Here is a 57671-nt window from a genome sequence, read left to right on the forward strand (position 1 = left end):
ACAGCCATCATGCGCAAGCTCGTGATCCTCGCAAACGCCCTCCTCAGAGATCAGCGTCCATGGGTCAACTTTCCTTCTTGATCAACACGGATACTCTAGGCTCCTGTGGAACCGCCCTTCGACAAAAGGAAAGGGGCCGTGCCCGGTATCGAAGCGCGGCCCCCTCTCACATTCCGTGCCTTACTGTGCCGCCTGGGCCTTGGGCGTGAAGGCCGCTTCCATGGCGCGGCGGGTGCGGTAGGTCTCGTCGTCCTCGCGCACAGCCACGTCGGCCCAGGTGACCGGCTGACCGGCTGCGACCGGACGGGTCAGCGTGATGCCGTGGGCCAGCCCAATGGGCAGGCCGCCCAGCCCCAGGGACTCCTGTGCCGGCATCAGCTTGCCCCAGACCCGGAAACCGCCTTCGCCGTCCAGCTCCTCACCCACGGCAAGGTCGCGCTTGGCCGTGGCAACCACATCGCCGTGGAAGCCGATGGGCGCGCCGGTGGCCTCGCCGCGCAGGGCGGCGGAGAGCACGGAGACACCCAGTTCCAGCCCGATCAAATGATAGGGCTTGTACATGGCGGCGCGGGTCCCGCTGGGGTCAGTCACCAGACCATATTCGCGGAAGCAGCGGGCGGTATAGGATCCCGGCGCCTCGAAGACCACGTAGACCCCCCAGCGCAGATCGCGGAAAACCGGGCGTCCGTCACGCTCGACCGACGAGATCACCTCCACCTGGCCCGGCGTCTCCAGCGCGCCACCTTCCTGCCTCGGTCGCAGGATCAGCGGCAGGTCGTCCACGCCGCAGGCCGGGAAGGCCAGGCCCGCCGAAGGCACGCCGAGCCCGGTCGCATTGGCCACGGCGGCCATCTCGATGCCCGACTTGGTGCCGTCCATGAAGGAATTGAACATCTGGGGGTTCATACCGCCGGCTGCCGCGTCCTCAACCGAGAGGCCGTAGTGACCCCAGACCGTCTCGGGCGTCGAGGCGTGGTAGGCTGGAAGGTACTTCGTGCCCTTGCCCGCAGCCACCACGCTCATGCCGACCGAGCGGGCCCAGTCCACCATCTCGCAGATCAGCGCCGGTTGATCGCCATAGGCCAAGGAGTAGACCACGCCGGCCTGAGACGCTTCCTGGGCGAGCAGGGGACCCGCCAGCACGTCTGCCTCGACATTGACCATGACGATGTGCTTGCCCGCCGCAATGGCGGACCGGGCGTGGCGGATGCCGGCGGCCGGATTGCCCGTAGCCTCCACGACCACCTCGACGTCATCGCGCCCGACCGCAGCTCCGGCGTCGTCTGTGAAGGTGGTCGCCGCGATCTGCTCGCTGCTCCAGCCTACGGCTTCGCACGCCATGCGGGCGCGATCCGGCGAAAGGTCGGCGATCGCCGCCACTTCCAGGCCGCGGGTGTGCGGCACCTGGGCGAGAAACATGGAGCCGAACTTGCCGGCGCCGATCACCGTGACCCGGATCGGCTTGCCGGCGTCCATGCGGCGTTGCAACAGAGCGTAAAGATTCATGCAGCCTTCTCCCGGGCCAGTTCCATAAGACAGTCGTCGTTCAGCGCCTCGATGGGGGTGAAGTCGCGGTGGGCGATCCACTCCTTGCGCTTGAACTGACGGATGTGATTGTTCACCTCGCAGAGCGAGAGATAGACGATGGTACGATCATAGGGACTGATGTTGCCTGGACTGGCATGCACCAGATTGCAGTTGAACATCAAGACCGAACCGGCCGGACCGCGGGGCGCCACCAGGCCGCCCTCCTTTGCGAGACGGGAGACCGTGGCCTTGTCCAGGGTCCAGAGCGGGTAGGAGGTGCTCTCCAGGTCGTGTCCGGCCTCCATTACGCCGGCCTTGTGACTGCGCGGGATGAACATGAGCGGGCCGTTGAACTCGGTGACGTCGTCCAGGAAGAGCGCAATATTCATCGCCCGCGGCTCGGGCATGAGGTCGTCGCGGGCCCAGGTGCCGTAGTCCTGATGCCACTGCCAGACGTCGCCGTCGAAGGCGCGCTTGGCGTTGATCTTGAACTGGTGCATGTAGACTTGGCCATCCAGGAGTTGCTGCACCGGTTCCACCAGCCGCGGATGGGCACCAAGCCGCCGGAAGGCCTCGTTGTAGGTGTGGGCGGCGAAGGCGGTGCGTACGGCTTCGCCGTCCTTCTCGCGCCAGACCTCGTCGCGCCGCTGGGCGAAGATGCCGGGCAACTCGTCCGTCAGCACCTTGGTTTCCTCGCGCGAGAAGCACTCGGGCAGGAAGACATAGCCATCACGCTCGAAGGCCTCGAGCTGTTCCTGGTTCAGTTTCATGGGATCGTTCCTCCGTGGCTGGGCCGCTTCTTGCGGGCGGCTTGGATGATGGAAATCAGGCGGCCTTCGCCGCGTCGCGCAGGCGACGCCAAGTCTCGGCGCCAGCCCGCGCCGTATGGGCTTCGGCCCGGTCCTTTGCGGTGCTGCCATCGCCGGCAAGTACGGCCGCTAGGATCCCCTCGTGCTCCTGCCAGTAGCGGGTCGCAAGGCCCGGGTCTCTCAGGGCGGCGCCCATGGCGCGGCGAAAGTGCGGCCATTGCAGCGCGGCGATCTCGACGATGACGGGGTTGCCGGACAGGCGGTTGAGGGCGTCGTGGAAGGCCACATCGGCAGCGATCAAGGCCGCACGGTCGGCGGTTTGCAGCGCGCTCAGCCCGGCTTCGACGGTTTGCTGTGCCTCGGCGCAGGCATCCGGGGCGGCCCGGGTGATCCTGTCGGCAGCCAGTTCGGCTGCGGCGCCGTCCAGGGCGGTGCGCACCTGATAGAGATCGCGAATGTGATCGGGATCCAAGGGCGCCACCTGCAGGCCCCGCCGGCCTCGCTCCACCAGCAGGCCACAGCGGCGCAGCAGGGCAAGCGCGTGGCTAACCGGCTGGCGCGAGACGCCAAACTGTTCGGCCAAGGCCTCCTGGGTGACCGCTTCCTCCGGCGCGAGCGTGCCATCCGCGATGGCCTCTACCAGTCGGTCATACACCTGCTCGATCAGCGCCGGCTTCGGCGAAAGCGGTTCCACAGTGGCGTGCCCGTTTGAATACTGAATTCAGTATGCGCAGTTCCGGCACAGCAGGCAAGAAGAATGGCAGCGGACCGGCAGCCCACCACGCTTCCCCTTGTGACACTGCCCGGCAGTATGCACCTTCATCATGAGGACAAACCGGGAAGGACGGGCGAATGGCGAAACTCGAGCACAAGGCAGCAGCAGACAGGATCGACCCCGAGGCTTTGCCGATCGCAAAATTTGCCGACCCGCGGCGCACCGCCACGGGCGAGCCGCGGGCCCAGGTCGCTCTGTCGGGCCTGCGCACCCTTTGGCTCAACACCGGCACGCTGTGCAATCTGGCCTGCGCCAATTGCTACATCGAGTCCAGCCCGCGCAACGACCGCCTCGCCTATCTCAGCACCGAAGAGGTGGTCGGCTATCTGAATGAAATCGAGCACGAGGGTCTCGGCACGGAGGAGATCGGCATCACCGGCGGCGAGCCCTTCATGAACCCGGATCTGCCGGCCATACTGCGCGCCTGCCTGGAGCGTGGCCACCGGGTGCTGCTGCTGACAAATGCGATGCGGCCGATGATGAAGCAGGCCGAGGCCCTGCTGGCCTTGCGCGAGCTGGGGGCGGAGCGGCTGACGCTGAGGGTGTCGCTGGATCACTACGGCCCGGCCGTGCATGAAGCGGAGCGTGGCCCGCGCAGCTGGGCGCCGGCCATTGCCGGTCTGCGTTGGCTGGCCGAGGCCGGCTTTCACGTCACCATCGCCAGCCGGCAGCTCTCCGGCGAAAGCGACGCGGCGCTGCGGCCCGGCTTCGCGCGCTTCTTTGCCGAGCACGATCTGCCCATCGACGCCAACGACCCACATGACCTGGTGATCTTTCCCGAGATGGACGAAAGCGCCGACATTCCGGAGATCACCGAATCCTGCTGGGGGCTGCTCGGACGCCGGCCGGAAGAGGTGATGTGTGCCGAGAGCCGCATGGTCGTGAAGCGCAAGGGCGCAACGCGCCCCGTGGTCGTGCCCTGCACACTCCTGCCCTACGACGCCCGCTTCGATCTGGGCGAAACGCTGCGCGACAGCGCCGGCCCGGTGGCGCTCAATCACCCCCACTGCGCGCGCTTTTGCGTGCTGGGCGGCGCCAGCTGCAGTGCTGGCTGAAAGCGTTTGGCTTAAGCTCAGACCTGTTCGTGCTTCAGGGCGGCGATGATCCGATCGGGGTAGTCGGTGATGATGCTGTCGGCACCCCATCGACGGCAGCGCAGGGCCACCTCCGGGTCGTTCACCGTCCAGATCGCCAGGCGGTAGCCCCCTGACGTCACGGCCTCGGCCGCGGTGAGGTCCAGCTCTTCCCAGCCGAGATGCACGCTGACGCAGCCCAGCCGGGCCGCCTCGGCCGCCCAGTTCTCGGGCAGGCGCTCGGCGAGGTAGCCGCGCGGCAGGTCGGGTGCCACGCGGGCCGCGGCTTCCAGGGCCGGTGTGGAGAAGCTGGAAATCAGGGGCTGGGGCAGGTGCTCCGGCCAATGCCGGCCGATCCACTCCAGCGCAATGCGCGCCGTTTCCTCTGCCTGGCCCGGGTGGGGTTTGAGTTCCACATTGGCGCCGAGACCCAACTGAGCCAGGCGCTCGACCACCTGTGCAAGGCTCGGCAGTTTTTCTCTTGCCCAGGCAGGATTGAGTGTGCGGCCGATGTCGACCTGTGCAAGCTCGCTCCAGGACAGGGCTGCCACCGCTTCCGGGCGTCCGCCCGTGCGCGCCAGGGTGCGATCGTGATGCACGACCGGCACGCCGTCGGCGCTGAGGCGCACATCGAACTCGACCCAGGTCGCCCCCAGCGCCGCGGCCTTGTCCAGGGCGGCGAGACTGTTTTCGGGGGCATGGCCCGAGGCGCCGCGATGGGCGATCACCGGCGGCAGGGACAGCAGGGCGGTCATCACAAACACTCCATGAATAGAGAAAGGGCGGCGCCACGCTCCAAGCCTGGCACCGCCCTATGACGATCTCATCACCAAATCATGACGACGAGATTACTCGTCGCTGTCCTTCTGACCTTCCAGGTCGGCGCCGGTTTCCTGGTCGACGACCCTCATGGAGAGCTTCACCTTGCCGCGATCATCGAAGCCGATGACCTTGACCCGCACCTCCTCGCCTTCCTTCACCACGTCGGCGGTGGATGCGACGCGCTGCGGCGCCAGCTGGCTGATGTGCACCAGACCGTCACGGGGCCCCAGGAAGTTCACGAAGGCGCCGAAGTCCATCACCTTCACGACCTTGCCCTTGTAGATCTTGCCCACTTCCGGCTCGGCAACGATGGACTCGATCCAGTCGATGGCAGCCTGCATGGCCGACTGGTCCACGGCGGCCACCTTGATGGTGCCGTCGTCCTCGATGTCGACCTTGGCGCCGGTGGTCTCGCAGATTTCGCGGATCACCTTGCCGCCGGTGCCGATCACGTCGCGGATCTTGTCCTTGGAGATCGAGATGGTGGTGATGCGCGGCGCATTGGCGGCCACGCCCTCGCGGGCCCCGCCCATGGTCTTGGCCATCTCGCCCAGAATGTGGGTACGACCGCCCTTCGCCTGCTCCAGCGCGATTTCCATGATCTCCCGAGTGATCGAGGTGATCTTGATGTCCATCTGCAGCGCGGTGATGCCGCTGTCCGTGCCGGCCACCTTGAAGTCCATATCGCCCAGATGATCCTCGTCGCCCAGGATGTCGGAAATGACGGCGTAGTCATCACCTTCCTTGATCAGGCCCATCGCGATGCCCGCCACCGAACGCGGCAGCGGCACGCCGGCGTCCATCATCGACAGCGAAGTGCCGCAGACCGTCGCCATGGAGGAGGAACCGTTGGACTCGGTGATCTCCGACACCACGCGAATGGTGTAGGGGAAGTCCTCCTTCTTCGGCAGCAGCGGTCGGATGGCGCGCCAGGCCAGCTTGCCATGGCCGATCTCGCGCCGGCCCGGCGAGCCCACACGGCCGGCCTCACCGACGGAGTAGGGCGGGAAGTTGTAGTGCAGCATGAAGTGCTGGCGGAACTCGCCCTCCAGCGCGTCCACGAACTGCTCGTCCTGACCGGTGCCCAGCGTCGTGGTCACCAGGGCCTGGGTCTCGCCGCGGGTGAAGAGCGCCGAGCCGTGCGCGCGCGGCAGCACGCCGGTCTCGCAGACGATGGGGCGCACGGTCTTGGTGTCGCGCCCGTCGATACGGGGCTTGCCGGCCAGGATCTGGCCGCGCACCACGTCGCTTTCCAGGGCCTTGAAGACGCCGGAGAAGACCGCGAGCTTGTCCTCCTCTTCGCCGAGGGAGGCCAGTGCATCGGCCTTGACCGCGGCAATGGCTGCCTGACGCTCCACCTTGTCGGCATTGCCGTAGGCGGCGGTCAGCGCATCGCCGAACTGGCTCTTCACGCTTTCGTAGACCACGGCCTTGGCAGCGGGCTCCTCGGCCACGGCCCAGGGATCCTTGGCGGCCAGTTCGGCCAGATCGATGATCGCTTCGATCACCGGCTGCATCTGCTCGTGGCCGAAGTTCACTGCGCCCAGCATGATCTCTTCGGAGAGCTCCTGGGCTTCCGATTCGACCATGAGCACGCCGTCGTTGGTGCCGGCGACGATAAGGTCGAGCTGCGACAGCGGCATTTCATCGAGTGCCGGGTTGAGCACGTACTTGCCGTCGATCCAGCCGACGCGCGCGGCCGCGATCGGGCCCATGAAGGGCATGCCGGACAGGGTGAGGGCGGCCGAGGCACCGATCATGGCGACCACGTCCGGGTCGTTCTCCAGGTCGTGACTCAGCACGGTGCAGATGACCTGGGTCTCGTTGCGGAAGCCCTTGTGGAACAGCGGGCGGATCGGCCGGTCGATCAGGCGCGCGGTCAGCGTTTCCTTTTCGCTCGGGCGCCCCTCGCGCTTGAAGAAGCCGCCGGGGATCTTGCCCACGGCAAAGGTCTTCTCCTGGTAGTTGACCGTCAGCGGGAAGAAATCGAGGCCCGGCTTGGGCTGCTTCGCGCCCACGGCGGTGCAGAGCACCACGGTCTCGCCATAGGTGGCGAGCACGGCACCGTCGGCCTGGCGGGCGATACGCCCTGTCTCCAGAACGAGCTTACGCCCGCCCCAGTCGACTTCCTTGCGATGGATATTGAACATGGAAGGTCGTTCCTTGACTCACGGCCGGCTGAACAAGCGTACCGGACCCGCGCAAAAGGCGCCGCAACGGCTCATGGCCGCGGCGACGCCGCTTACGACGGCCCGGTCACGCAGACAGCGAGCGTGCCGGCCGGCCGCCCGCGCTGCTGCGAAAAAAGGGGTATGATAGAGACGCGCCGGCCCCGAGCGCATGGCGTTCGCGGGCCGGCATTGCGTCATCCTGGTGGCTCGGCGCCTTAACGGCGCAGGCCCAGGCGCTGGATCAAGCTGTCGTAGCGGCTCCGATCCTTCGCCTTGAGGTAGTCGAGCAGACGTCGCCGCTGTCCGACCATCACCAGCAGGCCGCGGCGGGAATGGAAATCCTTGCCATGGTCCTTGAGGTGTCCGGTCAGATTGGAGATGCGCTCGGAAAGAATGGCGACCTGAACTTCCGGGGAGCCGGTGTCGTTCGGCTTGGTCGCGTACTCGGTGATGAGCTCCTGCTTGCGCTCGGCAGTAATCGACATCGATGATGCCCTTTCGTGTCAAAGGTTGAGCACTCGGACCGGGCGGAGTTCTCCAGCCTCGAAACGGGCAATGGCCACCAGCTTGCCGCCGGACATGGCGCAAACGGTGTCGCCCGGTTCAAGGTCTCGGACTCTTTCGGCTTGCGATCGCGACAGCAGGGAAATCGCCTGCCCGCTGCGCATCCGCCCCGCCTCGGGTTCCGTCAAGGCCAACGCCGGGATGTCGTCCAGCGCGGTCTCGACCGGGAGCACCTGCTCCACGGCGGCGGCACAATGCTCGCCCTGCTCCAGGCTGTCCAGTGAAATTGCGTCGTCTTCGGTGAAAGGCCCGACGGCCAGGCGCCGAAGTTGCGCGATGTGGCCCCGGCACCCCAGGGCATCGCCCAGATCGCGTGCCAGGCTACGCATGTAGGCGCCTTTGCCGCTGCCGACCTCGAAGACGGCATGATCGGCGTCGGGCATCTCCACCAGTTCGAAACGGTCGATGCGCACCGGGCGGGACTTCAGCGTGACCGACTCTCCGTCGCGCGCCAGATCATAGGCGCGCTGCCCGTCCACCTTGATGGCGGAATAGGCCGGTGGAACCTGTTCGATCAGGCCGACGAAGCGCGGCAGCGCCGCCTCGATGGCCTCGCGGCTCGGGCGCAGCTGGCTGCGCTCGACCACCTCTCCCTCGGCATCGTCGCTGTCGGTGCGCTCGCCCCAGCGCACAGTGAAGCGATAGATCTTGTCGCCTTCCATGACCCAGGCCACCGTCTTGGTGGCCTCGCCAAAGGCCAGCGGCAACAGGCCGGTGGCCAGGGGATCGAGCGTGCCGCCATGGCCGACCTTGCGGGCATCGAGCAGGCGACGCACGCGGTTGACCACGTCGGTCGAGGTCATGCCCGATGGCTTGTCGATCACCAGCCAGCCGTTGATGTCGCGGCCCTTACGTCGACGCGCCATCGTCGTCCTCCCGTTCCCCCAACCGACCCACCGATTGGCCCCCAGGCTGCGCGTCTTCGGCGGCCTCGGTATCCTGACGCACCCGCTCGCTGCCCAGCAGGCGGTCGATCCGCTCTGCCTCGTCGAAGGAGGTGTCGAGCCGGAAGTCCAGGCGCGGGGTGTAGCGAAGCTCCACCACATCAGCCAAGCGCCGCCGGAAGTAGGGCGCTGCCCGCTTCAGGGCCGGCAGAATCGCGTCGCGGTTCTGGCCCGCGAGCGGCAGCACGAAAGCGGTGGCGTTCTTGATGTCCGGGCTCACCCGGACTTCGGAGACGGTGATGCTTGCGGCACGCAGCGCCGGATCGTGCGCGACGCCGTCGTTGATCAACCGCGCCAGCTCATGGCGGAGCAACTCTCCCACCCGGAGCTGGCGCTGGCTGGGTGCCTTGCCTTTGGAACGAGTCATGCGCGGGCGAACCCCCGCCGCGCCCTGGCGTCCATTCGGGACGCATCAGAGCGTGCGGGCGACCTCCTGGATCTCGTAGCACTCGATGCGGTCGCCGACCTGGATGTCCTGGTAGTTATCGAAGGCCATGCCGCATTCGTAGCCTTGCTGAACCTCCCGGACCTCATCCTTGAAGCGCCGCAGCGTTCTCAAGGTGCCGTCGTGGATCACCACGTCGTCGCGCAGCAGGCGGACCTTGGCGCCGCGCTTGACCATGCCTTCGGTCACCATGCAGCCGGCAACGCGGCCGACCTTGGTGACATTGAAGGTCTGGCGGATTTCCGCGTAGCCCAGGAACTTCTCGTTCTGCTCCGGCTCCAGCATGCCCGACAGGGCTGCCTTCACGTCGTCGATCACGTTGTAGATGATCGAGTAGTAGCGGATCTCCACGCCATCGCGCCTGGCCAGTTCGCGGGCCTGAGCGTTGGCGCGCACGTTGAAGGCGATGACCAGCGCACCGGTGGCCCGCGCCAGGGTGACGTCGGACTCGTTGATGCCACCCACACCGGAGTGCAGCACGTGGGCCCGCACTTCCTCGGTGGAAAGCTTGTCCAGCGAGCTCAGGATGGCCTCGAGCGAACCATGCACGTCGGACTTGATGACCAGCGGCAGGTTGGCAGCCTCGCCTTCCTTGATCCGGCTGAGCATCTGCTCCAGCGAGCCGCGCCCCTTGGCCGTGGCGGCCTGTTGCGCCCGCTTCTTCCGCTCGGCACGGAAGGCGGCAACCTCACGGGCCCGGGAGTCGTCCTCGACCACCACGAAGTCCTCGCCGGCGTCCGGCGTGCCCGTGAGGCCCAGCACCTCCACCGGCACCGAAGGACCGGCTTCCTCGACCCGCTCGCCGCGGTCGTTGATCAGAGCACGCACGCGGCCCGATTCGCTGCCGGCCACGAAGATGTCGCCGACGCGCAGGGTGCCGCGCTGCACCAGAACCGTGGCCACTGAGCCGCGGCCCTGTTCCAGGCGCGCCTCGATGACGGTGCCCTCGGCCGGACGGCCGGGGTTCGCCTTGAGGTCGAGCAGCTCAGCCTGCAACAGGATGGATTCGATCAGGTCGGGCAGACCCTCGCGGGACAGCGCAGAGACCGGTACGCAGATGATGTCGCCGCCCATGCTTTCGGGCACGAGATTATGCTGCAGCAGTTCGGTCATGACCCGGTTGGGGTCGGCGCCCGGCTTGTCGATCTTGTTGATCGCCACCACGATGGGCACCCCGGCCGCCTTGGCGTGGCTGATGGCCTCGACCGTCTGGGCCATGATGCCGTCGTCGGCCGCGACCACCAGGATGACCACGTCGGTCACCGTGGCGCCACGCGCACGCATGTCGGTGAAGGCGGCGTGGCCCGGCGTGTCGATGAAGGTCAGACGCTGCCCGCCTTCGATCACCACCTGATAGGCGCCGATGTGCTGGGTGATACCGCCTGCTTCGCCGCCGGCGACGTCGCTCTTGCGCAGCGCGTCCAGCAGCGAGGTCTTGCCGTGGTCGACGTGGCCCATGACGGTGATGACCGGTGGGCGCGACAGCAGGTTGGTGTCGTCTTCGTCGTCGCGCTTGAGGCCGACCTCGACGTCCTCGTCGGAAACCCGATGGGCACGGTGGCCGAACTCCTCCACCACCAGCTCGGCGGTGTCGGCATCGATGCTCTGGGTGATGGTGGCCATCACGCCCATCTTCATCAGGGCCTTGACCACCTCGCCGCCGCGCTCGGCCATGCGATTGGCCAGCTCCTGGACGGTGATGGCCTCGGGAATGGTCACGTCACGCACGATTTTCTGGCCTTGCTGCAGGCGCTCACGGGCGCGCTGCTTTTCACGTTCACGTTGCCTGCGCACCGCGGCCAGGGAGCGCTGGCGCGTCTCCTGCTCGCCGTCGTCCAGGGCGCGGGTGATGGTCAGCTTGCCCTGGCGTCGCTTCGGCTCACCCTTGGTGCGCGCAGGCGCAGGTGCCTTGACGGCCGTCTTCTTGCGTCCGCCACGGCCAGATTCTTCCTCTTCTGCCGGACGTGCCGGGGCGCGCTCGACCTTCGCCTTTGCAACCGGCTCCGCCGGCTGTTCGGCAGGCTGTGGCGCGGGTGCGGCCTCCGGCTGAGGTGCTTCGGGCTCGGCCGCTTGGGCCGGCGCAACGCTGTCCGGCTCGTCTTTGCGGCGGGCCGCCTCTTCGGCGGCGCGCTGCGCCTCTTCCTCGGCCTGCTGCTTGGCCTCTTCCTCGGCCTTGCGGCGGGCTTCCTCTTCAGCCTGACGCCGGACTTCCGCCTCCGCCTTGCGGCGTGCCTCGTCCTCACGCGCCTGTTCGATGGCACGCATGCGCGCCTCGCGCTCGGCGCGAGTCAGGCCGTCGTCGCCATGGAATTCGGGGCGCTCAGCCGCAGGTGCCTGCTCGGCGGTCTCGCCGGGGCGGTACACCCGTTTGCGTCGCACCTCGACCTGTACGGTCTTGCTGCGGCCATGGCTGAAGCTCTGCCGTACCTGCCCGGTCTCGACTGTCTTCTTCAGTTCGAGCTTCTTGGGCCGATTCAGGGTCAGCTTCTTCGCGTCGGTCTTTTCGTCGGTGGTCGTCATCTTTTCCCAAGCGCTCAATCGTTGGCGTCGCGGCTCTTGCCTGGCCGGTGGCCGGTGGCAGGGCTCCCGGCGTCGTGCCGGACGGCGTCGTAGGTTGCCAAGCGGGCGCAATCCACGCGCACACGCTCGGCAAGTCCACCGGGCAGCAGGGCCACGTGCACCGTGGGCCCGCGGCCCAGGGCATCGCCCAGCTCTTCGGCGGTCAGAATCTCAATCACCTCAAGGCCCGGGCAACGCCCGCGCCCCAGGTTGGCCAGTTTGGCTCGCTGCGGCAGCGAGCCGTCCGAAGCCTGGAGCAACAGCGCTGCCACGCCGCGTTCCAGCGGCCCACGGGCCTTGTCGTGCCCGGCGGCAACCAGACCGGCGCGGCGCGCCAGCCCCAGACTGTCCCGGCAGCGGCGGCGCAGCGCGCCACCAAGCCGGTCGATCAAATCCTCCGGAACGATGACCGGCATGCGGGCCGACCGGGCAAAGAGCTTGCGCGCCACGGCGCGTTCCAGCAGCCCCTTGTCGGGCCGGATCCACAGGCCGCGTCCCGGTAGGCGTCCGGCCAGGTCCGGCACCAGGGTGCCGTCCGGTCCCACGACGAACCGCAGGAGGCAATCTTGCGGCAGACGCTCGCCGCTGGCAAGGCAACGTCGAATCGGCGCCTGCCCCGTCGCCACAGGCTCTTCAGCCTCCGGTGCCGGTGGTGGTCCATCGGGTGGCGCGTACTGCGCCCCGATCACTGCCGATTCCTGCTCCGCCATCATGCCTGGGATGTCTGCTCCTCGCCTTGGGCTGTTTCGCCTTGTTCCTCAGCCGGCGTGTCCTCAAACCAGTGGGCCCGCGCGGCCATGATGATGCTGTTGGCCTCATCTTCGCTGGGGGCCAGGTCGCCCAGGAGCTCGATCAGCTCGTCGGCCGCCAGGTCACCCACGTCGTCCAATGTCTTGATGTCGCTCTCGCCGAGGCGTGCCACCATGGCCGAGGTGAGGCCTTCCAGAGCCGCGACCTCTTCGCTGACCCCGGCGCCGCGCCAGCTCTCCTCATGGCGGCGGTCCTCTTCTTCCAGGAAGTTGCGGGCACGCTGCTGCAGCTCGCCCGCGACATCCTCGTCGAAGCCCTCGATCTCGGTGAGCTCCTCCAGCGGGAGGTAGGCCACCTGGTCGATGGAGGTGAAGCCCTCGGCCACCAACAGATGGGCGATCACGTCGTCCACATCCAGGGCGTCGATGAACATCTGGGAGCGCGAGCGGAATTCCTCCTGCCGGCGCTGGCTCTCTTCCTCTTCGGTGAGGATGTCGATGTCCCAGCCGGTGAGCTGCGAGGCGAGGCGGACGTTCTGGCCGCGCCGCCCGATGGCCAGGGACAGCTGCTCGTCGGGCACCACCACCTCGATGCGACCCTGCTCTTCGTCAAGCACGACCTTGCTCACCTCGGCCGGCGCCAGGGCGTTGACCACGAAGGTGGCCGGGTCCGGCGACCAGGGAATGATGTCGATCTTCTCGCCCTGCAGCTCGCCAACCACGGCCTGTACGCGGCTGCCGCGCATGCCCACGCAGGCGCCGACGGGGTCGATGGAGCCGTCGTGGCTCAGCACGGCGATCTTCGCCCGGCTGCCCGGATCACGCGCCACCGACTTGATCTCGATGATGCCGTCGTAGATCTCCGGCACTTCCTGGACAAAGAGCTTGGCCATGAACTGCGGATGGGAGCGCGAAAGGAAGATCTGCGGCCCGCGGGTTTCCTGGCGGACATCGGAAATGTAGGCGCGCACGCGATCGCCGGTGCGGAAGGATTCGCGCGGCAGCGTCTCGTCGCGGCGCAGCAGACCCTCGGCGCGACCGAGGTCGACGGTGACGTTGCCGAACTCGTTGCGCTTTACCAGGCCGTTGACCACCTCGCCCACGCGATCCTTGAACTCGTCGTACTGGCGGGAGCGCTCGGCTTCGCGCACCTTCTGCACGATGACCTGCTTGGCGGTCTGGGCGGCGATGCGGCCCAGGTCGATCGGCGGCAGCTCGTCACTGAGCACGTCACCGATCTGGGCATCGGGTTGGCGCAGACGGGCGTTCTCCAAGTCCAGCTCGGTGAACTCGTTCTCCACCGTCTCGACCACCGTGTGGCAGCGCTTCAGGCGGATCTCGCCGGTGCGGCGGTCGATCTCGGCGCGAATGTCGTGCTCCTGGCCGTACTTGGCCCGGCCTGCGCGCTGAATGGCCTGTTCCATGGCCATCAGCACTTCGTCCGCCTCGATGCCCTTTTCCCGGGCTACGGCGTCCGCCACCTGGAGCAGCTCCGTCCGCTGAAGTGTGGTCGCTTCCATCTCGCGTTCCAACCTATTGAGTCAGGTCTAAATTTCGGTTTCCGGCGCGTCGTCGCTTTTCGCAGTCGCGGCAATCAACGCGTCGGTCAGCACCAGTTTCGCCCGCGCAATCGCCGAGAAGGGGAAGCGGTGCAACGCTTCGCTCTCGCTTTCTTGCAGCAGGATTTCTTCGCCCTCGACCCCGCCGAGCAGGCCCCGAAAGCGCTTGCGCCCCTCCTGTGGGGACGTCAGTTCGATCTTGGCCTCGAAGCCGGTCCAGTTGCGATAGTCCTTCAAGCGCGTGAGAGGACGATCGAGCCCCGGCGAGGAGACCTCGAGGCTGTAGGTCCCCGAAATCGGGTCCTCCACGTCGAGCACGGCCGAGACGCTGCTGCTCAGATCAGCGCAGTCCTCGATCCCCATGCTGCCGTCGGGCCGTTCGGCCATGATCTGCAGGGTCTGGCGACCGCCGTCACCGGTGAGCTGAACGCGCACAATCTCGAATCCCAGATCGGCAACGGTCGGGGCAATCAGGCGCTCGACCTCTGCCGCCTTCCCTTCACTGGTGCGCGCCGGCTCTGCCGACCGCCCTTCGACGCTCTCACGCGGATCTTGCACTTCGTCCGTAAACTCCCGCCCAAGGCTTTGTGACAGTGCCGGCAACCGGGCGTAACAAAAAAGGCGGGCCAGTGGCCCACCACAGCAAAACGGCTCGGCAAGATCACAAGATCAAGCCAAGACCCTATGGCACAGAGACACACTATGCCCCGTTGGCGCGGATTTCAAGCACAAAGGCCGGCGTTCGACCGGCGGACACGCCTGCGAAACCGCAGGAAGGCCGGTGGTCGACCCTCCTCCAACGCTTTGGCCTCATATCGGGTCTGGGGCCAGTTTTCCGGCCGGTGCCGCCAATCCTCAGCGCGTTCGGCCAGCCATTCAAAGTCCGGATGGGCCAGCAGGTGGCGCAGCATCCAGGTGAGATAGCCCGGATCGTCGCTGGCGAGCCGAAACTCGCCGTCGTCCACCATGGCCGCGGCCAGGAGGTCGAGGGTTTCCGGCTGCACGAAGCGCCGCTTGTGATGGCGGGTCTTGGGCCAGGGGTCGGGGAACAAAAGGAAGGCGCGCGTGAGGCTGGCCTCTGGCAGCAGCGGCAGCAGGGCGCGGGCATCCTCCTCGAGTATGCGGACATTGTCGCCGCGCTGCTCCACAAGGCTGCGCAGCAGAGTGGCAATGCCGTTGCGGAAGATCTCGGCACCGATGATGCCGACATGAGGATGCGCGGCCGCCTGGGCGGCCAGGTGCTCGCCCCCGCCGAAGCCCACCTCGAGCCAGTACTCGCGGCACGAGGGGAAGAGGGCCTGGAGGTCGAGCACTACCGGCGGGTCGGGCAGTGTCAGTGCCCGCCGCGGCAGCTCTTCGTCGATCAGATGCTGCAGCGACCGGCGCAGGGGTCGCCCCGTGCGCCGGCCATGCAGCTTCGCGGCGGGAGGCCGCGCCTCACCGCTCGCAGACATCAGGCTCCGAAAGCGCGACGCAGTTCGTCCACCAGGTCCGTCCGCTCCCAGGAGAAGCCGCCGTCGGCATCCGGCGCGCGGCCGAAGTGACCGTAGGCCGCAGTGCGGGCGTAGATCGGACGGTTCAGCTTCAGGTGCTCGCGAATGCCCCGGGGGCTGAGGTCCATGACCTCGCGCAGCACCTTCTCCAGCTTGTAGGGATCGACCTCGGCCGTGCCGGCAGTCTCCACATAGAGACTGATCGGCTTGGAGACACCGATGGCATAGGACACCTGGATCAGACACTGCTTGGCGAGGCCGGCAGCAACCACGTTCTTGGCCAGGTAGCGCGCGGCATAGGCGGCCGAACGGTCCACCTTGGTCGGATCCTTGCCCGAGAAGGCACCGCCGCCGTGCGGCGCCGCACCGCCGTAGGTGTCCACGATGATCTTGCGACCGGTCAGGCCGGCATCACCGTCGGGACCACCGATGACGAAGCGACCGGTCGGGTTGACGTAGAGCTCCTCCTCCGGCGGCATCCAGCCGTTGGGCAGGCAGTGGGAGATATGGCCGCGCACGATCTCGCGCAGCTCCTCCTGGGTCGCCTTTTCCGAATGCTGGGTGGAGACCACCACGGAGGTGACGCCGACCGGAATGCCGTCTTCGTACTGCAGCGTCACCTGACTCTTGGCATCGGGCTCCAGGATGGGCTCGGCGCCGGAGTGGCGGGCTTCGGCCATGGATTTCAGAATTGCATGGGAATAGTGGATTGGCGCGGGCATGAGCGCATCGGTCTCATCGCAGGCGAAACCGAACATGATGCCCTGATCGCCAGCACCCTCGTCCTTGTTGCCGGCGGCGTCCACGCCCACGGCGATGTCAGCGGACTGCTGATGCACATGCACGGCGACGTCCATGGTTTCCCAGCTGAAACCTTCCTGACGATAGCCGATGTCGCGCACCGCCGCCCGGGCGACGTCTTCCATCATTGCCGCATTCACGGCCTCCGGCCCACGGACCTCGCCGGCAAGCACGACGCGGTTGGTGGTCGCCAAGGTCTCCACCGCTACTCGTGACAGTGGGTCATGGGAGAGGTAGGCGTCGACGATCGCATCGGAGATGCGGTCACACACCTTATCCGGATGGCCCTCGGAAACTGATTCGCTGGTGAAGAGATAGCGGCCTTTACGCACGATAATAAATCCTCGTCGCTGTCTTAGAAGTAAGCGAGATTGCCCGAACGGGCGGGCTTAACCTGCCGCTTGATAGCAGCAAGTACAAGGCCCCCTCCGGGAGACTCCCATTTTGCGCCGGCTCGGGCAGCGCCGCTCCGGCTATGCTGTCGTGGTAGTGAAGCCGCCGATTTATTTCGATTCTTCGTTGTCTTCCTCAGCCTTGCGGCCGTCCAACGCCGCCAGGGCCTTGGTCATCTCGAAGAGCCGCTTGCGCATCTCCGGCCTGCTGATGCGGTAATAGGCGCGCACCAGCTCCAGGGTTTCCCGCTTAATCACCGGGTCCGGAGCGGGCATGTAGTCCTCCAGCTCCAGCTTTTCCGCAAGCACCCGGCTCGGCGAGCGGGCGGCGACCTCTTCGGGCATATCTGCGAAGAAGAAGTTCATATCGGTGTCGAGCACCTGCGACAGGTCATACAGGCGGCTGGCGCTGATTCGGTTGCTGCCCCGCTCGTACTTCTGCACCTGCTGGAAGGTCAGGCCGATGGCTTCTCCCAGTCTTTCCTGGCTGAAGCCCATCAGCGTGCGCCGCTGTCGCACGCGCCTGCCGACGTGAACGTCCACTGCGTTGGGGCGCCCTGCGCCCCGACCCCGTATACCCTGCCCCTTGGCCATCATGCCTCCTTGTTGCACCGCAATTTTTCCGCGGAATGCTTGGCATATTGCATACTATAGTATGTAGTCAACATGCTGCCCCCGGATTGGGCTCAAGGCAGGCACACTAAATTGACTTCAGACTCGAACCGCCCCACCTCCGGCCTTGGCCGTGAAGAAAGGTGGATCGGGAAAGAGGGGCGAACCGCCGTTCCCCAGCCCGGCCAGCAAAGCAACTCCACTATTACATGTTTCCCGCACAAATCAAGGCTGCGCTGCTGCGTTACTGCCGTAGAGTAGCAGTGGGGCGCGTCCTGTGGCGAACGGCCGGGTGGCCGGTCGCGCCGAAGCGCAGCCGTGGGTTTGCCTGCTCCCGCTTGTTCCCGGGCCCGCTTTGCGGCAAGTTGCCGCGCTGCATGCAGAGGAGGCGACGCGATGAGCGAGCAGAAGGCCTATGACCTGGTTGTGATTGGTGGCGGACCCGGCGGTTATGTCTGTGCCATCCGCGCAGCACAACTCGGGATGAAGGTTGCCTGCGTTGAGAAGCGGGGCACCCTGGGTGGCACCTGCCTCAATATCGGCTGCATTCCTTCGAAGGCGCTGCTGCAGGCCAGTGAGAAGTTCGAGGAAGCCAATCACTCCCTGGCGAAGTTCGGCGTCAAGCTGGGCAAGGTCAGCCTCGACCTGCCGACCATGCTTGAGCACAAGGACTCCGTGGTCGAGAGCAACGTCAAAGGCATCGAGTTCCTCTTCAAGAAGAACAAGATCGACTGGCTGAAGGGCGCCGGGCGGATCACCGCGCCGGGCACCGTGGAGGTCGATGGCGAGAGCGTGTCGGCCAAGAACATCGTGATTGCCACCGGCTCGACCCACGTGGACCTGCCCGGACTGGACGTGGATGAGGAGCGAATCGTCTCCTCCACCGGGGCTCTGACCCTGGAGAAGGTGCCGAAGCACCTGGTGGTGATCGGCGGCGGCTACATCGGCCTGGAAATGGGCTCGGTCTGGCAGCGCCTCGGCGCCAAGGTCACCGTGGTCGAGTTCCTCGACCGCATCGTGCCGGGCATGGATGGCGAGATCGCCAAGACCTTCCAGCGCGTGCTGAAGAAGCAGGGCATGACCTTCAAGCTCGCCACCAAGGTCACGGGTGCCAAGACCAAGCGCTCCGGGGTGACGCTCACCATGGAGCCGGCCAAGGGCGGCGAGGCGGAAAGCCTGGATTGCGACGTCGTGCTCGTGGCCGTCGGTCGCAAGCCCTACGTCGAGGGTCTGGGCCTGGAAGAGGTCGGCGTTGAACTGGATGAGCGCGGCCGGATAAAGGTGGATGCGGCCTACCGCACCAACGTGGCCGGCATCCACGCCATCGGCGACGTCATCCCCGGCCCGATGCTGGCGCACAAGGCCGAGGAGGAGGGCGCCGCCCTGGCCGAGATCCTCGCCGGGCAGCCGGGCCATGTGAACTACGATACCGTGCCGGGCATCGTCTACACCTGGCCGGAAGTGGCCAGTGTGGGCAAGACCGAGGAGGAGCTGAAGGAGGCGGGCGTCGAGTATCGCGTCGGCAAGTTCCCCTTCACCGCCAACGGTCGCGCCCGGGCGATGAACAGCACCGATGGCATGGTGAAGATTCTGGCCGACAAAGCCACCGATCGCATCCTGGGCGCTCACATCCTGGGGCCGGAGGCCGGCACCTTGATCCACGAGGTGGTGGTGGCGATGGAGTTCGGCGGTTCGGCCGAGGATTTGGCCCGCTCGTTCCACGGCCATCCGACCCTCAACGAGGCGGTGAAGGAAGCCGCCCTGGCCGTGCACGGCCGCTCCCTGCATATCTGAGGCCTTCTGTATGACTCTGCTGTTCAAGTCCGACATCGAGCGTCACGACACCTGGCTGCCGGCGCTGCAGAAGCATCTGCCGGACCGCGAGATCCGACTCTGGCCCGAGGTGGGGGAGAAGGCGGATATCGAGTACGCCCTGGTCTGGGAGCCGCCCGAGGGTTTTCTGGCCACGCTGCCGAACCTGAAGGCGATCTTCTCCATCGGCGCCGGGATCGACCACATCGTTGCCGATCGTAAGCGCCCGGCGCAGCTGCCGGTGGTCCGCATGGTGGAGGAGGGCCTGACCGCCGGGATGACCGAGTTCGTCCTGATGCAGGTGCTCTATCACCATCGCTTGATGCTGGACTATCGCGCCCAGGCGGCTCAGCGCCTCTGGCGCGAGATTCCCGCGATGCCCGCCGGGGACCGCCGGGTGGGTATTCTGGGGCTCGGCGTCCTGGGCCAGGATGCAGCGGCCAAGCTGGCGACGCTGGGCTTCGATGTGGCCGGCTGGAGCCGCACGCCCAAGGAAGTGGCGGGCGTGGCCTGCTATCACGGGCCAGACGGGCTCGATGCCATGTTGGCGCGCAGCGACATTCTGGTCTGCCTGCTGCCATTGACCCCGGAAACCCGGGGAATTCTCAATGCGCAGCTCTTCGCGAAGCTGCCGCGCGGCGCCTGTCTGATCAATGTCGGCCGCGGCGCGCACCAGGTAGAGACGGATATCCTGGCGGCCCTGGATTCCGGCCAGCTCAAGGAGGTCTCGCTGGACGTGTTCGAGACCGAGCCACTGCCGGCGGACAGCCCGCTGTGGGAGCATCCCCGGGTGGTGATGACGCCGCACATTGCCTCGATGACCGTGCCGGACACGGCAGCGCGCTCGGTGGCGGAGAACATCGCCCGCATCGAGTCCGGCCAGCCGCCGCTCAATGTGGTGGATTTCGAACGCGGTTACTGAACTGGGGCCGTCTCGCGTGCCCTTGTTTCGAGCGGGGCAAGCAGCCATTTTGAAGGCAGTCCGGTGCCGCCAGGGCCGGTTGTGATGCCTTAAATTCCGAACGGAGTCTGCGCAATGGAGCCGATTATTGGTTCGCTGTCCGGTAATCCCAGCGCCGCGGGGCAAGCCGCCCCGGCCGGCGATGTCATAAAGGATTCGGATACCGCGAACTTCCGCCAGGACGTCATGGAAGCCTCCATGCAGCGGCCGGTTATCGTGGACTTCTGGGCCACCTGGTGTGGGCCATGCAAGCAGCTGACGCCGGTGCTGGAAAAGGCGGTGAGCGAGGCAGGCGGCAAGGTCTCCCTGGTCAAGATCGACATCGACAAGAACCAGCAATTGGCCGCACAGCTGCGCATCCAGTCCGTGCCCACGGTCTACGCCTTCTATCAGGGGCAGCCGGTGGACGGTTTCCAGGGCGCGCTGCCGGAAAGCCAGGTCAAGCAGTTCATCGCCGGTGTGCTGCAGACGGCGGGGCAGGATGCGGGCCCTTCGGCGGAGGAGATCCTCGCCGAGGCTGAGAATATGCGCACCGCCGGCCAGCCGCAGGAAGCGGCCCAGCTTTTCGGACGGATCCTGCAGCAGGATCAGGAGAATGCGGCGGCGGTTGCCGGCATGCTGCGCTGCCAGATCGATATGGGCGATCTGGACGGTGCCGAGGAGACCCTGAAGAGCCTGCCGGAAGCCATGCAGCTCAAGCCCGAGCTGCAGGCGGTGTCCAGCGCCATCGAACTGGCGCGCCAGGCGGCGCAGAGCGGCGACGTGGCCGACCTGATGGAAAAGGTGGCGCATAACCCTGACGACCATCAGGCGCGCTTCGACCTGGCCCAGGCGCTCTATGCCCAGAACAAGCGCGAAGCGGCGGTCGAGGAACTGCTGGAGATCGTCAAGCGCCAGCGCGACTGGAACGAGGATGCGGCCCGCAAGCAGCTGGTGAAGTACTTCGAGGCCTGGGGCTTCAAGGATCCGCTGGCCCAGGAGGCGCGTCGGCGCCTCTCGTCGCTGCTCTTCGCATGACCACACCTGCTTTCGCCCCGCGTTACGACGAACTGCCGGAGATCCTGCCGATCTTCCCGCTGCCGGGGGCTCTGCTCCTGCCGGGCGGCCAGCTTCCGCTTAACATTTTCGAGCCGCGCTATCTGGCCATGACCCAGGCCGCCCTGGCCGGGTCGCGGCTGATCGGCATGGTGCAGCCGCTCCCTCAGGACCAGGAGGGTGACTCCGCCGACGTTGGCGCCGCGCCGCTGTTCGGCATCGGCTGCGCCGGGCGCATCACTTCCTTCGGCGAAACCGACGACGGGCGCTATCTCATCACACTGACCGGCATGCTGCGCTTCAGCGTGCGCGAGGAACTGCCGCGGGCCGAGGAAGGCTATCGCCGTGTCCGGCCGGCCTGGGAGCCGTTCCGCGGCGACCTGGAAGGCGGTGACGAACTGGCGCAGATCGAGCAGGCCTTCGACCGCACCCGACTGCTGCAGGCGCTGCGCGGCTACTTCGAGGTCTCCGGCCTGCAGGGCGACTGGGACTCGATCCAGGCCGCCGCAGACGACGAGCTGGTGACGGCGCTGGCCATGCTCTGCCCCTTCGATGTGCGCGAGAAGCAGGCGCTGCTGGAAGCGCCGACGCTGGGCGAGCGGGCAGAGACGATGATCGCGCTGTTCGAGATGGCAACCCTGGCCCAGGGCGGTGGCGAAGTCCTGCGCCACTGACCCGATCCGGGGCCGATTCGGGGAGATAGAAATGGCGGATGCTGCGAGAGTGGATCCAAAGCTGCTCGATATCCTGGTCTGTCCCTTGACCAAGGGGCCGCTGGAGTACGATCGGGAGCGTCAGGAGCTGATCAGCCGGCAGGCCAAACTGGCCTATCCGGTGCGCGACGGCATCCCCATCATGCTGCCGGAAGAGGCGCGCGATCTCGATGAGTGAGTTCGACGTCAAGCACCACCCGGTGGAGCTGCGCTACAAGCGCTCGGAGAAGTGCCTGGAGGTGACCTTCGACGACGGGCAAAGCTTCTCGCTGCCCGCGGAGCTGCTGCGGGTGGAAAGCCCCTCCGCCGAGGTCCAGGGCCACGGTCCGGGACAAAAGCAGATCGTCTCCGGGCGCCGGCACGTGGGCATCATGGAAATCGAGCCGGTGGGCAGCTATGCCGTCCGCCTGAAGTTCGACGACCTGCACGACACCGGCCTCTATTCCTGGGACTACCTCCACAAGCTGGGCGAGGAGCAGGAACAGCTCTGGGCCGACTACTTGAGCAATCTCGAAGCCCGCGGTTTGTCGCGCGACCCGCCGGGTCGTGCTTGAGAAACCCCCCGGCAAGACAGTAAGCAGACCACCTTTACGGCAAGCGAGTCGCGCTGCGCTGGGGCGCGGCGGCGATCCGACAGCAGGAGCGGAGAGACGATATGGCGGGTGAGGCAGGCGTGCGCGACGGCGAGGGGCGCTGGCAGTTCTGGATCGATCGCGGCGGAACCTTCACCGATGTGGTGGGCCGCCGCCCCGACGGCGAGATCGTCACCCACAAGCTGCTGTCCGAGAATCCCGAGGCCTACAAGGACGCCGCGATTCAGGGCATCCGCGATCTGCTCGGCCTGCAGGGCGAGGAAGCCATTCCCGCCAGCCAGGTCGAGGCGGTGAAAATGGGCACCACGGTTGCCACCAACGCCTTGCTAGAGCGCAAGGGCGATCGCACGGTACTCGCCATCACCCGCGGCTTCCGCGACCAGCTGCGCATCGCCTACCAGAACCGCCCGCACCTTTTCACCCGGCGTATCGAACTGCCGGAACTGCTCTATGAGCAGGTGGTGGAGGTTCCCGAGCGTCTGCTGGCCGACGGCACGGTACTGGAGCCCTTGGACGAGGCAGCCACGCGCGCCGGGCTGCAGGCGGCCTATGATGCCGGCATCCGCTCGCTCGCCATCGTGTTCATGCACGGCTATCGCTTCACCGACCATGAGAAGCGGGTGGCGGAGATCGGCCGCGAGATCGGCTTTCCGCAGATCTCGGTCAGCCACGAGGTGAGCCCGCTGATGAAGCTGGTCGGGCGCGGCGACACCACCGTTGTCGATGCCTACCTTTCGCCGATCCTGCGGCGCTACGTCGACCAGGTCGCGGGGCAACTCGGCGGGGCCGAGGGGGATGCGGCGGCCGCGGCCGTGCGGCTGCTGTTCATGCAGTCGAACGGCGGCCTGACCGATGCCCACGCCTTTCAGGGAAAGGACTCCATTCTCTCCGGGCCGGCCGGCGGCATTGTCGGTGCCGTGCGCACGGCAGCCATGGGCGGCTTCGAGAAGATCATCACCTTCGACATGGGCGGCACCTCCACTGATGTCGCCCACTACGACGGCGAGTACGAGCGTACGTTTGAGACCCAGGTCGCAGGTGTGCGTATGCGTGCGCCGATGATGCAGATAAACACAGTGGCGGCCGGCGGTGGGTCGATCCTGCATTTCGATGGCACCCGGTACCGGGTGGGGCCCGACAGCGCCGGTGCCAATCCCGGGCCGGCCAGCTATCGCCGCGGCGGCCCGCTGGCGGTCACCGATGCCAATGTCATGCTGGGCCGCATCCAGCCCGATTTCTTCCCGCCGGTCTTCGGCCCCGGGGCCGACGAGCCACTGAATGGCGAGGTGGTGAAGACGCAGTTTGCCGAGATGGCCAGCAGGATCCACGAGGCCACAGGCGACGAGCGCAGCCCAGAAGAAGTGGCCGAGGGCTTTCGCCGCATCGCGGTGGAGAACATGGCCAACGCCATCAAGAAGATCTCCATCCAGCGCGGCTACGACGTCTCCAGGTACACCCTGAACTGCTTCGGTGGCGCCGGCGGACAGCATGCCTGCGACATCGCCGACACCCTGGGCATGACCCGCATCTTCCTGCACCCCTACGCCGGTGTGCTCTCGGCCTATGGCATGGGGCTGGCCGACCTGCGCGTGATCAAGGAGCAGGCGGTGGAAAAGCGCCTGCAGTCGGCGCTGGAGGACGTCACCTCTGCGCTTGATACGCTGGAAGCGGAAGCCCGCGGCGAGCTGGTGGCCCAGGGCGTACCGGCGGCGCGCATCGAGATCCTGCGCAAGGTTCACCTGCGCTACGAGGGGACCGACTCGGCGCTGATCGTTGATTTCGGCACGGCCGAAGCCGTGGTCGCTGCCTTCGAGGCAGCCTACACGCAGCGTTTCGGCTTCACCATGCCAGAAAAGGCCCATGTGGTGGAGGCGGTCTCCGTCGAAGCCATCGGTCGCACCGATGCCGCCGACGATCCGGATCTGGCAGTGCAGGAGAACGCCCCCGCGCCGCAGCCGGCGGCGCAGCGTGCGATCTACACCAATGGCGCCTGGCACGACGCGCCGGTCTTCCGGCGCGAGGACATCGTGCCCGGCCACAAGATCGATGGCCCGGCCATCGTCATCGAAACCACCTCCACCACGGTGGTCGACCCCGGCTGGCGCGCCGCGCTCACCGGCCGCAATCACCTGGTGCTGGAGCGCGTGGTGCCGCTGGAGCGGGCCGTAGCCGTGGGCACGCAGGTCGATCCGGTCATGCTGGAGATCTTCAACAATCTCTTCATGTCCATCGCCGAGCAGATGGGCTCCACGCTGGAGAAGACCGCCTACTCGGTGAACATCAAGGAGCGGCTGGACTTCTCCTGCGCGCTCTTCACGCCGACGGGTGACCTGGTCGCCAATGCGCCGCACATGCCGGTGCATCTGGGCTCCATGAGCGAATCGATCCGCGTGGTGATCCGCCAGAACCGTGACCGGCTTGCCCCGGGCGACGTCTATATGCTGAACGCGCCCTACAACGGCGGCACCCACCTGCCGGACATCACCGTGGTCACGCCGGTCTTCAACGAGGCCGAAACCGAAATCCTCTTCTATGTGGCCAGCCGCGGCCATCATGCGGATGTGGGCGGAACCACGCCGGGCTCCATGCCGCCGGATTCCCGGACGGTGGAAGAGGAAGGCGTGCTGATCGACAACTTCAAGCTGGTTGAGCAGGGCCGCTTCCGGGAAGACGCGGTGCGCGAGCTGCTGCGCAACGCGCGTTATCCGGCGCGCAATCCCGACCAGAACGTGGCCGACCTCAAGGCACAGATCGCTGCCAACCAGAAGGGGGTCGCGGAGCTGCGCCGCATCGTCGGCCTTTTCGGGCTGGAGGTCGTGCAGGCCTATATGGGCCACGTGCAGGACAACGCCGAGGAGCAGGTGCGCCGGGTGCTCGATCGTCTGGCTCCCGGGCAGTTCGTCTATCCCATGGACGACGGCAGCCAAATCGCAGTGAGCGTGTCCATCGACCGGGCCGCGCGCACCGCCCGCATCGATTTCACCGGCACCAGCGCGCAGCTGCCCAACAACTTCAATGCACCCTCGGCGGTCTGCCGGGCGGCCGTGCTTTACGTCTTCCGCACCCTGGTGGAGGACGAGATCCCGATGAACGAGGGCTGCCTCAAGCCGCTCGACATCGTGATCCCGGAAGGCTCCATGCTCAATCCGGTGGCGCCGGCGGCCGTGGTGGCCGGTAACGTGGAGACCAGCCAGGCGATCACCGACTGCCTCTATGGCGCGACCAAGGCTCTGGCGGGTGCGCAGGGGACGATGAACAACCTCACCTTCGGCAGCGACCGCTACCAGTACTATGAGACCATCGCCGGAGGTTCGGGTGCGGGCGAGGGCTTCGACGGCTGCGATGCCGTGCACACCCACATGACCAATGCGCGGCTCACCGACCCCGAGGTGCTGGAGTGGCGCTTCCCGGTGCTGCTGGAGTCCTTCGAGATCCGCCGCGGTTCCGGCGGCAAGGGGCATTGGCGCGGCGGCGACGGCACGATCCGCCGACTGCGCTTCCTGGAGCCAATGACGGCCTCGATCCTCTCCAGCCACCGCAAGGTGCCGAACTTCGGTCTGGAGGGCGGCGAACCCGGCGCGCTGGGCCGCAATGCCGTGATCCGCAAGGACGGACGGGTCGAGGAGCTCTCCGGCACCGACAAGGCGGAGATGCAGCCCGGCGACGCCTTCCTGGTGGAAACGCCGGGCGGCGGTGGCTACGGCAAGGCGTGAAGCGTAGCGCGTCCAATCTGAACCTTCGGGCTTCAAATTTGGACGCGCTCTTTTGCTCAGAGGACTGGAACAGGAAAAACCCCTCGGGCCGGCCGGCCCGAGGGGTTTTCTTGATCAAGAGACTGGAAGCGGTGCGCGGCCGAGATACCCGGCCGGCGATCCGCCTCACTTCATCTTGGATTCCTTGAACTCGACGTGCTTGCGCGCAACGGGGTCGTACTTGCGCAGGCTCATCTTTTCGGTCTGGTTACGCGGGTTCTTCTTCTTGACGTAGAAGTAGCCGGTGTCGGCGGTGCTCACCAGCTTGATCCATTGCGTCACGGGCTTCGCCATAACGATCTGTCCTTCCGGGCTGCTTGGCGCTGCAAATTTCGATGCCCGGGCCGGTGTTCCGGCAGGTCAGGCACCGATGACTCTCGAAGTGCTTGGGGTGCGGCCATGCCGCCCGATCACACTCTGCAAGGCGGCGACGATAGCCACGCGAAGACACAAGTCAAGGCTCGCAGCGGACGTCCCTCACGATTCTGCTCGTCAGCGGCGGCGGATGCGACCCTGGCGATAGAGGAAGAGGCAGGCAGGGCGCTCCGGCTGCTCGAGGCGATGCAGCGCCTCCTGCAGCACCGCACGGGTCACGTCGGCCATGGGCAGCGCGTCCAGGGAGCGGGCAGGGCGCCAGTCCAGATCCTCCAGCTCGCCATCCCCGGCGAGGCGACCGCCCACGGCCACCTCGTCGGTGCAGCAGAGAAAGAAGCGGCTGTGAAAGCGGATCGGCGACTGCGGTGGCGTGATGGCGCGCGCCACAAAGCTTAGCTGCCCGAAGGCCGGGGCAAGTCCCGCGCGGCGGTAATCCTGCCAGACGCCCGGTGTCGACGCCGTATCGCCTGCCAGGGAGGCCTCGCTGTCTGCCAGCAGCAGGCCGGTCTCCTCCCAGGTCTCGCGAATGGCGGCCCGGCGCAGCGCCGGAAAGAGGCGCGCGGTGAGGCCGTCGGCGCCTGGGCCGGGCGCCGGACTTGGCGGTTCGGCAAAGCCGCTTGCCTGGCGGTCGCCGGGGTCCAGGCGGCCGCCGGGAAAGACGTAGTAGCCCGGCATGAAGCGCAGCCGGGCGTTGCGCCGGCCGAGCAGCACCTCGGCACCCTTGGCGCTGCGGCGCAGCAGCACGATGCCAGCAGCGGCCTGGGGTCGCACGACACTGCGCCGCGCCCTGCGCTTTTCCGCCAGGCCCGTCACTGTGCTTGCCCAATCACTGTGCTGGTACGCTCACCCCGGCGGGCGCTTCGTTTGACAGGGCCTGATCGATCAGGACTTCCCTGCGGGGCATCTCTGCCGTCACCGTGGGCAGGCCCTGGGCGGCGGCATAGAGGTTCGGGTCGCGCAGCAGCTTCATGGCGATGCGCATGTCGGCCTCGCGCTCGGCATCATCCTTGGGACAGTGGGCGCGGAAGGCTGCCAGTTCCCCCGGATTATCGACGGCGACGCGTTGCCGGCGCAGGGCCCGGTGTTCGCGGGTGAAGCCCTGATAGATGCCACTCATCAGCGCCTCCTCGTCCTGGGTTTCGCCGCTGGTGCAGACGTCGGGCATCACGCCGCGCCGGTCCAGGGAGTAGCCGGACGGAGCGTGGAATCGCGCCCAGGTCAGGGTCAGTTCGCCCTCGTTGGGCAGGCGCAGGACGGTTTGCACCGTTCCCTTGCCATAGGAGCCGCTGCCGACCACCAGGGCGCGGCCGGCATCCTGCAGGGCGGCGGCGACGATTTCCGAGGCCGAGGCCGAGTTGCCGTTGATCAGCACCACCATGGGCCGGGGCGGCACCCGGGCCTCGTGGCGCGACTCGAAGTATTGATGGCTGTCGGGATGGCGGCCGTGCGTTGAGACGATGCGCCCGCCTTCCAGGAAGATGTCGGCCACGCTCACCGACTGCTCCAGCAGACCGCCGGGGTTGGAGCGCAGGTCAAGCAGGTAGCCCGAAAGTCGGTCGCCCGCCTCGCGCTCGGCCTGGACCAGCTTGCGGCGCAAAGTGGCGGTGGTGGCGTGATTGAAGCCAGTCACCCGGAAGACGGCAACGGAGTCCTCAAGGCTGTAGTGGACCGTCTGGGGCACAATGTGGGCGCGCTGCACGTTGACCTGGAAGGGCGTTTCCATCTCCTCGCGCTTGATCAGCAGGCGCACCCGGGAGTTCACTGGGCCGCGAAGCTGCTGCACCACTTCGTACTGGTCGAAGTCCTTGGCCGCTGCGCCGTCGATGGCCAGGATGAGGTCGCGGCCCTGCAGGCCGGCGCTCTCGGCCGGTGTGTCCTCCATGACCGAGAGGATGCGCACGCCGTCATCCTCGTTGCGGATACGCACGCCGATGCCGCCGAAGCCGCTGCGCCCGGCGCGGTTCTCGCGTGCCTGATCGCGGCCGGCATAGCGCGAAAAGCCGTCCAGCTCGCCGACGATACCCCCGAAGACGGTGCCATAGAGCTCCTCGCCGTCGGCCTCGGCGACGGCCGGCGACAGGGCCCGGGCGTCGTCCAGCACCCGGGCGGTGAGCGCACCCCAGGCGTCGTAGTCCTGCTGGCGCGGCAGGGCATAGTGCTGTGCCGGCTGGTCCTCGACGCGCAGGATGAAGCCGCTGTCCTCTTCCGGCTCCAGGGCGATGCGCGGGTCCATGTCGTGCAATTCGCCCAGACCGGCCTGTGCCAGCTGGCGCGGCGGCATGGCTTCGATGTAGACGCCGGCGATGTCATGGTAGCCGGCGGTGAACAGCCGGGCGGCCCGCTCGCTGTCGTACTCCGGGCTGGAGAAGCCGGCATTGCCGGCGGTGCAGGCCATGAGCAGCAGCAACCCGAACAGGGTGCCGAGCGCTCGAGTCCCGCGTCGTAAAGGCCGGTCGCTTCGCATCATCCGGTCCACAAAAATCACATCCGCCGCCTCATTCAGCACAGTTTGGTGGGCAAGTGCCAGAGGGTGTCATGAGCATTCCTCCTATGAACCACACCAACCTTTCGCGCCATTGTGGCCACAACCGGGCAGGGCATTGCCACGAAAGCAGAAAGTCTGCCGCGACTGCTCACTGGCGGTTCTTGCGGCGTGGGCCGCTCGCTTCCTTGCGCCGGTGTTTCGTCGGCAGGCTGCGCGGCGTTTCTTCCTCCTTGCTTTCCACCAGGCTCAGGATCAGGCCGCCGGTCAAGGGCTCGGCCTCCACCAGGGCCGCGGTCACGCTCTGGCCCAGATGGTAGACCCGGCCCCAGCGCCGGCCGATCAGGCTGTGCTGGGTCTCGTCGTGGACGTAGTAGTCGTCGGGCAGGGAGGAGATGGGCACGAGCCCGTCTGCACCGCTCTGCTCCAGCGTGACGAAGAGGCCGAAGCGGGTGACGCCGCCGATGCGTCCGGCAAAGACTTCGCCGATGCGGTTCTGCAGGAAGGCGGCGGTCATGCGGTCGATGGCGTCGCGCTCGGCGGCGGCGGCCCGACGCTCGGTCATGGAGATGGCCTCGCCCAGCTCCGGGAACGCGCTTGCAGCCTGGGCCGGCAGCCCGTCGTCGCCGAGCTTGAGGCCGGAGATCAGGCCGCGGTGCACCAGCAGGTCGGAATAGCGGCGGATCGGGGAGGTGAAGTGGGCATACTTCGCCAGGGCGAGGCCGAAGTGGCCGATGTTCTCCGGGCTGTAGACCGCCTGCGCCTGGGCGCGCAGGATCAGTTCGCTCACCATGGTGGCGGCTTCGGTGCCCTTCACCTGCTCCAGGATGCGCGTGAAGGTCTTGGGTTGCGGCACCTGCCCCTTGGCCAGGCGCAGTCCCAGGCCGTCGAGCACCTCGCGCAGGGCATCGACCCGGGCCTTGTCCGGCTGATCGTGCACCCGGTACATGCAGGGCTGGCGGCGCTTTTCCAGTTCCTGCGCCGCGGCCACGTTCGCGGTGATCATGAATTCCTCGATCAGCCGGTGGCTGTCCAGCCGGCGCCGGGGCTCAATGGCGACCACCTGCCCGGCTTCGTCGAGCACGGGCCGGCGTTCGGGGATGTCCAGATCGAGGGTGCCGCGCTTCTCCCGGGCCTTGCAGAGCGCGCGGAATGCGCCGTAGAGCGGGGTGATCACCGGCTCGCGCAAGGGGCCGGTGGCCTCGTCGGGATGGCCGTCGTGCGCCAGCTGCACCTGCTCGTAGGTCAGCCGCGCTGCCGAGCGCATGACGCCGCGGGTGAACTTCTGCCGCTTGAGCTGGCCTTCGGCATCGATCCAGAGGTGGGCGGCCAGGCAGCCGCGCTCCTCGTTCGGGCGCAGGGAACACCAGCCGTTGGACAGGGCCTCGGGCAGCATCGGCACAACCCGGTCGGGGAAGTAGACCGAGTTGCCGCGTTCGCGCGCCGATTGATCGAGGGCGCTGTCGGGCCGGACGTAGTGGGCCACGTCGGCGATGGCCACGACGAGGCGCCAGCCGCCGGGGTTCCCGGGGTCGTCGTCGGCTTCGGCGAAGACGGCGTCGTCGAAATCCCGGGCATCGGCGCCGTCAATGGTGACCAGCGGCAGGTCGCGCAGGTCGGTGCGCTTCGCTTCGGGCACCGGGCCGGCGGCCTCGGCCTCCGCTATGGCGCGCTCGGGAAAGCGGGTCGGGATGCCGTGCTCGTGCACGGCGATCAGGCTGAGCGCCCGATGGTTGTCGACGCCGCCCAGGCGTTCGATGACCACGGCCTCGCGCTCGCCGGCGCGGCGGTGGTGCGGTTTGGTTTCGGCCAGCACCAGCTCACCGGCCTCCGCCCCCTTGGAGTCGGCCTGGCTGATCCGATAGTCGTACTTTGCCTTGCGGTCCGTGGGCTTCAGGCGCCCGCCCTTGGGACCGATCTCGTAAATGCCGAGCACCTCGCGCTCGAGAGCCCGACCCAGGCGTCGGATGACCCGGGCGGCGTAGCTGCCATCCTCCTGGCGCTCGAGCTTGGCAAGCACCCGCTCGCCCACCGCCAGGGCGGCGCGGCTGCGCTTTTCCGGGACCATGTAGATGGTCGGCGGCGGTGCCTCGTCCTCGCGGCGACGCGCGGGCTTGGCCAGCAACTCGCCGTCCTCGTCCAGACCGCTGATCTCCAGCACGGTCACGGCGGGCAGGGCGCCCTTCGGGGCCAGCTTGCGCCGTTCCGGCTTGTCAATCTGGCCCTCTTCCTCCAGTTCGGTCACCAACTTGCGCAGCAGACGCCGGTCGGCGCCCTTGACGGCGAAGTGGCGCGCGAGATCCTTCAGGCCGACCGGTGCCCCGGCGTTCTGGAGGAACTCGAGGATCGCCTGTTTGTCCGGGAAGGGGGGTGGGGCGGATTTCGGCACAAGGCTGTCCTGTTCAAACGGTGTGGGGGCGGTAATCCTGGGCCAGCATGCAGCGCGCCGACCTTCCGGTCGAGGGCTTGTATACGCATCCTCTGGGACGGGTGCACGGGGGCCGCGGGTTCCGAAGGCTGTGAGGCATTTTTTGGTGGGGCGCTGCACTGCGCCCGCAAACACGGGAGCGGAGAACGCGTGGCCTGGATCATTCTGTTCATTGCCGGTTTGCTCGAAGTGGGCTGGGCTGTCGGGCTCAAGTACACCCAGGGCTTCACCCGCCTGGGGCCCAGCGTCGTGACGGTCTTCCTGATGGGGCTGAGTTTCCTGCTGCTGAGCTGGGCGATGCGCAGCCTGCCCCTGGGCACCGCCTATGCCGTCTGGACCGGGATCGGCACGCTTGGCACCGTGGTGGTGGGCATCGTCATTTTCGGGGAACCGGCAACCCTCTGGCGGCTCGGCTGTATCGCGCTTATTCTCACAGGCATACTCGGGCTGAAGGCGGCCTGATCGCGCTCCGGCGGCACTGGGGTAATGGACCGGTCCGTCACCGGCGGTCACGTGGGCAGCGCCGGCTTTCATCCGGGAGTCTCAAATTCGGGGGGCCAACCTTCGCGCCAGGGAGAATCACGGACATGAGCCTTGCTTTCGACCTTTCCGGCTGTCTGAGCGCGCGCCTGGGCCAGGGCGCCCTGGAGGAGTCCCAGGTGCTTGAAAAGGCGCAGAGCCTGCGCCCGGCGCTCGATCGCCTCGCGGCCCAGCGCTCGGCCGGCGAGGGGGATCCCGAGTTCCTGCTGCTGCCGGACCGGCGCGCCGACCTGGAGCCGGCACGCGATCTGGCCTTCGCCTTGAGCGAAACCTGCGACGACGTGCTGATCCTTGGCACCGGCGGCTCCTCCCTGGGGGGGCAGACGCTCTACGCCCTGGCCGATGCGCCGCTGGGCCCGGCGCACCCACGGCTGCACTTCCTGGACAATGTGGACCCCTTCGGCTTCGAGCGGCTGCTGGATCGGCTCGATCTGGAGCGCACCGGCGTCGTGGCGGTCTCCAAGTCCGGCGGCACGGCGGAAACCCTGTGCCAGTTCGCCGTGATCGTCGAGGCGATGATCGAGGCACTGGACGAGAGCCGGCTCGCCAGCCGCGTGGCGGTGATCACCGAGCCCAAGGACAGCCCCTTGGCCGCCCTGGCGGAGCGCTGGCGCCTGCCGCGCCTGGACCATGACCTGGGCGTGGGCGGGCGCTTTTCCGTCCTTTCGGTGGTGGGGCTTTTGCCGGCACTGCTGGCGGGCCTTGATGCCGCCGCGTTCCGGGAGGGGGCGGCGGCGGTGCTCGACCGGGCACTGGGGTCGGAAGGCTGCGATCTCGCCTCGCCGGCCGCGGGCGCGGCGCTGGCGGTGCTGGCGGCGGAGCGCGGCTACAGCCAATCGGTGCTGATGCCCTATGTTGACCGCCTCGCCGACTTCGGGCTCTGGTATCGCCAGCTCTGGGCCGAAAGCCTGGGCAAGCACGGCAAGGGCACCACGCCGATCCGCGCGCTGGGCCCGGTGGACCAGCACAGCCAACTGCAGCTCTATCTTCAGGGGCCGGCGGACAAGCTCTTCACGCTGATTCGGCTTGAAACGGAGGGCGAGGGCCCCCGGGTGGCGCCGCAGGTTGTCGACGATCCTCGGCTGGAGTATCTGGCGGGGCGGCGCATGGGCGACCTGCTGGATGCCATGGCCCGGGCGACGGCCGAGACCCTGATCCGCAACGGCAAGCCGACCCGCACCCTGGTGCTGGAGCGCCTGGACGAGGAGGTGCTGGGCGGGCTGTTCATGCACTTCATGCTGGAGACGATCCTGGCGGCGGAGCTGCTGGGCGTCGATGCCTACGACCAGCCGGCGGTGGAGGAGGGCAAGGTCCTCGCCCGCGATTATCTCGCAGTGATGCAGCGGGACTGAGACCCCGCTGCCTCATCTCAATCGCTTCTGACGGAGTCCCAAGCCCGTATGCCCCTGCGCCGCCTGCCCGAGACCCTGGTGAACCGCATCGCCGCCGGCGAGGTGATCGAGCGACCGGCGGCGGCGGTGAAGGAACTGGTGGAGAATGCGCTGGATGCCGGGGCGCGGCGCATCGAGGTGCAGCTGCGCGACGGCGGGCGCGCCTATCTCAGTGTCACCGACGACGGCCAGGGCATGGGCCCGGCGGAGATCGATCTGGCGCTGGAGCGCCACGCCACCTCCAAGCTGCCGGACAACGACCTGGTGCACATCCGCAGCCTCGGCTTCCGCGGCGAGGCGCTGCCGTCGATCGGCGCCGTGGCCCGCCTGACCCTCAGCAGCCGTGCCCGGGGCAGCGATGAGGCCTGGCAACTCACTGTCGAGGGCGGGCGAAAGGGCCAGCTCAAGCCCGCCGCCCTGGCGGAGGGCACCCGGGTGGAGGTGCGCGACCTCTTCTTCGCGACCCCGGCACGGCTCAAGTTCCTCAAGCAGGCCCGCACGGAGCAGGGCTACGTCCGCGACGCCATCGCGCGCCTCGCCATGGCCCATCCCCAGGTGGCCTTCCTGCTGTCCGACGAGAAGCGCCGACTGTTGCAGCTGGAGCCGGGCGGCGGCGCGCTGTTCGACGCCCGGGCCCAGCGTTTGGGGCAGCTCCTGGGGCGGGACTTCCAGGAGAACTGCCTGCCGCTGGACGCCGAGCGCGAGGACCTGCGGCTCAGTGGCCTGATCGGCCTGCCCACCCTCAACCGTGGCACCGCGCAGCATCAGTATCTCTTCGTCAACGGCCGGCCGGTGAAGGACCGGCTGCTGCTGGGGGCGATTCGCGGCGCCTATCAGGATTTCCTCGCCCGCGACCGCCATCCGCTGGTGGCGCTCTTTCTCGAGTGCCCTGCCGAGGTGGTGGACGTGAACGTGCATCCGGCCAAGGCCGAGGTACGCTTTCGCGATGCCGGGCTGGTGCGCGGCCTGATCGTCTCGGCCTGTCGCCATGCCCTGGCCCAGGCCGGTCACCGCGCCTCCACCACCGTGGCCGGCCAGGCACTGGGTGCCTTTCGTCCGGGACAGGCTCCGCCGCCGGCCGGGACGCGGGGCGGGGCGCCGGGCGGTGGCACTAGGTACCCGAGAAGCGAAGGGAGTCCGGCCGGCTTGGCCCAGGCGGCGGCCGCCTACGCGCCGCTGCCGGGACTGGACGATCGCCCGGCCGCGCGCAGCGAGCCCTGGCCCGATGCGGCAGTGCCCGACCGGGCAGACGACGAGGCGGATGGTGGCGGGTCAGCCCCGAGCGAGGCCCATCCCCTGGGGGCGGCGCGCGCGCAGCTGCACGGCACCTACATCGTGGCACAGACCGCCGAGGGTATCGTCATCGTCGATCAGCACGCCGCCCACGAGCGCCTGGTCTATGAGCGCATGAAGCAGCAGATGGGCCGTGACGGTGTGGCCCGGCAGCTCCTGTTGATCCCCGAGGTGGTGGAGCTGGAGGAGCCGGCGGCCCAGCGCCTGCTGGCGCGTGCTGGCGAGCTGGAGGAACTGGGCCTGGTGATCGAAGGCTTCGGGGCCGATGCGGTGCTGGTGCGCGAGATCCCCGCCCTGCTGGGCAAGACCGACGTGGCGGCGCTGGTGCGTGACCTGGCCGACGAGCTGCTGGAGATGGACCAGACCCTGGCCTTGAAAGAGCGCCTGGAGGAGGTCTGCAGCACCCTGGCCTGTCACGGCTCGGTGCGCGCCGGGCGCAGGCTCGCCGGCGAGGAGATGAACGCGCTGCTGCGCCAGATGGAGGTCACACCCCACAGCGGCCAGTGCAACCACGGCCGGCCGACCTATGTGGAACTGAAACTGGCGGACATCGAGCGGCTGTTCGGCCGCCGTTGACCGGTGGGCCGTTGAAAGGTGGTTACTGGGCGCCTTCGAGTCGCTTGTGACTCAAGGCGAAGAGGGCCACGGCCGCGGCGTTGGAGACGTTGAGGTCCCGGAAGCTGCCCTCCGCCGGCAGGGACAGCAGCAGATCGCAGCGTTCGCGGGTGAGGCGGCGCAGGCCCGCGCCCTCGGCGCCGAGGCAGAGCGCAATGCGCTCCGGCGGGTCGTAGCTGCCAAGTGATTGCGGCGCCTCGCCGGCGAAGCCCAGCACCCAGAAGCCGGCTGCTTTCAGTTGGTCGAGGCTGCGGGCCAGATTCACTTCGCGCAGGTAGGGCACCTCCTCCAGCGCCCCGCTGGCTGCCTTGGCCAGGGTGCCGCTTTCCGTTGCGGCGTGGCGTTCCGGGGCCACCACCGCGGCGGCGCCGAAGACCGCGGCCGAGCGGAGGATGGCGCCGACGTTGTGCGGGTCGGTGACCTGGTCCAGCAGCAGCAGCAGCGCCGGCCCCGGCGGCAGCTCCGCCAGGAAGTCCTGCAGCAGCGGCGGGTCGAGGGGCGCTGCGTCCAGTGCCATGCCCTGATGCACCGCGCCGGGCAGGAGGTCTTCAAGCGCCTCGCGCGTCATTCTCTCCACTGGCACACCGCCGGGGTGTGCGCGCAGCAGGGGCTCGAGGCTGCGGCCCTCGCGCCGCTCGGCCTCCTCGGTCAGCAGCAGGCGGTGGCAGCGCCGCTGGGGATTGCCCAGCGCAGCACGCACCGCATGGGCGCCGTAGAGCAGCAGGCCGCGCGCGCCGGCGGGCGAGGGCCGGCTGGGCCGGTTGCGGCGCGGCGGCGCGCCGGTGGCTTGCGGCTGGGCGTCGCGCTGAGCCCCTCTCTCCTCGCGGGGTGAAGGCGACTCGCGGCGGGTCGATCCGCGCTGCACGGCATCTGTTCGGCTGGGCTTGCGTCTGGGCATGCGGCCGCCTACACTCTTCCTGTGAATAAGTCCAGAGGTGTCCACGTTCGCTGCGTCAGCCCGACGCTAAGAGCGATGGCGATTTTTGTGACGTTTGCGGTTGACAGGTTGGGGTAAATACCCCTAGATCGCCCACCTGTCGCGCGGGCAGCGGACCAGGAGGAGGGGTGCCCGAGTGGTTAAAGGGGACGGACTGTAAATCCGTTGGCTATGCCTACGTTGGTTCAAATCCAACCCCCTCCACCACTGCCTGCTGGCGACGGACGAGCATGAGGTTCCAGGTTTAGATTAGGGTCTGCGTGCGGGTGTAGCTCAATGGTAGAGCCCCAGCCTTCCAAGCTGGTTGTGCGGGTTCGATTCCCGTCACCCGCTCCAGCAGACAAAGGCAGAACGGGCCGCATCGGAGAAATGGCCGCAGGCGGCGCCCCAGAAAGACGAGAGTCGTAAGGAAGGTCGGACACCATGGCGAAGGCGAAGTTCGAGCGGACGAAGCCGCACTGCAACATTGGGACGATTGGTCACGTTGACCATGGTAAGACGTCGCTGACGGCGGCGATTACGAAGGTTCTTGCAGAGACGGGTGGTGCGACCTTTACGGCGTACGACGCGATCGACAAGGCGCCTGAAGAGAAGGCGCGCGGTATCACGATTTCGACGGCGCACGTCGAGTACGAGACGGAGAACCGTCACTACGCCCACGTGGACTGCCCGGGTCACGCGGACTACGTGAAGAACATGATCACGGGTGCGGCGCAGATGGACGGCGCGATCCTGGTGGTGTCGGCTGCCGACGGCCCGATGCCGCAGACGCGCGAGCACATTCTGCTGGCGCGCCAGGTCGGCGTTCCGGCGCTGGTGGTGTTCCTCAACAAGTGCGACATGGTCGACGACGAGGAGCTGCTGGAGCTGGTGGAGCTCGAGGTTCGCGAGCTGCTGTCGTCCTACGACTTCCCGGGCGACGACATTCCGATCGTGAAGGGCTCGGCGCTGGCGGCGCTGGAGGACAGCGACAAGAAGCTGGGCCAGGAAGCCATTCTCGAGCTGATGCGCCATGTGGATGCCTACATCCCGACGCCGGAGCGTCCGAAGGACCGTCCCTTCCTGATGCCGATCGAGGACGTCTTCTCGATCTCGGGCCGCGGCACGGTGGTCACGGGTCGCGTCGAGCGCGGTGTGGTCAAGGTGGGCGAGGAAATCGAGATCGTCGGCCTGCACGACACGAAGAAGTCGACGGTGACCGGTGTCGAGATGTTCCGCAAGCTGCTGGACCAGGGTGAGGCGGGCGACAACATCGGCGCGCTGCTGCGTGGTGTCGGCCGCGATGACGTGGAGCGCGGTCAGGTTCTGGCGAAGCCGGGCTCGATCACGCCGCACACGAAGTTCAAGGCTGAAGCCTACATCCTGACCAAGGACGAGGGCGGTCGCCACACGCCGTTTTTCACGAACTACCGTCCGCAGTTCTACTTCCGGACGACGGACGTGACGGGCGTGATCAGTCTGCCGGAAGGCACTGAGATGGTGATGCCCGGCGATAACGTGACGATGGACGTGGAGCTGATCGCGCCGATCGCCATGGACGAGGGGCTGCGCTTCGCCATCCGCGAAGGTGGCCGCACCGTCGGTGCCGGCGTCGTCGCCTCCATAACCGAGTAAGAGGTTCCCGGAAGCCAGTGCATCGCGTCGAGGCCGATCTAGGAGTGTAGCTCAACTGGTAGAGCACCGGTCTCCAAAACCGGGGGCTGGGGGTTCGAGTCCCTCCACTCCTGCCAGACGGCCATCGCCGGCAACGTCCGGCGAACACGCAAAAGAAGGGGCGCGGCAGGCCGCGTCGAGATGAAGTTCAACATGGCGAAGAGCAACCCGGGACAGTATATCCGCGAGGTACGCCAGGAGGTCTCCAAGGTCACCTGGCCGACGCGTAAGGAAACCACGGTGACCACCATCATGGTGTTCATCATGGTGTTCCTTGCTGCGATCTTCTTTTTCTTCGTGGACCAGATCCTGTCTTGGGTGGTGCGCCTGATCATCGGGCTCGGGGGCTGAAGGCCATGGCGCAACGCTGGTACGTTCTGCACGTCTATTCCGGTTTTGAGCGCAAGGTGGCCGAGTCCATCCGCGAGCAGGCCGAGGCCCAGGGCATGGCCGACCTCATCCCCGAGGTGCTGGTGCCGACCGAGGAAGTGGTTGAGGTGCGCCGGGGCCAGAAGGTTTCGAGCGAGCGCAAGTTCTTCCCGGGCTATGTCCTGGTGAAGATGGACTTGACCGACGAGAGCTGGCACCTGGTCAAGAACACGCCAAAGGTGACCGGCTTCCTCGGCGGCCGCGGGAAGCCGGTGCCCATCTCCGAGCGCGAAGCGCAGAACCTGCTGCGCCAGGTGCAGGAAGGGGTGGAGCGGCCCAAGCCCTCGATCACCTTCGAGATCGGTGAGCAGGTGCGCGTGGCAGACGGCCCCTTCATGTCGTTCAACGGCGTGGTCGAGGATGTGGACGAGGAGCGCGCCCGCCTCAAGGTGGCGGTGTCGATCTTCGGGCGCTCGACGCCGGTTGAACTGGAGTACACCCAGGTCGAGAAGCTCTGAGGCCACTCGGGTCCAGGCTTTTGGCCGGGTTGATCGCGCGGGAGGCTCGCCAAGGCCGCAACCGCGCCCCTTTCATCTGAGGGAATTGGAATGGCAAAGAAAATTGTCGGTTACATCAAGCTGGAGATCCCAGCGGGCAAGGCGAACCCCTCGCCGCCCGTCGGTCCGGCGCTGGGCCAGCGTGGCCTGAACATCATGGAGTTCTGCAAGGCCTTCAATGCCGCCACGCAGAACATGGAGCCGGGCATGCCGGTGCCGGTGGTCATCACGGCCTATGGCGACCGCTCCTTCAGCTTCGTCACCAAGACGCCGCCGGCGGCCTACTACCTGAAGAAGGCCGCGCAGGTGAGCAAGGGTTCCGCGACCCCGTCCAAGGGCACCGTGGGCAAGGTGACCATGGCGCAGATCCGCGAGATTGCGGAAGGGAAGATGGAAGACCTCAACGCGAACGACATCGAAGCCGCGAGCAAGATCATCGCCGGCTCCGCGCGTTCCATGGGTCTCGAGGTTGTGGAGTAGAGCCATGGCAAAGAACACAAAGCGCCTGCGCAGCAATCTCGAAGGCATCAACCGCAACAAGGCCTACGATCTGGACGAAGCGCTGGGCCTGCTGAAGCAGCGTGCCACTGCCAAGTTCGACGAGACCATCGAGGTCTCCATGAACCTGGGCATCGACCCGCGCCACGCCGACCAGGTGGTGCGCGGCGCCGTCAACCTGCCGCACGGCACGGGCAAGTCGCTGCGCGTGGCGGTTTTCGCCCGCGGCGCCAAGGCTGAGGAGGCCCAGGCGGCCGGTGCCGACGTGGTCGGTGCCGAGGACCTGGCCGAGCAGATCACCGGCGGTCAGATCGACTTCGACCGCTGCATCGCCACCCCGGACATGATGCCGATCGTGGGCAAGCTGGGCCGTGTGCTCGGCCCGCGCGGCCTGATGCCGAACCCCAAGCTGGGCACCGTCACCAACGACGTTGCTTCGGCCGTGGGCGAAGCCAAGGCCGGTCAGGTGCAGTTCCGCGCCGAGCGCGCCGGCATCGTGCATGCCGGCATCGGCAAGGCCAGCTTCGAGGCCGACAAGCTGGCAGAGAATGTGCGCGCTTTCGTGGATGCCATCGCCAAGGCCAAGCCGGCCGGCGCCAAGGGCACCTACATCAAGCGCGTGTCCCTGTCCTCGACCATGGGACCGGGTGTGAAGATCGAGGTGGGCAGCCTTTCGGCGTCCGCTGCGTAAGAGCGTTCCCGGCGGGCGGCTTCGGCCGGCCGGCGGGGCAAGCGGGAAGGCGGCTTGCCGTCTTCCCACCTGTCCGAGACTGCAGGTGAGCGGCAACCGCCGTTCCTAAGCCCGCCACTTAAGTCAAAGGGGGGCCTGCATAGACAGGAAGCAGAGAGTTTTTGTCTTCCCGCCGATGTCGCGCTTGCGGCCGCGGCGGGGACGAGGCTTGAGCTTCCGGGACAGGCGAACCGGGCGGATACCGGGGCGTCCCCGGATCCGTCCTCGTGCAACCGGATGCGGCCGCCCGCCCAGGGCGGACGGTCCGCCGGAAGGGAGCAAGGACGTGAATCGAGCGGAAAAACAAGAGCTGGTCGCTGCAATGCACGAACGGTTTGGTTCGGCGACGGCGCTGGTCGTCACCCGGCAGTCCGGGTTGACGGTGGCGGAGTCGATGGATCTGCGCCGGAAAGTGCGGGCGGCGGGTGCCAGTTACCGCGTTACCAAAAACCGCCTCGTGAAGCTTGCTCTCGAGGGCACGCCGTTTGAGGCGCTGTCGCCGTTGTTCACCGGTCCCACCGCGATTGCGGTGTCGGACGACCCGGTGGCAGCGGCAAAGGTCTGCGTCGAGTTCGCCAAGAAGAACGAGAAGCTGACCATCGTCGGCGGAGCGCTGGCGGGCCAGGTCCTGGACACCGATGGTGTCAAGGCGCTGGCATCGCTGCCGTCCCTCGACGAGCTGCGCGGCAAGCTTATCGGGCTGGTCAATGCCCCTGCCACCAAGGTGGCGGGCGTGGTCCAGGCCCCGGCCGGGCAACTTGCCCGGGTGTTTGCCGCATACGGCGCCAAGGACGAGGCCGCTTGAGACGGCTGGCGACACGAGTGATTTCGGAAGTTCGAGCCAAAAAGGAAGTAGATCATGGCTGATTTGGATAAGTTGGTCGAAGAGCTCTCGCAGCTCACAGTTCTGGAAGCGGCGGAACTCGCCACGAAGCTTGAGGAGACCTGGGGCGTGTCCGCAGCGGCTCCGGTCGCCATGGCAGCGATGCCGGGCGCAGGCGGCGGCGAGGCCGAGGCGGCCGAAGAGCAGACGGAGTTCGATGTCATCCTGGCTGCTGCCGGTGACAAGAAGATCAACGTCATCAAGGAAGTCCGCGCCATCACTGGCCTGGGCCTGAAGGAAGCCAAGGACCTGGTCGAGGGTGCGCCCAAGCCGGTCAAGGAAGGCGTGTCCAAGGACGACGCCGACAAGTTGAAGAAGCAGCTCGAGGAGGCCGGTGCGACTGTCGAGGTCAAGTGACGACCCAACAGCTGCTGTTTCGGACGTAAGGTCCGGCCGGCGCGCGGGGCAAGCCCCCGCGCGCCGTGCCGGCTTTTCGCGTCCGCACCCCTTTTGCCCGCGTGAGCGGGCCCGCCCGAACAAGAGGACCGGGGCGGTAAATCCACAGGTCCCTCGGCGCCGCCGATCCGGCGCCGCTCTCCCCAAATGTCGGCCGTGCGGCGGCGGTCGGCAGCGAGATCGGAACGAGGGTCTGCAATGACGATGTCGTTCACCGGACGTAAGCGTGTCCGCAAGAGCTTCGGGCGTATTCCCGAGGTGAGCCGGATGCCGAACCTGATCGAGGTCCAGAAGGCCTCCTACGACCAGTTTCTCCAGGTCGGCGTACCGCCGGCCGAGCGCACGGACACCGGGCTGCAGGAGGTGCTGAAGTCGGTTTTTCCGATCAGGGACTTTTCCGGCCGCGCGGACCTCGAGTTCGTTCGCTATGAGCTGGAAGAGCCGAAATACGATGTCGAGGAATGCCAGCAGCGCGGCATGACCTATGCGGCACCCTTGAAGGTGACGCTGCGTCTGGTGGTCTGGGACCTGGACGAGGACACGGGCGCGCGCTCCATCCGCGACATCAAGGAGCAGGACGTCTACATGGGCGACATGCCGCTCATGACGCCCAACGGCACCTTCATCGTCAACGGCACCGAGCGGGTCATCGTCTCTCAGATGCACCGCAGCCCGGGCGTCTTCTTTGACCATGACCGCGGCAAGACCCACTCCTCGGGCAAGTATCTCTTTGCCGCGCGGGTGATCCCCTATCGCGGCTCCTGGCTCGACTTCGAATTCGACGCCAAGGACCTGATCCAGGTGCGCATCGATCGGCGCCGCAAGCTGCCGGCCACGACGCTGCTGTTGGCGCTGGAAGGTGTTGAGGTCGCCGAGGCACGGGCCAAGGCCGAGGCTGCGGGCGAAACCCTGCCGCCGGAAGCCGTGACCGGCATGTCGGCCGAAGAGGTGCTGTCCACCTTCTACGACCACACGGTCTATCACCGCTCGCCCCAGGGCTGGCGCACCCCCTTCGATGCCGAAAAGCTTAAGGGCACCAAGCTGGAAGCCGACCTGGTCGACGCCGACAGCGGCGAGACTGTGGCCGAGGCCGGGCAGAAGATGACACCGCGCCTGGCACGCAAGCTGACCGAAGGCGGCCTGAAGGACGTGCTGGTGCCGCGTGAGGCCCTGATCGGCCGCTACGCCGCGCTCGATTCCATCGACGAGGAAAACGGCCTCGTGTTGGTGGAGGCCGGCGACGAGCTGACCGAGGAGCTGCTCGACAAGCTCGATGCTGTGGGCATCGATGAGATCGCCACCCTGGCGATCGACCATGTCAATACCGGCGCCTACATGCGCAACACCCTCGCCGGCGACCGCAATCGCTCGCGTGAGGACGCGCTGATCGACATCTATCGCGTCATGCGTCCGGGTGAGCCACCGACCCTCGAGCAGGCGGAGAACATGTTCAAAAGCCTGTTCTTCGACTCCGAGCGCTACGACCTCTCGCCCGTGGGCCGCGTGAAGATGAACGCGCGCCTGGGCTTCCAGACCGACGACCAGCTCCGTGTCCTGCGCAAGGAGGACATCCTTGCCATCCTGAAGGTCCTGCACGGCCTGAAGGACGGCCGTGGCGAGATCGACGACATCGACCACCTGGGCAATCGCCGGGTGCGCTCGGTGGGCGAGTTGCTGGAGAACCAGTACCGTGTCGGTCTGCTGCGCATGGAGCGCGCGATCAAGGAGCGCATGAGCTCGGTCGAGATCGACAGCGTCATGCCGCACGACCTGATCAACGCCAAGCCGGCGGCAGCGGCGGTGCGCGAGTTCTTCGGCTCTTCGCAGCTCTCGCAGTTCATGGACCAGACCAACCCGCTCTCCGAGGTGACGCATAAGCGGCGCCTTTCGGCTCTGGGCCCGGGCGGTCTGACCCGCGAGCGTGCCGGCTTCGAGGTGCGCGACGTGCACCCGACGCACTATGGTCGCATCTGTCCGATTGAGACGCCGGAAGGCCCGAACATCGGCCTGATCAATTCGCTGGCCACCTATGCCCGCATCAACCAGTACGGCTTCATCGAAAGCCCGTACCGCAAGGTGGTCGACGCCCAGGTGACCGACGAGGTGGTCTACCTCTCGGCCATGGACGAGGTGCGCTTCACCGTGGCGCAGGCCAACTCCGTGCTGGATGACGAAAACCGCTTTGCCGAGGACCTGGTCTCCGTGCGTCGCGGTGCCGACTACCTCATGGCCCGCCCGGAGGAGATCGACTACATCGACGTCTCGCCGAAGCAGCTGGTCTCGGTGGCGGCGGCGCTGATTCCCTTCCTGGAGAACGACGACGCCAACCGTGCGCTCATGGGCTCGAACATGCAGCGTCAGGCGGTGCCGTTGATTCAGTCCGAGGCCCCCCTGGTGGGCACCGGCATGGAAGCGACGGTGGCGAGCGACTCGGGCGTGGCCATCGGTGCGCGCCGTGGCGGCGTGGTCGACCAGGTCGACTCCACCCGCGTGGTGATCCGGGTCAGCGACGAAGCTGCCCACGGTGAATCGACCGTGGACATCTACAACCTGCTGAAGTTCCAGCGGTCGAACCAGAACACCTGCATCACCCAGAAGCCGCTGGTGAAGGTCGGTGACGTGGTGGCCAAGGGCGACATCATCGCCGACGGCCCCTCCACCAACCTTGGCGAGCTGGCCCTGGGCCGCAACGTGCTCTGCGCCTTCATGCCCTGGAACGGCTATAACTTCGAAGACTCCATCCTGATCAGCGAGCGCATCGTGCGCGATGACGTCTTCACCTCGATCCACATCGAGGAGTTCGAGGTCATGGGTCGCGATACCAAGCTGGGCCAGGAGGAGATCACCCGCGACATTCCCAACGTCGGCGAGGATGCACTGCGCAACCTCGACGAGGCGGGCATCACCTACATCGGTGCGGAGGTGAATGCCGGCGACATTCTCGTGGGCAAGGTCACGCCCAAGGGCGAGTCGCCCATGACGCCGGAAGAAAAGCTGCTGCGGGCGATCTTCGGCGAGAAGGCCTCCGACGTCCGTGACACCTCGCTCCGGGTGCCGCCCGGCGTGACGGGCACGGTGGTCGAAGTCCGCGTCTTTTCCCGCCGGGGCGTCGACAAGGACGAGCGTGCGCTGGCGATCGAGAAGGCCGAGATCGAGCGGCTGGCCAAGGACCGCGACGACGAGAAGGCGATCCTGGAGCGCAGTTTCTTCGGCCGCCTCAAGGAGCTGCTGGTGGGCCAGGTGGCCCAGTCCGGGCCCAAGGGCGTGCGTTCCGGCACCGAGATCACCGAAACCCTGCTCTCCGACTACACCCCAGGTCAGTGGCGTGCCTTCGCCGTCAAGGAGGATGAACGCCAGTCCGACATCGAGGCCGTGGTCAAGCAGTTCGACGACTCGGTGAAGGAGTTGGAGAAGCGCTTCGACAACAAGGTCGAGAAGCTCCAGCGCGGCGACGAACTGCCCCCGGGCGTGATGAAGATGGTCAAGGTCTTCATCGCCGTGAAGCGCAAACTGCAGCCCGGCGACAAGATGGCCGGCCGTCACGGCAACAAGGGTGTGATCTCCAAGATCGTGCCCATGGAGGACATGCCGCACCTGGAAGACGGCACCCCCGTCGACATCGTGCTCAATCCTCTTGGTGTGCCGAGCCGCATGAACGTGGGTCAGATTCTCGAGACCCACCTGGGCTGGGCCTGTGCCGGCCTGGGGCGGCAGATCTCCCAGGTGCTCGACGAGATCCGCTATGCCGGCGCGGAGCTGCCGGCCTTGCGCGAGAGCTTGAAGGAGGCCTACGGTGCCGAGGAGTATGACAAGACCGTTGCCTCCCTGGATGACGAGGCGGTGCTCGAACTGGCGCACAACCTGCGCGGCGGCGTTCCCATCGCCACGCCGGTGTTCGACGGGGCGCGCGAGCCGGACATCGTCGAGATGCTGAAGAGGGCCGGACTCGGCGAGTCGGGCCAGGCGCAGCTGGTCGACGGGCGCACCGGCGAAGCCTTCGAGCGACCGGTGACCGTGGGCTACATCTACATGCTGAAGCTGCACCATCTGGTCGACGACAAGATCCACGCCCGTTCCATCGGCCCCTACAGCCTGGTCACCCAGCAGCCGCTGGGCGGCAAGGCGCAGTTCGGCGGCCAGCGCTTCGGCGAGATGGAGGTCTGGGCTCTGGAGGCCTACGGTGCGGCCTACACCCTGCAGGAGATGCTGACGGTCAAGTCCGATGACGTGGCCGGCCGGACCAAGGTCTATGAAGCCATCGTCAAGGGTGAGGACAACTTCGAGGCCGGGGTGCCGGAATCCTTCAATGTGCTCGTGAAGGAACTGAAGTCCCTTGGGCTCAACGTCGAGCTGAAGCAGAGCGACTACTGAGGTGGCGGCCCTTCGGGGCCGTCCCTTTCGCCCCGCTTCGCCTCGACCACGCTAGCTGGAGACAGCCATGAATGAGTTGACGAACCTCTTTGGGCAGCCCACGGGCCCCCAGAGTTTCGACCAGATCCAGATCGATATCGCCAGCCCGGAGCAGATGCGCTCCTGGTCGTTCGGTGAGATCAAGAAGCCCGAGACCATCAACTACCGCACCTTCAAGCCGGAGCGCGACGGCCTGTTCTGCGCGCGGATCTTCGGCCCGATCAAGGACTACGAGTGCTTGTGCGGCAAGTACAAGCGCATGAAGTACAAGGGCATCATCTGCGAGAAGTGCGGCGTCGAGGTGACCCTGTCCAAGGTCCGGCGTGAGCGCATGGGCCACATCGAGCTGGCGAGCCCGGTCGCGCACATCTGGTTCCTGAAGTCGCTGCCGAGCCGCATCGGCCTGCTGGTCGACATGACCCTGAAGGACCTTGAGCGGGTTCTCTACTTCGAGAACTACGTCGTGGTCGAGCCGGGCCTGACCGACCTTAAGCAGCGTCAGCTGCTGAGCGAGGAGGAATTCCTCGACAAGCAGGACGAGTATGGCGACGACGCCTTCACCGCCAAGATCGGCGCCGAGGCCCTCAAGGACATGCTCACCGCGCTCGACCTGCAGGAAGAGCGTCGGATCATGCGCGAGGAATTGCGCGAGACCAACTCCGAGGCCAAGCGCAAGAAGCTGGTCAAGCGCCTGAAGCTGGTCGAGGCCTTCATCGAATCGGGCTCGCGCCCGGAGTGGATGATTCTCGAGGTGGTGCCGGTGATCCCGCCGGAGCTGCGCCCGCTCGTGCCGCTCGATGGCGGCCGCTTCGCCACCAGTGACCTGAACGACCTCTATCGCCGGGTCATCAACCGGAACAACCGCCTGAAGCGCCTGATCGAGCTGCGTGCGCCGGACATCATCGTGCGCAACGAAAAGCGCATGCTGCAGGAGTCGGTGGACGCGCTCTTCGACAATGGACGGCGCGGCCGGGTCATCACCGGCGCCAACAAGCGTCCGCTGAAGTCGCTTTCCGACATGCTGAAGGGCAAACAGGGCCGTTTCCGGCAGAACCTGCTCGGCAAGCGCGTCGACTACTCCGGTCGCTCGGTGATCGTGGTGGGGCCGGAGCTCAAGCTGCACCAGTGCGGCCTGCCCAAGAAGATGGCGCTCGAGCTCTTCAAGCCCTTCATCTATTCCAAGCTCGAACTCTACGGCATGGCCTCGACGATCAAGGCGGCCAAGCGCATGGTCGAGAAGGAGCGTCCCGAGGTCTGGGACATCCTGGAAGAGGTGATCCGCGAGCATCCGGTGCTGCTGAACCGCGCGCCGACGCTGCACCGCCTGGGCATCCAGGCCTTCGAGCCGGTGCTGATCGAGGGCAAGGCGATCCAGCTGCACCCGCTGGTCTGCACCGCCTTCAACGCCGACTTCGACGGCGACCAGATGGCGGTGCACGTGCCGCTGTCCCTGGAAGCGCAGCTCGAAGCCCGCGTGCTGATGATGTCCACCAACAACATCCTCAGCCCGGCGAACGGCAAGCCGATCATCGTGCCCAGCCAGGACATCGTGCTCGGCATCTACTACCTCTCCATGGAAGGTGAGGGCGACCCTGGTGAGGGCATGGCCTTCGCCAACATGGGCGAGATCGAGCATGCCCTGGCCGGAGGCCAGATCACGCTGCACAGCAAGATTCACGCGCGCCTCGAGGTCTCTGATCCGGACGGCAACACCGTCATCCAGCGGGTCGAGACCACGGCCGGCCGCATGATGCTGCTGCAGGTCCTGCCGAAGCACCCCAATCTCTCCTTCAAGCTGCTCAACCGCCTGCTGACCAAGAAGGACGTCTCCGAGGTCATCGACGTGGTCTATCGCCACTGCGGTCAGAAGGAGACGGTGATCTTCTGCGACCGGATCATGACCCTGGGCTTCGCCTACTCCTGCAAGGCCGGTATCTCCTTCGGCAAGGATGACATGATCATCCCTGACGCGAAGACCGCTCTGGTGGAAGAGGCGCAGGAGCAGGTCAAGGAGTTCGAATCGCAGTATCAGGAAGGCCTGATCACCCGCGGCGAGAAGTACAACAAGGTCGTGGACGTCTGGTCCCAGTGCACCGACCGCGTGGCCGACGAGATGATGAAGGTCATGCAGGTGGCCAAGGGCCGGGACATCAACTCGGTCTACATGATGGCCCACTCCGGTGCCCGTGGCTCGGCAGCGCAGATCAAGCAGCTGGCCGGCATGCGCGGCCTGATGGCCAAGCCCTCGGGTGAGATCATCGAGACGCCGATCATCTCCAACTTCAAGGAAGGCCTGACCGTGCTGGAGTACTTCAACTCCACCCATGGTGCCCGTAAGGGTCTGGCCGACACTGCCTTGAAGACGGCGAACTCCGGCTACCTCACCCGTCGTCTCGTCGACGTGGCGCAGGACGCCATCATCGTCGAGGAAGACTGCGGCACCGAGCGTGGCCTGACCATGCGGGCCGTTGTCGACGGCGGCGAGATCGTCGCGGCGCTGGGTGAGCGCGTGCTGGGCCGTGTGGCCGCCGACGAGGTGGTCGACCCGCTCACCGGCGAGGTGCTCGCTCCGCGCAACGAGATCCTGGAAGAGGACGCGGTCGAACGGATCGACCGGGCCGGCATCGACGTGGTGCGCATTCGTTCGACCCTGACCTGCGAGTCGCGCGGCGGCGTCTGTGGCAAGTGCTACGGCCGCGACCTGGCACGCGGTACGCCGGTAAACATGGGTGAGGCCGTGGGCGTCATCGCGGCGCAGTCGATCGGCGAGCCGGGCACCCAGCTCACCATGCGTACCTTCCACATCGGTGGTGCCGCCCAGCGCGGTGCCGAGCAGTCGAGCGTGGAGGCGGCACAGGAAGCAGTCGTCAGCGTCAAGAACAAGAACGTCGTCAACGACTCCGAGGGCGTTCCGGTGGTGATGGGCCGCAACCTGGAGATCGTTCTGCAGGATGAGCAGGGCCGGGAACGTGCACGACATCGGGTGCCCTATGGTGCGCGCTTGCTCGTGGACGAGGGCGGCAAGGTGACCCGGGGCCAGAAGCTGGCCGAGTGGGACCCCTACACCATCCCGATCCTGACCGAGAAGGAGGGTGTCGCCCACTACGTCGACCTGGTGGACGGTCTGTCCATGCGCGAGGTGCTGGACGAAACCACGGGCATTTCCAACCGGGTGGTGGTGGACTGGAAGCAGCAGCCCCGCGGCAGCGACCTGCGGCCGCGCATCACCTTGCGGGACGAGGACGGCGAGGTGGTCACCTTGGCCAACGGACTCGAGGCCCGCTACTACATGTCCGTGGATGCCATCCTTTCGGTGGAGAACGGGGCGAAGGTCCGCGCCGGCGACGTGCTGGCCCGTATCCCGCGTGAGTCCACCAAGACCCGCGACATCACCGGCGGTCTGCCGCGGGTGGCGGAGCTCTTCGAGGCGCGCAAGCCCAAGGATTTCGCTGTGATCAGCGACACCGAGGGCCGGGTCGAATTCGGCAAGGACTACAAGACCAAGCGCCGCATCGTCGTTCGCCCGGACGAGGGCGACCCGGTCGAGTACATGATCCCCAAGGGCAAGCACATCTCGGTGCACGAGGGGGATTATGTCCGACGCGGCGACCTGCTGATGGACGGCAATCCGGTGCCGCATGACATCCTGGACGTTCTGGGTGTCGAGGCTCTGGCCGAGTATCTCGTCACCGAGGTGCAGAACGTCTATCGACTGCAGGGCGTCGGCATCAACGACAAGCACATCGAGGTGATCGTTCGCCAGATGTTGCAGAAGGTCGAGATCACCGAGCCGGGCGACAGCACCTTTCTGATCGGCGAGCAGGCCGACCGGGAGGAGTTCGAGGAGATCAATGCCAAGGTGATGGCCGAGAACGGCCGGCCGGCTCAGGCCAAGCCGGTGCTGCAGGGCATCACCAAGGCGAGCCTGCACACCCGCTCCTTCATCTCTGCGGCCTCCTTCCAGGAGACCACACGGGTGCTGACCGACGCTGCCGTGAACGGCAAGGCAGACAACCTGATCGGGCTGAAGGAAAACGTGATCGTCGGGCGTCTGATCCCGGCGGGCACGGGGTCCGTGATGAACCGCGTGAAGAAACTTGCGGCCGAGCGCGACCGGGTGATCCTGGCGCAGCGCGAGGACCAGGCACGCCTGGCACAGGCAGCAGAAGATGCGGCTGCCCGGAACGAAGGCGGCGACGGGAACGCGACTCCCTCGGTCGCCTGAGGCGAGGTTCGATCTTCCTTGCGGGCGGCCGCCGTCGGGTGGCCGCCCGTGGTTTTTGCAACTGCGAAAGAATCCTGCGGTCCTGGGGACAGGAACGACATGGAGAAGCAGCGATAAGCCCCGAAAATCGCAGGCAAAGGCTTTGTTCGGAGAATCTTGTGATCGGGGTTGACGGCCAGGGGGCGCGCTCATACTATGCGCCCGTTCCACAAGGTGGGGTTGGTGGTAGGCCCTCAAGGCGGCCTAGACGCATCCCTGGAGGATACACGACACGACATTCGGGCCATGGCCCGACCACCAAACGCCAGCGGGAGCCGTAGGAAAAACTGCTCCTTAAGCTGGCGTTTGTTTCGCAGACATTTGGGCACACGGGAAAGCGATCGCATGCCGACGGTCAATCAGCTTATTCGCAAGCCGCGCCAGCCCCAGCGGGCGCGCAACAAGGTGCCGGCTATGGAAGCCAACCCGCAGAAGCGGGGCGTGTGCACACGCGTGTATACGACGACTCCAAAGAAGCCGAACTCCGCCTTGCGCAAGGTCGCTAAGGTGCGGCTGACCAACGGCTTTGAAGTCGTGACCTACATCCCCGGCGAGGGACATAACCTCCAAGAGCACTCCGTGGTTCTGATCCGCGGCGGTCGCGTCAAGGATCTGCCGGGCGTGCGTTACCACATCATTCGCGGCACGCTTGATACCCAGGGTATCGCCGCCCGCCGTCAGCGCCGTTCGAAGTACGGCGCCAAGCGGCCGAAGTGAGGAGCTAGACCGAGATGTCTCGCCGTCATAGCGCTGAAAAGCGAGAGATCCTGCCGGACCCGAAGTTCGGCGACGTGATCGTCAGCAAGTTCATGAACAACCTGATGCTGGATGGGAAGAAGTCTGTCGCCGAGCATATCGTCTACGGCGCATTCGACCTCCTGGTATCGCGGGGTGGCAACGATCCGGTGCGCATGTTCCATGACGCCCTGGGTAACATCCGCCCGGAAGTCGAGGTGCGCTCCCGTCGTGTCGGCGGTGCCACCTATCAGGTCCCGGTGGAGGTGCGCACCGAACGTGCCCAGGCGCTGTCCATGCGCTGGCTGATCAACGCCGCCCGGGCCCGTTCCGAAATGACCATGACGGCCCGCTTGGCCGGCGAGCTGATGGACGCGGCGAACAATCGCGGCGCGGCCGTCAAGAAGCGCGAAGACACGCACCGGATGGCGGAAGCCAACCGCGCGTTCTCGCACTATCGCTGGTAAGGCGACGTCGTCGCCAGGATGAGAGGTTAGAATGTCTACCCGCGTAACGCCGCTCGACCGGTATCGTAACATCGGCATCATGGCTCACATTGATGCCGGCAAGACGACCACGACCGAGCGCATCCTTTTCTATACCGGCCGCAGCCACAAGATCGGCGAGGTGCATGATGGCGCCGCGACGATGGACTGGATGGAGCAGGAGCAGGAACGCGGCATCACCATCACCTCCGCGGCGACCACCTGTTTCTGGAATGATCACCGGGTCAACATCATTGACACTCCGGGCCACGTCGACTTCACCATTGAAGTCGAGCGGTCCCTGCGGGTGCTCGATGGCGCGGTTGCGGTGTTCGACGCCGTTGCCGGTGTGGAGCCGCAGTCGGAGACTGTCTGGCGCCAGGCCGACAAGTATCACGTGCCGCGCATCTGCTTCGTCAACAAGATGGACCGGATGGGCTCGGACTTCTTCCGCTGCGTCGATATGATCGTCGATCGTCTCGGTGCGACGCCGCTGGTCATGCAGCTGCCGATCGGTGGCGAGAGCGACTTTGCGGGCGTGATCGATCTGGTGAAGCAGAAGGCTCAGGTCTGGAAAAACGAGAACCTGGGCGCCGAGTGGGAATACCAAGACATTCCGGCGGAGCTGGCCGACCAGGCTGCGGAGTACCGCGAAAAGCTGGTGGAGTTGGCAGTCGAGCAGGACGACGTCGCGATGGAGGCCTACCTCGAAGGCAATCAGCCCGATGAGGAGACTCTGTTGCGTTGCATCCGCAAGGGCACCGTGGGTCTAGCCTTCGTGCCGGTCTATTGCGGCACCGCCTTCAAGAACAAGGGTGTGCAGCCGCTGCTGGACGCGGTTGTCAACTTCCTGCCGAGCCCGCTGGACGTGCCCGACATCAAGGGCATGAAGCCGGGCACCGAGGAAGCGATCGTCCGCAAGACCGGCGACGACGAGCCCATGTCGGCGCTGGCCTTCAAGATCATGACCGACCCCTTCGTCGGTTCGCTGACCTTCGTGCGGGTCTACTCCGGGTCCCTGAAGAAGGGCACCCAGGTGCTGAACTCGGTGAAGGACAAGCGCGAGCGCGTCGGCCGCATGCTGCTCATGCATGCCAACCACCGTGAGGACATCGACGAGGCATTGGCCGGCGACATCGTCGCCATTGCGGGCCTCAAGGACACGACGACGGGCGAGACGCTCTGCGATCCGGTGAAGCCGGTGGTGCTGGAGCGGATGGAGTTCCCGGATCCGGTGATCGAGGTGGCGGTCGAGCCCAAGACCAAGACCGACCAGGAAAAGATGGGTATGGCGCTGGCGCGCCTGGCCCAGGAGGACCCCTCCTTCCGGGTGACCACCGACACGGAGAGTGGCCAGACGGTCATCAAGGGCATGGGCGAACTCCACCTGGAGATCCTCGTCGACCGCATGCGCCGCGAGTTCAAGGTGGACGCCAACGTCGGTGCGCCGCAGGTGGCCTATCGCGAGACCATCACCCGGCAGCACGAGGTGGACTACACCCACAAGAAGCAGACCGGCGGTTCGGGTCAGTTCGCGCGCGTCAAGATCGTGTTCGAGCCCTTGGAAGTCGGCGCCGGTTTCGTCTTCCAGAACGCCGTGGTCGGCGGTTCGGTGCCACGCGAGTTCGTTCCGGGCGTGCAGAAGGGCCTGGAAGGGTCTAAGGACAACGGCGTCATCGCCGGCTTCCCGGTCATCGACTTCAAGGCGACTCTGGTCGACGGTGCCTCGCACGATGTCGACTCGAGTGTGATGGCCTTCGAGATCGCCGCGCGTGCGGCGTTCCGTGAGGGCATCCCGAAGGCATCTCCGGTTCTGCTTGAGCCCATGATGAAGGTTGAGGTGGTGACCCCGGAAGAGTATATGGGCGACATCATCGGCGACCTGAATTCTCGGCGCGGCAACGTCACGGGCATGGACTCCCGCGGCAATGCTCGGGTCGTGAGCGCAATGGTGCCGCTGGCCAACATGTTTGGCTACGTCAACACCCTGCGCTCCATGAGCCAGGGCCGGGCGCAGTACACCATGTTTTTCGATCACTATGAGCGGGTTCCGCAGGCCGTGGCCGACGAGGTCAAGGCGAAGCTGGCCTGACGGGCCGGCACCACGCGCAACCATAACCACGAAGTATCCGTCGCGGAGTAAAATGAGCCATGGCGAAGGCGAAGTTCGAGCGGACGAAGCCGCACTGCAACATTGGGACGATTGGTCACGTTGACCATGGTAAGACGTCGCTGACGGCGGCGATTACGAAGGTTCTTGCAGAGACGGGTGGTGCGACCTTTACGGCGTACGACGCGATCGACAAGGCGCCTGAAGAGAAGGCGCGCGGTATCACGATTTCGACGGCGCACGTCGAGTACGAGACGGAGAACCGTCACTACGCGCACGTGGACTGCCCGGGTCACGCCGACTACGTGAAGAACATGATCACGGGTGCGGCGCAGATGGACGGCGCGATCCTGGTGGTGTCGGCTGCCGACGGCCCGATGCCGCAGACGCGCGAGCACATCCTTCTGGCGCGCCAGGTCGGCGTTCCGGCGCTGGTGGTGTTCCTCAACAAGTGCGACATGGTCGACGACGAGGAGTTGCTGGAGCTGGTGGAGCTCGAGGTTCGCGAGCTGCTGTCGTCCTACGACTTCCCGGGCGACGACATTCCGATCGTGAAGGGCTCGGCGCTGGCGGCGCTGGAGGACAGCGACAAGAAGCTGGGCCAGGAAGCCATTCTCGAGCTGATGCGCGAAGTGGATGCCTACATCCCGACGCCGGAGCGTCCGAAGGACCGTCCCTTCCTGATGCCGATCGAGGACGTCTTCTCGATCTCGGGCCGCGGCACGGTGGTCACGGGTCGCGTCGAGCGCGGTGTGGTCAAGGTGGGCGAGGAAATCGAGATCGTCGGCCTGCACGACACGAAGAAGTCGACGGTGACCGGTGTCGAGATGTTCCGCAAGCTGCTGGACCAGGGCGAGGCGGGCGACAACATCGGCGCGCTGCTGCGTGGTGTCGGCCGCGATGACGTGGAGCGCGGTCAGGTTCTGGCGAAGCCGGGCTCGATCACGCCGCACACGAAGTTCAAGGCCGAAGCCTACATCCTGACCAAGGACGAGGGCGGTCGCCACACGCCATTCTTCACGAACTACCGTCCGCAGTTTTACTTCCGGACGACGGACGTGACGGGCGTGATCAGCCTGCCGGAAGGCACTGAGATGGTGATGCCCGGCGATAATGTGACGATGGACGTGGAGCTGATCGCGCCGATCGCCATGGACGAGGGGCTGCGCTTCGCCATCCGCGAAGGTGGCCGCACCGTCGGTGCCGGCGTCGTCGCCTCCATAACCGAGTAACCAGGGACCAGTATCGTACGGTCCGGCGGCATTTTGCTGCCGGACCGTCAGGTTCCCAAGCGAGCGCTGAACAATGGATCATCAAAACATTCGCATCCGCCTGAAGGCGTTCGATCACCGGATTCTGGACCAGTCCACCGGCGAGATCGTGAATACGGCGAGGCGAACGGGCGCCCAGGTGCGCGGACCGATTCCGCTGCCCACCCGCATTGAGCGTTTCACTGTGCTGCGCTCGCCACACATCGACAAGAAGAGCCGCGAGCAGTTCGAAATGCGGACGCACAAGCGGCTCCTGGACATTGTCGACCCCACTCCGCAGACCGTCGATGCTTTGATGAAGCTCGATCTGGCCTCCGGTGTGGACGTCGAGATCAAGTTGAAGGGATGACCCCAATGCGCACGGGCTTGATTGCGCAGAAACTCGGGATGACCCGGGTGTTCAAGGAGGATGGGACCCACATTCCGGTCACCGTTCTCAAAGTGGACGCCTGCCAGGTTGTCGCGGTGCGCACTGCGGAAAAGGACGGCTACACGGCGCTGCAGCTTGGCGTCGGCGCGGCGAAGCCGAATCGCGTCTCCAAGCCGGAGCGTGAGCGCTTCGCCAAGGCTAAGGTGGCGCCGAAGAAGAAGCTGGCCGAGTTCCGGGTCTCCCCGGAGGCGACGCTGGACGTGGGCAGCGAGCTGTCTGTCGCCCACTTCGTTGCCGGCCAGAAGGTCGACGTGACGGCTTCGTCCGTCGGTAAGGGCTTCGCCGGCGCCATGAAGCGCTGGGGTTTCGGCGGCTTGCGGGCCAGCCATGGCGTGTCGGTCTCTCACCGCAGCCTTGGCTCGACCGGTAACAACCAGGATCCCGGCAAGGTCTTCAAGGGCAAGAAGATGGCCGGCCACATGGGCGATCGTCGCGTGACCACCCAGAACCTGGAAGTGGTCTCCACCGACGAGGCGCGTGGCCTGATCATGGTGCGCGGCGCGGTGCCGGGTGCCGAGGGCGGCTGGGTTCTGGTGCGCGATGCGGTCAAGGCGAAGCTGCCGGAGGATCTTCCCTTCCCGGCCGCGTTGATGCAGGCCGCCGGGCAGGCGGACGCCGCCGAGGCGACGCCGGCCGATAACGAGAAGGAGCAGTGACCATGAAGCTCAAGGTCACAACGCTCGACAACGCCGAAAGCGGCGAGATCGAACTGGCCGACGAGGTCTTCGGTGTTGCCGTGCGGCGGGACATCCTGGCCCGCGTGGTCAACTGGCAGCTGGCCAAGCGCCGCGCCGGGACCCACAAGACCAAGTCCCGCGGCGAGGTGACGGGAACCTCCAAGAAGGCCTATCGCCAGAAGGGCACAGGTCGGGCGCGTCGAGGCAACCTGAAGACCAACATCATGCGCAGCGGTGGTACCGTCCATGGGCCCACGCCGCGTGATCACAGCCATGACCTGACCAAGAAGTTCCGGCAGCTCGGTCTGAAGACCGCGCTCTCGGCCAAGGCGGCCGACGGCAAGCTGGTGGTGCTGGATGCGGCCAAGCTCGACAGCCACAAGACCGGTGACCTGGCCAAGCGGCTTCAGGCGCTGGGTTGGGGCAACGCGCTGATCATCGACGGGCCTGAAATGGACGAGCTGTTCCAGCGTGCCGCGCGCAACCTGTCTGGCATCGATGTACTGCCGCAGCAGGGTGCCAACGTTTACGACATCCTGCGTCGCGACCAGCTCGTGCTGACCCGCAACGCCGTCGAAGCGCTGGAGGCGCGACTCAAATGAGCAGAGCACGGTCCCGCAAGAAGATCGAGGTGCGCCTCTCCGAGGAGCGCAAGCTGGAGATGATCCGGCGTCCGATCATCACCGAGAAGACCACCCTGATGGGCGAGCACAACCAGGTCGCCTTCCAGGTGCCGATCGATGCGACCAAGCCCGAGATCAAGGCTGCGGTCGAAGGCGTCTTTTCGGTCAAGGTCAAGGCGGTCAACACGCTGATCGCCAAGGGCAAGACGAAGCGCTTCCGCGGCCGTCCGGGCCGCCGCGCGGACATCAAGAAAGCGATGGTGACGCTGGAAGAGGGTCACTCCATCGATGTGACGACGGGGATCTGAAGCGATGGCGTTGAAGACCTATAATCCGGTGACACCGGGCCTGCGCCAGCTGGTGCAGGTGGACCGCTCGGCACTGTGGAAGGGCAAGCCGGTCAAGAAGCTGACCGAAGGCCTGACCAAGTCCGGCGGCCGCAACAATCATGGGCGGATCACCGCCCGGCGGATTGGTGGCGGTCACAAGCGGACCTACCGCATCGTCGACTTCAAGCGGCGCAAGTGGGACGTTGCCGCGACGGTGGAGCGACTGGAATACGATCCCAACCGCACCGCCTTCATCGCGCTGCTGCGCTACGAAGACGGCGAGCAGGCCTACATTCTGGCTCCACAGCGCCTGGGCGTTGGCGACAAGGTGATCGCCAGCGAGAAGGTGGACGTGAAGCCGGGCAATGCGATGCCGCTGAAGTCGGTTCCGGTGGGCACGATCGTGCACAACGTCGAGCTGAAGCCGGCCAAGGGCGGGCAGATTGCCCGGGCCGCCGGCGCCTACGTCCAGCTTGTCGGCCGCGACCAGGGTTACGCCCTGTTGCGCCTGGCTTCGGGCGAGGTGCGCATGGTGCGCCAGGAGTGCATGGCAACCATCGGTGCGGTTTCCAACCCGGATCAGACCAACGTCAAGCTCGGCAAGGCCGGCCGTCAACGCTGGCTGGGCAAACGCCCCTCGGTGCGCGGCGTGGCCATGAACCCGATCGATCACCCGCATGGCGGTGGTGAAGGTCGCACCTCTGGCGGTCGCCATCCGGTGACCCCCTGGGGCCAGCCGACCAAGGGCCGCAAGACCCGCCAAAACAAAAAGACCGACGCGCTCATCGTGCGGCGTCGGCACGCGAAGAAGTAAGGAGCCGCGAAGATGGCGCGTTCTGTCTGGAAGGGCCCCTTCGTCGACGGCTTTCTGCTGAAGAAGGCGGAAGCGGTACGGGGCTCGGGACGAAACGAGATTATCAGGACCTGGTCGCGGCGCTCGACCATCATGCCGCAGTTCGTCGGCCTGACGTTCGGCGTCTACAATGGTCAGAAGTTCCTGCCGGTCCTGGTGACCGAGCACATGGTGGG

At 66.5% G+C, this 57671-nt stretch carries 50 protein-coding genes and 3 tRNA genes (1 of these 53 running past the window's edge); 33 read left to right on the forward strand and 20 right to left on the reverse strand.

Annotated elements, in window-relative coordinates:
* Nucleotides 1-180: 180 nt before the first annotated feature.
* The 3 genes from ABZ720_RS14935 to ABZ720_RS14945 are packed head-to-tail and all read right to left on the reverse strand — an operon-like array spanning nt 181 to nt 3030.
* Complete coding sequence (locus ABZ720_RS14935) at nt 181-1506, reverse strand: NAD(P)H-dependent oxidoreductase (RefSeq protein WP_366556331.1); 1326 nt, start codon at nt 1504-1506, stop codon at nt 181-183.
* The gene (locus ABZ720_RS14940; protein WP_366556332.1) at nt 1503-2297 is read right to left on the reverse strand and encodes a phytanoyl-CoA dioxygenase family protein; all 795 of its coding nucleotides are present in this window, start codon (nt 2295-2297) and stop codon (nt 1503-1505) included. The genes ABZ720_RS14935 and ABZ720_RS14940 overlap by 4 nt, the downstream gene beginning before the upstream one ends.
* 55 nt (nt 2298-2352) lie before the next feature.
* Nucleotides 2353-3030 carry a GntR family transcriptional regulator gene (locus ABZ720_RS14945; protein ID WP_366556333.1) on the reverse strand — a complete coding sequence of 226 codons (678 nt, stop codon included), beginning with the start codon at nt 3028-3030 and terminating at the stop codon, nt 2353-2355.
* A gap of 158 nt (nt 3031-3188) precedes the next feature.
* Between ABZ720_RS14945 and ABZ720_RS14950 the strand changes: the two genes are divergently transcribed.
* Nucleotides 3189-4166 carry a radical SAM protein gene (locus tag ABZ720_RS14950; protein WP_366556334.1) on the forward strand — a complete coding sequence of 326 codons (978 nt, stop codon included), beginning with the start codon at nt 3189-3191 and terminating at the stop codon, nt 4164-4166.
* A 17-nt stretch (nt 4167-4183) separates the two neighbouring features.
* Here the strand turns inward: ABZ720_RS14950 and ABZ720_RS14955 are convergent, their stop codons facing one another.
* From ABZ720_RS14955 to ABZ720_RS15010, 12 genes are all read right to left on the reverse strand, one after another.
* Nucleotides 4184-4939: a glycerophosphodiester phosphodiesterase family protein gene (locus tag ABZ720_RS14955; protein WP_366556335.1), complete on the reverse strand. Its 756-nt coding sequence runs from the start codon at nt 4937-4939 to the stop codon at nt 4184-4186.
* Nucleotides 4940-5032: 93 nt separating this feature from the next.
* The gene (gene pnp / locus ABZ720_RS14960; protein ID WP_366556336.1) at nt 5033-7156 is read right to left on the reverse strand and encodes a polyribonucleotide nucleotidyltransferase; all 2124 of its coding nucleotides are present in this window, start codon (nt 7154-7156) and stop codon (nt 5033-5035) included.
* A 236-nt stretch (nt 7157-7392) separates the two neighbouring features.
* Nucleotides 7393-7662, reverse strand: a complete 270-nt coding sequence (gene rpsO, locus ABZ720_RS14965; RefSeq protein WP_275821409.1) for a 30S ribosomal protein S15 — start codon at nt 7660-7662, stop codon at nt 7393-7395.
* An 18-nt stretch (nt 7663-7680) separates the two neighbouring features.
* Nucleotides 7681-8607: a tRNA pseudouridine(55) synthase TruB gene (gene truB / locus ABZ720_RS14970; RefSeq protein WP_366556337.1), complete on the reverse strand. Its 927-nt coding sequence runs from the start codon at nt 8605-8607 to the stop codon at nt 7681-7683.
* Complete coding sequence (gene rbfA, locus ABZ720_RS14975) at nt 8591-9052, reverse strand: 30S ribosome-binding factor RbfA (protein ID WP_366556338.1); 462 nt, start codon at nt 9050-9052, stop codon at nt 8591-8593. Before rbfA ends, truB begins: the two co-directional genes overlap by 17 nt.
* A gap of 45 nt (nt 9053-9097) precedes the next feature.
* Complete coding sequence (infB, locus tag ABZ720_RS14980; RefSeq protein WP_366556339.1) at nt 9098-11650, reverse strand: translation initiation factor IF-2; 2553 nt, start codon at nt 11648-11650, stop codon at nt 9098-9100.
* Between the two features lie 14 nt (nt 11651-11664).
* A complete protein-coding gene (locus ABZ720_RS14985; RefSeq protein WP_366556340.1) occupies nt 11665-12402 on the reverse strand; it encodes an RNA-binding protein in 738 nt (245 codons plus the stop codon).
* Complete coding sequence (gene nusA / locus ABZ720_RS14990; RefSeq protein WP_366556341.1) at nt 12399-13958, reverse strand: transcription termination factor NusA; 1560 nt, start codon at nt 13956-13958, stop codon at nt 12399-12401. The genes ABZ720_RS14985 and nusA overlap by 4 nt, the downstream gene beginning before the upstream one ends.
* 27 nt (nt 13959-13985) lie before the next feature.
* On the reverse strand, nt 13986-14555 hold the full coding sequence (gene rimP, locus ABZ720_RS14995; RefSeq protein WP_366556342.1) for a ribosome maturation factor RimP: 570 nt from the start codon (nt 14553-14555) through the stop codon (nt 13986-13988).
* 164 nt (nt 14556-14719) lie between these two features.
* A complete protein-coding gene (trmB, locus tag ABZ720_RS15000; protein WP_366556343.1) occupies nt 14720-15451 on the reverse strand; it encodes a tRNA (guanosine(46)-N7)-methyltransferase TrmB in 732 nt (243 codons plus the stop codon).
* Nucleotides 15451-16623, reverse strand: coding sequence for a methionine adenosyltransferase (gene metK, locus ABZ720_RS15005; RefSeq protein WP_366556344.1), 1173 nt, complete (start codon nt 16621-16623; stop codon nt 15451-15453). Before metK ends, trmB begins: the two co-directional genes overlap by 1 nt.
* Nucleotides 16624-16794: 171 nt before the next feature.
* Nucleotides 16795-17280, reverse strand: coding sequence for a helix-turn-helix domain-containing protein (locus ABZ720_RS15010; protein WP_366556345.1), 486 nt, complete (start codon nt 17278-17280; stop codon nt 16795-16797).
* 411 nt (nt 17281-17691) lie between these two features.
* On the opposite strand from ABZ720_RS15010, the gene lpdA reads away from it, so the two are divergent.
* The 7 genes from lpdA (at nt 17692) to ABZ720_RS15045 (ending at nt 26122) form a co-directional block, all read left to right on the forward strand.
* Nucleotides 17692-19089 (forward strand): dihydrolipoyl dehydrogenase, encoded by a 1398-nt coding sequence (gene lpdA / locus ABZ720_RS15015; protein WP_366556346.1) that lies wholly within the window; start codon nt 17692-17694, stop codon nt 19087-19089.
* 10 nt (nt 19090-19099) lie between these two features.
* Nucleotides 19100-20029, forward strand: coding sequence for a 2-hydroxyacid dehydrogenase (locus ABZ720_RS15020; protein ID WP_366556347.1), 930 nt, complete (start codon nt 19100-19102; stop codon nt 20027-20029).
* Between the two features lie 114 nt (nt 20030-20143).
* The gene (trxA, locus tag ABZ720_RS15025) at nt 20144-21085 is read left to right on the forward strand and encodes a thioredoxin (protein WP_366556348.1); all 942 of its coding nucleotides are present in this window, start codon (nt 20144-20146) and stop codon (nt 21083-21085) included.
* Nucleotides 21082-21777, forward strand: coding sequence for an LON peptidase substrate-binding domain-containing protein (locus ABZ720_RS15030; RefSeq protein ID WP_366556349.1), 696 nt, complete (start codon nt 21082-21084; stop codon nt 21775-21777). Before trxA ends, ABZ720_RS15030 begins: the two co-directional genes overlap by 4 nt.
* Nucleotides 21778-21808: 31 nt before the next feature.
* A complete protein-coding gene (locus ABZ720_RS15035) occupies nt 21809-21994 on the forward strand; it encodes a Trm112 family protein (RefSeq protein WP_366556350.1) in 186 nt (61 codons plus the stop codon).
* On the forward strand, nt 21987-22370 hold the full coding sequence (locus ABZ720_RS15040; protein WP_366556351.1) for a gamma-butyrobetaine hydroxylase family protein: 384 nt from the start codon (nt 21987-21989) through the stop codon (nt 22368-22370). Before ABZ720_RS15035 ends, ABZ720_RS15040 begins: the two co-directional genes overlap by 8 nt.
* Nucleotides 22371-22471: 101 nt before the next feature.
* On the forward strand, nt 22472-26122 hold the full coding sequence (locus ABZ720_RS15045; protein ID WP_366556352.1) for a hydantoinase B/oxoprolinase family protein: 3651 nt from the start codon (nt 22472-22474) through the stop codon (nt 26120-26122).
* A 165-nt stretch (nt 26123-26287) separates the two neighbouring features.
* Here ABZ720_RS15045 and rpmG read toward each other — a convergent pair whose 3' ends face one another.
* The 4 genes from rpmG to rnr form a co-directional block, all read right to left on the reverse strand.
* Nucleotides 26288-26455 carry a 50S ribosomal protein L33 gene (rpmG, locus tag ABZ720_RS15050; protein ID WP_275821442.1) on the reverse strand — a complete coding sequence of 56 codons (168 nt, stop codon included), beginning with the start codon at nt 26453-26455 and terminating at the stop codon, nt 26288-26290.
* 198 nt (nt 26456-26653) lie between these two features.
* Complete coding sequence (locus ABZ720_RS15055; protein WP_366556353.1) at nt 26654-27349, reverse strand: NUDIX hydrolase; 696 nt, start codon at nt 27347-27349, stop codon at nt 26654-26656.
* Between the two features lie 13 nt (nt 27350-27362).
* Complete coding sequence (locus tag ABZ720_RS15060) at nt 27363-29021, reverse strand: S41 family peptidase (RefSeq protein WP_366556354.1); 1659 nt, start codon at nt 29019-29021, stop codon at nt 27363-27365.
* Between the two features lie 148 nt (nt 29022-29169).
* Nucleotides 29170-31407: a ribonuclease R gene (gene rnr / locus ABZ720_RS15065; RefSeq protein WP_366556355.1), complete on the reverse strand. Its 2238-nt coding sequence runs from the start codon at nt 31405-31407 to the stop codon at nt 29170-29172.
* A gap of 189 nt (nt 31408-31596) precedes the next feature.
* Between rnr and sugE the strand changes: the two genes are divergently transcribed.
* The 3 genes from sugE to mutL all read left to right on the forward strand — a co-directional run bounded on the left by sugE (nt 31597) and on the right by mutL (nt 35246).
* Nucleotides 31597-31908 carry a quaternary ammonium compound efflux SMR transporter SugE gene (gene sugE, locus ABZ720_RS15070; RefSeq protein ID WP_366556356.1) on the forward strand — a complete coding sequence of 104 codons (312 nt, stop codon included), beginning with the start codon at nt 31597-31599 and terminating at the stop codon, nt 31906-31908.
* 125 nt (nt 31909-32033) lie between these two features.
* Nucleotides 32034-33338: a phosphoglucose isomerase-related protein gene (locus tag ABZ720_RS15075; protein WP_366556357.1), complete on the forward strand. Its 1305-nt coding sequence runs from the start codon at nt 32034-32036 to the stop codon at nt 33336-33338.
* Between the two features lie 48 nt (nt 33339-33386).
* Nucleotides 33387-35246, forward strand: a complete 1860-nt coding sequence (gene mutL / locus ABZ720_RS15080; RefSeq protein ID WP_366556358.1) for a DNA mismatch repair endonuclease MutL — start codon at nt 33387-33389, stop codon at nt 35244-35246.
* A 22-nt stretch (nt 35247-35268) separates the two neighbouring features.
* Here the strand turns inward: mutL and rlmB are convergent, their stop codons facing one another.
* Nucleotides 35269-36183 (reverse strand): 23S rRNA (guanosine(2251)-2'-O)-methyltransferase RlmB, encoded by a 915-nt coding sequence (rlmB, locus tag ABZ720_RS15085; protein WP_366556359.1) that lies wholly within the window; start codon nt 36181-36183, stop codon nt 35269-35271.
* Nucleotides 36184-36344: 161 nt separating this feature from the next.
* Between rlmB and ABZ720_RS15090 the strand changes: the two genes are divergently transcribed.
* From ABZ720_RS15090 to rpsS, 22 genes are all read left to right on the forward strand, one after another.
* Nucleotides 36345-36429 (forward strand) — tRNA-Tyr (locus ABZ720_RS15090).
* 55 nt (nt 36430-36484) lie between these two features.
* Nucleotides 36485-36558: transfer RNA gene (locus ABZ720_RS15095), tRNA-Gly, on the forward strand.
* An 87-nt stretch (nt 36559-36645) separates the two neighbouring features.
* Nucleotides 36646-37836: an elongation factor Tu gene (gene tuf, locus ABZ720_RS15100; RefSeq protein WP_366556360.1), complete on the forward strand. Its 1191-nt coding sequence runs from the start codon at nt 36646-36648 to the stop codon at nt 37834-37836.
* A 40-nt stretch (nt 37837-37876) separates the two neighbouring features.
* Nucleotides 37877-37952 (forward strand) — tRNA-Trp (locus ABZ720_RS15105).
* A 76-nt stretch (nt 37953-38028) separates the two neighbouring features.
* The gene (gene secE / locus ABZ720_RS15110) at nt 38029-38226 is read left to right on the forward strand and encodes a preprotein translocase subunit SecE (protein WP_366556361.1); all 198 of its coding nucleotides are present in this window, start codon (nt 38029-38031) and stop codon (nt 38224-38226) included.
* Nucleotides 38227-38231: 5 nt separating this feature from the next.
* The gene (gene nusG, locus ABZ720_RS15115) at nt 38232-38762 is read left to right on the forward strand and encodes a transcription termination/antitermination protein NusG (RefSeq protein WP_366556362.1); all 531 of its coding nucleotides are present in this window, start codon (nt 38232-38234) and stop codon (nt 38760-38762) included.
* 90 nt (nt 38763-38852) lie between these two features.
* Nucleotides 38853-39281, forward strand: a complete 429-nt coding sequence (gene rplK / locus ABZ720_RS15120) for a 50S ribosomal protein L11 (protein ID WP_366556363.1) — start codon at nt 38853-38855, stop codon at nt 39279-39281.
* A 4-nt stretch (nt 39282-39285) separates the two neighbouring features.
* Nucleotides 39286-39990: a 50S ribosomal protein L1 gene (gene rplA, locus ABZ720_RS15125; protein ID WP_366556364.1), complete on the forward strand. Its 705-nt coding sequence runs from the start codon at nt 39286-39288 to the stop codon at nt 39988-39990.
* A 325-nt stretch (nt 39991-40315) separates the two neighbouring features.
* Complete coding sequence (gene rplJ / locus ABZ720_RS15130; RefSeq protein ID WP_275824304.1) at nt 40316-40834, forward strand: 50S ribosomal protein L10; 519 nt, start codon at nt 40316-40318, stop codon at nt 40832-40834.
* Nucleotides 40835-40888: 54 nt separating this feature from the next.
* Entirely contained in the window at nt 40889-41269 is a 381-nt protein-coding gene (gene rplL / locus ABZ720_RS15135; RefSeq protein WP_366556365.1) for a 50S ribosomal protein L7/L12, read from the forward strand.
* 237 nt (nt 41270-41506) lie between these two features.
* Entirely contained in the window at nt 41507-45679 is a 4173-nt protein-coding gene (gene rpoB / locus ABZ720_RS15140) for a DNA-directed RNA polymerase subunit beta (protein ID WP_366556366.1), read from the forward strand.
* A 67-nt stretch (nt 45680-45746) separates the two neighbouring features.
* On the forward strand, nt 45747-49943 hold the full coding sequence (gene rpoC, locus ABZ720_RS15145; RefSeq protein ID WP_366556367.1) for a DNA-directed RNA polymerase subunit beta': 4197 nt from the start codon (nt 45747-45749) through the stop codon (nt 49941-49943).
* A gap of 384 nt (nt 49944-50327) precedes the next feature.
* A complete protein-coding gene (rpsL, locus tag ABZ720_RS15150; RefSeq protein ID WP_366556368.1) occupies nt 50328-50699 on the forward strand; it encodes a 30S ribosomal protein S12 in 372 nt (123 codons plus the stop codon).
* A 14-nt stretch (nt 50700-50713) separates the two neighbouring features.
* Nucleotides 50714-51184 carry a 30S ribosomal protein S7 gene (gene rpsG, locus ABZ720_RS15155; RefSeq protein WP_366556369.1) on the forward strand — a complete coding sequence of 157 codons (471 nt, stop codon included), beginning with the start codon at nt 50714-50716 and terminating at the stop codon, nt 51182-51184.
* 31 nt (nt 51185-51215) lie between these two features.
* The gene (gene fusA / locus ABZ720_RS15160) at nt 51216-53294 is read left to right on the forward strand and encodes an elongation factor G (protein ID WP_366556370.1); all 2079 of its coding nucleotides are present in this window, start codon (nt 51216-51218) and stop codon (nt 53292-53294) included.
* A 59-nt stretch (nt 53295-53353) separates the two neighbouring features.
* Nucleotides 53354-54544, forward strand: coding sequence for an elongation factor Tu (gene tuf, locus ABZ720_RS15165; protein WP_366556371.1), 1191 nt, complete (start codon nt 53354-53356; stop codon nt 54542-54544).
* Nucleotides 54545-54617: 73 nt separating this feature from the next.
* Nucleotides 54618-54932 carry a 30S ribosomal protein S10 gene (gene rpsJ / locus ABZ720_RS15170; RefSeq protein ID WP_366556372.1) on the forward strand — a complete coding sequence of 105 codons (315 nt, stop codon included), beginning with the start codon at nt 54618-54620 and terminating at the stop codon, nt 54930-54932.
* 5 nt (nt 54933-54937) lie between these two features.
* Nucleotides 54938-55669: a 50S ribosomal protein L3 gene (gene rplC / locus ABZ720_RS15175; protein ID WP_366556373.1), complete on the forward strand. Its 732-nt coding sequence runs from the start codon at nt 54938-54940 to the stop codon at nt 55667-55669.
* Nucleotides 55670-55671: 2 nt separating this feature from the next.
* Nucleotides 55672-56292, forward strand: coding sequence for a 50S ribosomal protein L4 (gene rplD, locus ABZ720_RS15180; RefSeq protein WP_366556374.1), 621 nt, complete (start codon nt 55672-55674; stop codon nt 56290-56292).
* On the forward strand, nt 56289-56621 hold the full coding sequence (locus ABZ720_RS15185) for a 50S ribosomal protein L23 (protein ID WP_366556375.1): 333 nt from the start codon (nt 56289-56291) through the stop codon (nt 56619-56621). Before rplD ends, ABZ720_RS15185 begins: the two co-directional genes overlap by 4 nt.
* Before the next feature lie 4 nt (nt 56622-56625).
* Nucleotides 56626-57456: a 50S ribosomal protein L2 gene (gene rplB, locus ABZ720_RS15190; RefSeq protein ID WP_366556376.1), complete on the forward strand. Its 831-nt coding sequence runs from the start codon at nt 56626-56628 to the stop codon at nt 57454-57456.
* A 12-nt stretch (nt 57457-57468) separates the two neighbouring features.
* On the forward strand, nt 57469-57671 hold the 5' portion of the coding sequence (rpsS, locus tag ABZ720_RS15195; protein ID WP_366556377.1) for a 30S ribosomal protein S19. 76 nt of this gene lie beyond the right edge of the window; only the first 203 of its 279 coding nucleotides appear in the window; the start codon lies at nt 57469-57471; its stop codon lies off the right edge, out of view.

The sequence above is a fragment of the Aquibaculum sediminis genome, assembly GCF_040712085.1.
Taxonomy (GTDB): domain Bacteria; phylum Pseudomonadota; class Alphaproteobacteria; order Kiloniellales; family DSM-21159; genus Aquibaculum; species Aquibaculum sediminis.

Bases quoted from the DNA above. Each gene is read 5' to 3' on its own strand.
- fusA (WP_366556370.1), top strand. From the start codon at position 51,216: ATGTCTACCCGCGTAACGCCGCTCGACCGGTATCGTAACATCGGCATC.
- rpoB (WP_366556366.1), top strand. From the start codon at position 41,507: ATGACGATGTCGTTCACCGGACGTAAGCGTGTCCGCAAGAGCTTCGGG.
- rpoC (WP_366556367.1), top strand. From the start codon at position 45,747: ATGAATGAGTTGACGAACCTCTTTGGGCAGCCCACGGGCCCCCAGAGT.
- rpmG (WP_275821442.1), bottom strand. From the start codon at position 26,455: ATGGCGAAGCCCGTGACGCAATGGATCAAGCTGGTGAGCACCGCCGAC.
- ABZ720_RS15185 (WP_366556375.1), top strand. From the start codon at position 56,289: ATGAGCAGAGCACGGTCCCGCAAGAAGATCGAGGTGCGCCTCTCCGAG.
- trmB (WP_366556343.1), bottom strand. From the start codon at position 15,451: ATGTCTGCGAGCGGTGAGGCGCGGCCTCCCGCCGCGAAGCTGCATGGC.
- rbfA (WP_366556338.1), bottom strand. From the start codon at position 9,052: ATGACTCGTTCCAAAGGCAAGGCACCCAGCCAGCGCCAGCTCCGGGTG.
- rplA (WP_366556364.1), top strand. From the start codon at position 39,286: ATGGCAAAGAACACAAAGCGCCTGCGCAGCAATCTCGAAGGCATCAAC.
- ABZ720_RS14985 (WP_366556340.1), bottom strand. From the start codon at position 12,402: ATGATGGCGGAGCAGGAATCGGCAGTGATCGGGGCGCAGTACGCGCCA.
- tuf (WP_366556360.1), top strand. From the start codon at position 36,646: ATGGCGAAGGCGAAGTTCGAGCGGACGAAGCCGCACTGCAACATTGGG.
- rplC (WP_366556373.1), top strand. From the start codon at position 54,938: ATGCGCACGGGCTTGATTGCGCAGAAACTCGGGATGACCCGGGTGTTC.
- ABZ720_RS15040 (WP_366556351.1), top strand. From the start codon at position 21,987: ATGAGTGAGTTCGACGTCAAGCACCACCCGGTGGAGCTGCGCTACAAG.
- ABZ720_RS15010 (WP_366556345.1), bottom strand. From the start codon at position 17,280: ATGATGGCCAAGGGGCAGGGTATACGGGGTCGGGGCGCAGGGCGCCCC.
- rlmB (WP_366556359.1), bottom strand. From the start codon at position 36,183: ATGCCCAGACGCAAGCCCAGCCGAACAGATGCCGTGCAGCGCGGATCG.
- ABZ720_RS14940 (WP_366556332.1), bottom strand. From the start codon at position 2,297: ATGAAACTGAACCAGGAACAGCTCGAGGCCTTCGAGCGTGATGGCTAT.
- truB (WP_366556337.1), bottom strand. From the start codon at position 8,607: ATGGCGCGTCGACGTAAGGGCCGCGACATCAACGGCTGGCTGGTGATC.
- rplB (WP_366556376.1), top strand. From the start codon at position 56,626: ATGGCGTTGAAGACCTATAATCCGGTGACACCGGGCCTGCGCCAGCTG.
- ABZ720_RS15020 (WP_366556347.1), top strand. From the start codon at position 19,100: ATGACTCTGCTGTTCAAGTCCGACATCGAGCGTCACGACACCTGGCTG.
- secE (WP_366556361.1), top strand. From the start codon at position 38,029: ATGGCGAAGAGCAACCCGGGACAGTATATCCGCGAGGTACGCCAGGAG.
- ABZ720_RS14950 (WP_366556334.1), top strand. From the start codon at position 3,189: ATGGCGAAACTCGAGCACAAGGCAGCAGCAGACAGGATCGACCCCGAG.
- tuf (WP_366556371.1), top strand. From the start codon at position 53,354: ATGGCGAAGGCGAAGTTCGAGCGGACGAAGCCGCACTGCAACATTGGG.
- rplD (WP_366556374.1), top strand. From the start codon at position 55,672: ATGAAGCTCAAGGTCACAACGCTCGACAACGCCGAAAGCGGCGAGATC.
- ABZ720_RS15045 (WP_366556352.1), top strand. From the start codon at position 22,472: ATGGCGGGTGAGGCAGGCGTGCGCGACGGCGAGGGGCGCTGGCAGTTC.
- lpdA (WP_366556346.1), top strand. From the start codon at position 17,692: ATGAGCGAGCAGAAGGCCTATGACCTGGTTGTGATTGGTGGCGGACCC.
- rplL (WP_366556365.1), top strand. From the start codon at position 40,889: ATGGCTGATTTGGATAAGTTGGTCGAAGAGCTCTCGCAGCTCACAGTT.
- ABZ720_RS14935 (WP_366556331.1), bottom strand. From the start codon at position 1,506: ATGAATCTTTACGCTCTGTTGCAACGCCGCATGGACGCCGGCAAGCCG.
- rpsJ (WP_366556372.1), top strand. From the start codon at position 54,618: ATGGATCATCAAAACATTCGCATCCGCCTGAAGGCGTTCGATCACCGG.
- nusG (WP_366556362.1), top strand. From the start codon at position 38,232: ATGGCGCAACGCTGGTACGTTCTGCACGTCTATTCCGGTTTTGAGCGC.
- trxA (WP_366556348.1), top strand. From the start codon at position 20,144: ATGGAGCCGATTATTGGTTCGCTGTCCGGTAATCCCAGCGCCGCGGGG.
- ABZ720_RS14955 (WP_366556335.1), bottom strand. From the start codon at position 4,939: ATGACCGCCCTGCTGTCCCTGCCGCCGGTGATCGCCCATCGCGGCGCC.
- rplK (WP_366556363.1), top strand. From the start codon at position 38,853: ATGGCAAAGAAAATTGTCGGTTACATCAAGCTGGAGATCCCAGCGGGC.
- ABZ720_RS15035 (WP_366556350.1), top strand. From the start codon at position 21,809: ATGGCGGATGCTGCGAGAGTGGATCCAAAGCTGCTCGATATCCTGGTC.
- ABZ720_RS15030 (WP_366556349.1), top strand. From the start codon at position 21,082: ATGACCACACCTGCTTTCGCCCCGCGTTACGACGAACTGCCGGAGATC.
- rpsG (WP_366556369.1), top strand. From the start codon at position 50,714: ATGTCTCGCCGTCATAGCGCTGAAAAGCGAGAGATCCTGCCGGACCCG.
- nusA (WP_366556341.1), bottom strand. From the start codon at position 13,958: ATGGAAGCGACCACACTTCAGCGGACGGAGCTGCTCCAGGTGGCGGAC.
- ABZ720_RS15075 (WP_366556357.1), top strand. From the start codon at position 32,034: ATGAGCCTTGCTTTCGACCTTTCCGGCTGTCTGAGCGCGCGCCTGGGC.
- infB (WP_366556339.1), bottom strand. From the start codon at position 11,650: ATGACGACCACCGACGAAAAGACCGACGCGAAGAAGCTGACCCTGAAT.
- rpsO (WP_275821409.1), bottom strand. From the start codon at position 7,662: ATGTCGATTACTGCCGAGCGCAAGCAGGAGCTCATCACCGAGTACGCG.
- rpsL (WP_366556368.1), top strand. From the start codon at position 50,328: ATGCCGACGGTCAATCAGCTTATTCGCAAGCCGCGCCAGCCCCAGCGG.
- pnp (WP_366556336.1), bottom strand. From the start codon at position 7,156: ATGTTCAATATCCATCGCAAGGAAGTCGACTGGGGCGGGCGTAAGCTC.
- mutL (WP_366556358.1), top strand. From the start codon at position 33,387: ATGCCCCTGCGCCGCCTGCCCGAGACCCTGGTGAACCGCATCGCCGCC.